Source organism: Aeromonas bestiarum, from assembly GCF_000819745.1.
In the GTDB taxonomy this organism is placed as follows: domain Bacteria; phylum Pseudomonadota; class Gammaproteobacteria; order Enterobacterales; family Aeromonadaceae; genus Aeromonas; species Aeromonas bestiarum.
In genome coordinates this window covers 275,537-333,207 of record NZ_CDDA01000008.1, presented here as the reverse complement: position 1 = coordinate 333,207, position 57,671 = coordinate 275,537, and the positions used below count along the sequence as shown (strand labels likewise).

Sequence of the window (57,671 nt, the reverse complement as noted above, 5' to 3'; positions counted from 1 at the left end):
ACGAAGCCATCTTTATCGGCCTCTACCACACGCTGGTGGACGATGATGGCAAGCACGTGAGCGAACAGACTGTGCTGGAGTGGACCAGCGCCCACAGCCCTGTGCCCCTGTTCTGCTTCTGGGAGTTCACCGTGGGCCCGGGCAAGGCCATCGGCGGCCTGGTGCTGGATGGGCGCGATCAGGGGGCGAAAGCGGCCGAGCTGGTCAACGCCATACTGGCGGGGGCCCAGCCCAAAACCCTGGCACCGCGCGCCGCCCTGCGCGGCGAATATGTGTTCAGCAAGCAGGAGCTGGCCCGCTGGCAGCTCACCCTGCCAGACAAGTGGCGCTACAAGATCCTCTGGCGTGAGTGATTCACCGCCCAAAAACAAAGAGAGAACCCGGCCAGGCCGGGTTCTCTCTTATCGGGTTGCGCTGCGAGCAAGCTGGGCGTGGGCGACTCAGCCTTGCAACGCCTGTTGCAGCTCTTCTTCGGTCCAGATGGTGATGCCGAGCTCCTGCGCCTTGGTCAGCTTGGAGCCGGCCGCTTCCCCCGCCACCAGCACATCCGTCTTGGCCGACACAGATCCCGCCACCTTGGCCCCCAACGCCTGCAGCGCCGCCTTGGCGTCGTTTCGGGACAGCTGGGTGAGGGTGCCGGTCAGCACGAAGGTCTTGCCGGCAAAAGGCTGCTCTGCCGCTTCTTTCTTCTCGATGGCCGGCCAGTGGATACCGGCCGCCAGCAGGGCTTCCAGCACCTCCACATTGTGAGGTTGACGCAGGAAGTAGTAGACGTGCTTGGCCACCACATCCCCCACGTCGGCCACCTCGAGCAGTTGCTCCACCGAGGCGGCGCGCAGGGCCTCCAGGGTGAGGAAGTGGTTGGCGAGGTTGAGCGCGGTCGCCTCCCCCACCTCGCGAATGCCCAGCGCAAACAGGAAGCGCGGCAGGGTAGTGCTGCGCGCCGCATCGATGGCCGCCACCAGATTGAGCGCGGACTTCTGTCCCATGCGCTCCAGCCCGGCCAGCTGGATGGCATTGAGGCTGAACAGATCGGCCGGGGTCTTCACCAGCCCCTTGTCCACCAGCTGCTCGACTATCTTGTCACCCAGGCCGTCCACGTCCATGGCGCGGCGCGCAGCGAAGTGCTTGATCGCCTCCTTGCGCTGCGCCTCGCAGAACAGACCGCCGGAGCAACGGGTCACCACCTCCCCCTCGAGCCGCTCCACCGCGGAGCCACAGACAGGACACTGGGTGGGGAAGAGGATCTCGCGGGCATCAACGGGGCGCTGCGCCTCCACCACGGCGACTATCTGCGGGATCACGTCCCCGGCACGGCGCACTATCACTGTATCGCCGATCATGACGCCAAGGCGCTCAATCTCGTCGGCGTTGTGCAGGGTGGCGTTGGAGACGGTCACGCCGCCGACGAACACTGGTTTGAGCTTGGCGACCGGGGTCACGGCGCCGGTGCGGCCGACCTGAAACTCGACGTTCTCCAGCAGTGTCATCTCCTCCTGGGCCGGGAACTTGTGAGCCGTGGCCCAGCGCGGTGCCCGCGCCACGAAACCCAGCTCCTCCTGCAGGGGGATGGCATCGACCTTGTAGACAACGCCGTCGATCTCGTAGGCCAGCTCGCCACGGCGGGTCAGGATGTCATCGTGGAAGGCCTGGCAGCCGGCCGCCCCCTCCTTGAGTTTCACCTCCTGACTCATGGGCAGGCCCCACGCCTTGAGTTGGCACAGGCGATCGAAGTGGGAATCCCCCAGCTGATCGCCGCCCACCCCGACGCCATAGGCGTAGAAGTTCAAGGGACGGCTGGCGGTGATGCGCGAATCGAGCTGGCGCAGGCTGCCTGCGGCGGCGTTGCGCGGGTTGACGAACACCTTCTCCCCTGCCGCCAGCGCCCTGGCATTCATCGCCTCGAAGCCGGCCTTGGGCATAAAGACCTCCCCCCTCACCTCCAGCCTTGCCGGCCAGCCCTCGCCCCGCAGGACGAGCGGGATCGCCTTGATGGTGCGCACGTTCTCGGTGATCTCCTCGCCCGTGGTGCCATCGCCCCGGGTGGCAGCCTGCACCAGCTGGCCATCCACATAGAGCAGGCTCACCGCCAGACCGTCCAGCTTGGGCTCGCAACAGAAGGTGAAGCTTATCTCCCGCTTCAGGCGATCCCTCATCCGCTGCTCGAACGCCTGCAGCTCCTCGCTGCTGAATACGTTGTCCAGACTCAGCATGGGGATCTCGTGGCGCACCTGCTTGAAGGCGGTCAGCGGCTGACCACCGACCCGCACGCTGGGGGAGGCGGGGGTCTTCAGCTCGGGATGGTCGGCTTCCAGCGCGATCAGTTCGCGCATCAGCCGATCGTATTCGGCGTCCGGCACGGTCGGCTCGTCCAGCACATAGTACTGATGACCGTATTCAATCAGCAGCTCACACAGTTGACGGTGGCGGGAGAGGGTTTCGCTCATGGAGAAGTCTCGGACTGTGGTTGGAATAATAAGTTAACCGCACAAACAAAAATGCGGCACCTGGGTACCGCACTCTTGATGTACTCGACCCGCGTGGAGTCTTAGTCGCGACTGGCCTCGTAGGCAGCCAGTTCGTGCCGGTAACGGGCTATGGTCTCGTCGCTCAGCGGGCTGCGATCCATGTCAGTCAGCATGGCATCCAGATCGCTGGCCAGCTGGTCGGCAGCCTGCAACATGTGCTCGAAGGCAAAGGCGGCATTGCTGCGCAGCGGCAACTGCATGAACAGGGAGACACCCGGGGTGTCGAACTGTTCCATCCGGTAGGGATTGAAGGTGCCCGGCTTGACCATGTTGATCATGGAGAAGAGCACTTCACCCTTGCCGTTGAGATCCTCGTGGCGATGGAAGATGTCCATCTCGCCAAACTTGAAGCCCAACGCCATCAGGGAGGCCAGCAGGGTGGCCCCTTGCAGATCGTGACCGGGGCGCGCCATCAGGTTGATGACATAGACATCCTGCCAGATCTTCTCGACCGGCGGGGTATCGAGCAGCGGCTCGCGGACGGGCTCTTCATACACGGGCTCCTCGTAGGCAGGCTCGGGGACTGCATAACGGGCCTGCTTGTATTCGGGTGCCGGCGCCTGAACCGGTTCGCGCACACCAAACGTCGGGGCTGTTGCATAAGCCGGTTCGACCAGGGGTTCATCATCCAGCGGTTGCAGCAGCGGCTCGCGCTGGGGACGGGAACGGTGTACCGGGGTACGACGGATCACCTGGGCAGGTTTGCGCACCGGCGCGGCAGGCGCTTCCTCTGCTGTCTCGGCCAGGGGCTCCTCGAACTCCTCCTCGTCCTCTTCATAGACGGGGGGCGGGGCAACCGGACGAGCGGCAGGCTTGCGCACCACGGGCGGTGGCAGCTCGGCGTCATCATCCTCATCATCGAAGGCGGGGACAGGCGCACGACGGCTGACATCCGGCTGGCGAGCCTCGTCGCTGTGGAGCTTGGGCTCGGCACGACGGCTGCCGCTGACCACACGCACCTGACCTATGCCGTCGCTGTCGAAGGCGTCATTGTCACGAGTCCGTGATTTGGATTCCATCCGGCCCAGAGGTTTCTCTTTGATCGGTGCCTGACGATTCTTTCTGTTGCTCCACAACCCGTGAATGAGCAATGCCGCAATAGCAATACCGCCCAGGGCAACCAAGATGTAACGCAATTCCTGCATTAGCTGCTTCTCTTTCTAGTTTTGCTCAGCCAAAGCGACGGCTTCACCGATATCGACCGACACAATGCGAGAAACCCCGGGCTCTTGCATCGTGACGCCAACCAGCTGCTCAGCCATCTCCATGGAGACCTTATTATGACTGATGTAAACGAACTGTACTGTGCTCGACATCTCTTTGACAAGAGAACAGAAGCGACCGACGTTCACTTCATCGAGCGGTGCATCCACCTCATCCAGCAGACAAAATGGTGCTGGGTTGAGTCTGAAGATGGCAAAAACCAGCGCAAGTGCGGTTAACGCCTTCTCCCCCCCGGAAAGCAGGGCAATGGTAGCATTCTTCTTACCCGGAGGTCTTGCCATGATGCTCACTCCGGCCTCCAAAAGATCATCCGAGGTCAGCTCAAGCCAGGCACTGCCGCCCCCAAACACTTTTGGAAAGAGGGATTTTAAATCTTCGTTGACCTTATCGAAAGTGTCTCGGAAGCGTATTTGTGTTTCTTTATCAATTCTTTTAATGGCTTGGCTCAAGGTTTCCAGCGCCTGTTCCAGATCCTGGCACTGGTTTTCCAGGTAGCTTGAACGGGTTTTCGCCTCTTCATACTCCTCCAGCGCCGCCAGGTTGATGGCACCAAGCGCCTCCACCTGAGCCTCCAGCGTCTGGATCTCCTGGCGCAATTTGCCACGATCGGCGGCGATCAGCACCGCCTGATCGAGATCCACCAGCCGCACACCCAGCTCTTCGAACTGCTCGTGCAGCCCTTGCCGCCGGGTCAGGTTGCGCTCGCGCTCCAATCTGAGCTGGGCCAGCTTCTCCTGCAGGGTCACCAGCTGCTTGTGATCGGCGCTGCGGGCCTGCTCCAGCTCGGTCAGCTGGCGCTCCAACTCTGCCAGCCGTTGATGGCAGGCAAGTTGCAGCGCCTCAAGGTTGCGCTGTTCGGCCAGCAGGGGCGACAGATCCTGACCCGGCACAGCTCCCGGCGCCTTGAGTTCGGCCAATTCCAGTCCGAGCCTGGCCAGCTCCTGCTCACGCAGCGTGATGAGCTGGCGCTGATTCTGCAGCTCCAGCTGCAAACGCTGGCAGCCGGCCTGCTGCTGCTCCCGGCGCAGGCGAGCCTCTTCCACCACCCGTTCGGCACTGGTGACTCGCTCCTGGGCAAGTTGCAGCGCCTGAGCCAGCGGCTCGCCCTGCTCCTGCAGTTCGCCGAGCCGCGCTTCATCGAGCTCGAGCTGCTGCAGGGCGGCGGCCAGTCGCTGCGCCTCCTCGGCCTGCTCCTGGTCGAGCCTGATCAGCTCTTCGCCGAGCTGGCCGAGCCGCTGTAGTCGCTCCTGGCGCTGGCCCTGTTGCAGGCTCCAGGCTTCGCGCAGTTGTTGCCATTTTTGCTCCTGATCGCGCAGGGTGCGCTGGGCAAGCTCATGGGCACTGTGCAGCCGGGCGCGCTCGGCATCGGCCGCACCCAGTTGCTCATCCAACCGGCCAAGCGCCTGCCGGCCTGCCGTCAGCTCTGTGTGTAACCGCTCACGTTCACCGAGCAGCGCCAGGGTGCCGAGCGCCCCACCCTGACCGAGGTCGGCCCAGTTGGGACCAAACCAGTCTCCCGCCGGGGTCAGTACCGACTCACCGGCTGCAAGGCTCGGCTGGCGGGCCAATGCCGCCTCCCGGCTCTCCGCCAGCCAGATGGCGTTGAGAAAGGCGGGGATGTGATCGCCCTCGAGCCGGGCCGCCAGGGTACCGGCAACTGCGGGCAGGGCCGGGCCAATCCAGAGTCCGCTCTGCTCAAGGTTGCACTCGTCCCCTGGCTGGGCGGTGAGCCAGCGCCCCAGCACCTTGTCCAGCGCCTGAGCCCACTCGGGCGCCACCTGCAGCCGATCCGCCAGGGTGGCGCCCACCATCTGCTCCCCAAGAATTTGGTCAAGCGTGGTGAGGCGGGCCTCAAGTTCCCGCAGCAGACCACTCTGCTGGCCCTGCTCTGACTTGCACTCTTCATGGCGAGCCACGCTGGCCTGCCACTGTTCATCGAGCTCGGCGAGCCGGGCGCGGGAGAGCGCCAGCTCGGCCGTCAGGGCATCGAGCCCGGGTTGCAGGCTCTCCCCTTCCCCGCCGAGGGGGCCGGCCTGTTCATCCTCCAGCTTGAGGCGGGCCAGCCGGGTCTTGGCCTGCAGCTCCTGCAGACCGTTCACCTGTGCCCGGGTCTGGTTGAGCCGCCCCTGCAACTGGCCGAGCTGCTGCTGCCACTGCTGCTGCCGCTGGCGGGCCTGCTCCAGCTGCTCGCCGGCAGCCAGGCGCGCCCCCTGCTGGTCGGTGAGCAACTGCTCACACTGTTCGAGGAGCGCCGATTCAACCTCCTCTCTGAGGGTGCCGTCGGTCAGCTGCTCCTGCTGGCTGGCCAACTGGGCCTTGAGCGCCTCGATACGCTCGCCAAGCGCCTGACGCCGGGCCTGCCAGTCGCGGCCAAGCTCGGTCTGGTGCAGCTGCTGTTGTTCGAGGCGGGCGATGGCCTGACCACCGAGAAAAATCTGCTGCTGACGGCTCGCCTGCTCGGCCTGGGCCTCCTGGCGGGCCACCGACAGGGTGACGTGGCGCCCCTCGCCGGCGGTGCGCTTGGCATCCAGCGCCGCCAATGCCTGCTCGGCCTGGGCCAGCTCGGCCTTGGCCTCGCCGAGGCGGGTCTCCAGCGCCCACAGCTCGGAGCCAATCAGCTCGGCCTTGGCGGCGCGACTGCGGCCCTTGAGCTGCTTGTAACGCTCGGCGGTTTCGGCCTGGGCTTTCAAATGCTCGAGGCGCGATCCCAGCTCGCCGCGAATGTCGCCGAGCCGCTCCAGGTTCTCCTGGGTATGGCGGATGCGCTGCTCGGTTTCCCGGCGCCGCTCCTTGTAGCGGGAGACACCGGCGGCCTCTTCCATAAAGAGCTTGAGATCAGCGGGGCGTGACTCCACCAGCCGGCTGACGGTGCCCTGCTCTATGATGGCGTAGCTGCGCGGGCCCAGCCCTGTGCCGAGGAAGAGGTCGGTGACATCCTTGCGGCGGCACTTCTGGCCGTTGATCTGGTAATGGTTGGAGCCGTCGCGCAGCACCTCGCGGCGCACCGAAATTTCGGTAAAGCGGCCAAATTCACCGGGGACCCGGTTGTGGGGGTTGTCGAACACCAGCTCCACCGAGGCGCGGCCGTGGGGGCTGCGGTTGATGGAGCCGTTGAAGATGACGTCCGTCATGTTCTCGCCCCGCAGATGTCGGGCCGAGCTCTCCCCCAGCACCCAGCGCACGGCGTCGATGACGTTGGACTTGCCGCAGCCATTGGGCCCCACCACGGCTGTCATGTCGGCCGAGAACTCGATGCGGGTCGGCTCGACAAACGACTTGAAACCGGCGAGTTTGATCAATTTCAGACGCATGGGGGCCTATGTGGGTAACGAAATAAAGAGGAGGCGGGCAGGCGACTTTACCAAATCCAAACCTTGTTTGTAATATGCTGGCAGTTTCCCATGAACAGATGGAGCTCAGATGAGCCAATCACCCCCTATGGTCAAAGACTCAATCAGCGGTGCGGACTACTTCCTGCGCGGCTTTTCGCTCATCCGCCAGCCCGGCATCCGCACCTTCGTGCTGATCCCCCTGCTGGTCAACTTCGTGCTGTTTGCGGGGGCCTTCTACGCCCTCTTGCTGCAACTGGACGGCTTGTTCGGCTGGCTGCACCAGCAGATCCCCAGCTGGCTCGACTGGCTGGACTACCTGCTCTGGCCCATCGCCCTAGTGACCATACTGGTGGTCTTCTCCTTCCTGTTCAGCTCGGTAGCGAACTGGATAGCGGCCCCCTTCAACGGCCTGCTGGCGGAGAAGGTGGAACAGACCCTCACCGGCGAGGTGGTCAGCGACACCGGTATGCTGGACATAGTCAAGGATGTGCCCCGCACCTTCGGCCGCGAATGGACCAAGTTGAAATATTACCTGCCCAAGGCCATCGGCTGCCTGATCCTGTTCCTCATCCCTGTGGTGGGGCAGACGCTCGCCCCCGTGCTCTGGTTCCTGTTCAGTGCCTGGATGATGGCCATCCAGTACATCGACTATCCGTTCGACAACCACAAGATCAGCTTCATCACCATGCGCGATGCCCTCAAGCAGCGCCGTGGCAAGTGCCTGAGCTTCGGTGCCCTGGTCACCCTCTTCTCCGCCATCCCGGTGGTGAATCTGTTCGTGATGCCGGTGGCCATCTGTGGCGCCACCGCCATGTGGGTGGATCACTACCGCGCCGAACAGCTCAAACGCTGATCCCTTACCGCGCGGCAAACGGGCACCCTGGCGGTGCCCGTTTGCTTTTTGCATTATAAAAAATAATGCATAGCCTTCATTGCTTGTCGCCTATAGCCTGAATTGATAGGATGCGGGCCTTTCTCGCACCCTGGGATATCTCATGTTACATGCACTCTTCTTGTTGGGCCTGGTGGCCGAAGGGATGACTGGCGCGCTGGCAGCGGGTCGGCGACGGATGGATCTGTTTGGCGTGGTGATCATCGCCTCGGCGACGGCCATAGGCGGCGGTACCATACGGGACGTGCTGCTTGGCCACTATCCGCTGCTCTGGATCGAGCATCCGGAATATGTGTTGCTGGTGGCCGGCGCGGCCATGGCGGCTGTCATCTCGGCGCCGCTGATGCGCTACCTCGGCAAGCTGTTCATGGCGCTCGATGCGCTGGGACTGGTGGTCTTCTCCATCTTCGGGGCTGCCCGTGCGCTTGAGATGGGTCATGGGGCCGGCATCGCCTGCATCATGGCGGTGGTGACGGGTGCCTTCGGCGGTGTGCTGCGGGATCTGCTCTGCCAGCGCATTCCGCTGGTGTTTCGCCGCGAGCTCTACGCCGCCATCTCGCTGGTGACGGCCGCCCTCTACTGCCTGGCGCTGGATCAGGGCCTGCCCAACGACTGGGCCGCCTTCGGTGCCATCGGCATCGGCTTCGTGCTGCGCCTCTTGGCGGTGCGTTTCAAGTGGGGGCTACCCACCTTCCATTACCAGTACGCGACGCACTGAGCGCGCCAGCTTCTGGCAAGGCGGTACGGATCGCCGACAACAAAAAAGCGCCTGACAGGCGCTTTTTTGCATTGATAACCGGGCGCTTGCCTCAGTTGATCCCTTCCGAGCTGAAGAAGGTCGCCTTGTCGGCGATGAAACGGATCTTGATGTTCTTGCCCTCGCTGCCCCAGATGCAGCTGGTGGTGCCCAGCGTATCGTCGCAGCGCTCCGCCTTGCCGAGTATGCTGCTTGCTTGCGTATAGCTGATCCCCATCTGCAACTTGTCGTAGTTCTCGCGATTGAGCTTGCTGCAACCGGTCAACAACAGGGCGATCAGGCCCCCGAGCAAAATATGTTTCATCTGGTTCTCCTCTGGATGGTGTCCAGAGCCTACCAGCTCGGCCACCCTGTTTGCCAGCCGCCATCCGCGCGGCCACACCCCAAGTTGAGGCCGCCCACGATTACCAGCTGCGCACAGGCCCGGTATCGAGGTGCACGAAGTTGTCGCTCGGATAGTAGCCGACCCCGCCCACCTTGAGATTGAGCGCCGCCTTGCGCAGGTGTGCCAGCTGCACGCCCGGGATCCGCACATCCACCGCCTGTCCCAGGGTGTGGTAGCTGTGCTTGGCCACACCGCGGCTCCTGCTGCGCTTCTGGCGGTTGGTCACGGGGGAACGATAACCCGAGATGAGCTGGATCTCGCCGTGACGGCCCAGCTTGTGCTGCAACAGATAGAGCTGATCGAACAGCTTCCTGTCTATGCTGAACACTTCGTTGCGACGGTAGTCGCGAAAAATATGGTTGAGCTCGGCCAGCCCGTCTTTCAGGTAACGGCCATCCTCCCAATAACTGGCGCTCACTCGCTCGCCGGTATTGAGATTGAAGAAACTGAGTTCACGTCCCGCCGTACTGCGACTCGCCATGGCCGGGGATGACAGCATGGCGCCCCCCAGCAGGCAGCCAGCCCCCAGCAGCAGGCGACGTCGGCTTATCTCTTGTTCAAGCATCCGTTGTCCGTCCATCGCAGATTGAAGTGAAACAGGTGAATGAATTTGATACAGGGGCTCGAAACTACCTGCCGGGCCCCCTCATGTCAAACCACCGGGGCTCAATAGAAAAGCCCGGCACGGGCCGGGCTTTTCACTCTGTGGCGAGGATCACAGCAAGCGACTTCGGAAGCTGACTCGATCAAATCCATAGATGTCGTTGCGCAGTTGCTGGCGACCCTCTTCGTCGATCCAGCTGCTCCAGTAGACGGTAAACACCGGGATCGGAGTGGTCAGCGGCAGCCACTTGGTCTGGGTCTCTTTCAATATGCTGGCCACCTTGTCCGGTTGGTAGCGGGAGTCCGCCAGCAGCAGCTCGGCCAGATCGTCCGCATGCTCCACCCGGATGCAACCCGAGCTGAAGGCGCGCGCCCCCTGCTCGAACAGCGCCTTGCGCGGCGTGGAGTGCAGGTAGATGGCCTCGTTGTTGGGCAGGTAGAACTTGTAGCGGCCCAGCGCATTGTGATCCCCCGGCTTCTGCCGCAGGCGATAGGGGAAGCCTGTCGCCAGCGCCTGCTGCCAGGCCTCCTCGGTAAACTGCACCGGATTGCCTTCACCGTCGATCACCTCAAACTGCTCGCGGTTGAGGTAGGCGGGATCCCGGCTCAGCTTGGGCAGAATGTCCTTGCTCAGGATGGAGCGCGGCACATGCCAGGCCGGGTTGAGCACTATGGAGCGGATCTCGCTGGCCAGGATGGGGGTCGCCCGCTGCTCCTTGCCGACGATGACCCGGCTGGTGAACACCTCGTTGCCGGACTCCACCACGCTCAGTCGATAGTCGGGAATGTTGACCAGCACGTAGCGGGCACCGGAGAGCTGATCCACCAGATCGCGACGCCACAGGTTGCGCAGCAGCAGGCTGGCGCGCACCTCGGGCCCGGTATTGAGCCAGCTGCGGGTCTGCCGACCTATGATGCCGTCGGCGGTCAGGCCGTGGCGGCGCTGGAACTGCTTGATGGCCTGCTGGGTGTCGGCGTCATAGGTGGCGTCGTCATGGCGGGGAGCCACATCGCCCAACTCGTTGAGTATGGTGCGGATCTGCCCCAGTTCGGCCGAGGTCTCACCCGCCCGCAGGGTCGGCATGGTGAGGGTCGGCCAGCGTTTGGCCATGGGCATGGCCAGCAGCTTGCGCACTTCCTCGCGCACCCCGTCGTACTCGGCAACCTGGGGTCTGAGCTGCTTGACCTGCTCCAGCAGGTTGTCGCCGGCAGGCTCGTGGGCCAGCGGCTTGTTCAGATTGAGTTTGAGGGTCTGCATCTGCTCGCGGGAGACCAGATCCATGGCACGCCAGGCTTGCTGGAAGCGGGCCAGCTTGCCAAACACCTCGTCATAAATGGCGCCGCGCTGATCGGCGGGCTTGGCCTGCAGCTTCTTCCAGAGGCTGAAGAAATCCGGGTGCAGCTGGGCCAGTACGGCCTCCTGCAACTGCTGCTCCAACTCGTGGCGAGCCTGCTCCGCCGTGCTGTTCTGGTACCAGTCGTGCTGCACCGCAGCATTGGTCACCACCACCTGGCCCTCGCTGGCCTGCGCCATGGCCGCAGGCCAACAGCCCAGCCAGATCAGGTTTGCCAATGCCAGCCAATACTTCTTCCCCATGCTTACCTCAAGATCGGTTCACTTCAGCCTGTCAGACCCGGCGGTCAAGGCGCTCATGATGCGTGAATGCCAACGACTTTACTAGCTGGCGGGCGCGTAGCGCCGCCAGATAATGTCATACTCATTTGTTGCTTTAAATTCAGCCAACTCCCGATTGAACGCCTTGACAAACGCGGGTGACAGCCGCTTCTTGCTGAACATGAAGAAGGTCGGTGCCTCATAGACGGGCATGGTGTGAGGCACGATCAGATCGGCCAGCCCCTCTTCTTTCAGACCCCAGGGGGTCGCCAGAATATCCCCGAGGAAACCGTCGATCCTGCCGAGCACCAGCTTGCCATAGTTTTGCCGATCGTTGACCACGCTGACCTGGGCCGCATAACGGCGCACCAGTTCGGCGGTTTCGGCACCATAGTAGTAGTCCTTGGTGACCCCCAGGGTGTGGCCATTGGCCAGCCAGGTCGCCAGATCGGATTCGGAATAGGAGGATGACTTGCGGATCCAGAGCACGCTGCGCCCCGGGTTGTAGGCATCGGAGAACCAGGCGTAGCGGCCACGCTCGTCGTTGAAATAGGCCTCCATGGCGATATCGAGCGAGCCTTGTTCCAGGCCGTGCAACACCCGCTTCCAGGGCAGCTCGACATAGGTCGCCCGGCAGTCCAGACGCTTGAGCATGGCGTTGAGCGCCTCGACCGCAAAACCCTGCAGCACCTTGGGCGCGGTCGCCGTCGCACTGGCGTAATAGTGATAGGGTGGCCAGTTGTCGTAACCGACCCGCAATGGAGAGGGACACAGGCTGTTTGCCGACACCAGCGGGGTCAGCAACCAGAGCATCCAGCAACAGAGTTTCAGCTTCATGGGTCATCCTTGACTTGGCGATAGGTCATCATAAATCGGCCTTGGTAAAATGGCGACAGATCCTGCCACAGCGATCGCGACTGCCAGCACAGTGTCTGAACGGGCCCGCCACGGCAGCAGGGACTCAGCCCGGAAATGAGCCCAGCCCCCGCGCGGCACGAGGCCGGATCAGCCGATAAAAAGGGCAAAGCAGGAACATTTGGAGCACTGACTGGAAAGGGGTTAATATGTGACCAAATATATTTTTGTGATCCACTATGCTTTTTTTGCAATTGGATTAGCATATGCGCGAAATCAGCCTACCAATCGTGAGGCGTAGAGAGTGATATGACGTACAAAAAGTTCGGTTTTCTGACGGCCATCATGGCCCTGAGTGGTTTCTACCTTTACACCCTCTATCTGGCTGCTCACCCCAACGTGAGCCTGGCCTACAAACTCTATTACCTGGAAGGCAAGACCCGCTTCTGGGAGCACAACTCCAGCATGACCTACCAGCCCGGCAACGAGCTCAATCTGACCAAGCCGAGCCGCTTCCTCTCCAGCGAAGGCTGGGCCAAGAAGCCGAGCGCGGACGGCACCGAACTCAGTGGCCAGGGTGGCCTCTACTTCGTGCTGCCAAGGCAACAGGCACAACCCGAACAGCTGACCATCCAGGCCCGGGTCAACAGCCCGCAAGCCGGTGCACTGCTAAAGGTGGCACTGGGTCATGACTTCACCACCACCATCAAGCTGGCCAAGGCCGGTATCAACGAGATCCGGCTCAATCTGCCGGGCGAATCGCTGACATCGGATCCCAAGCGTCCCAACTTCCTGGCGCTGTCCGCACCGACACCTCTCAATGTCCAGTCGGTACGTCTGACAGTCGCCCAGTAAGACGTATTATCCAATACGCTGTTTTATAAAATAATTTTCCAAATAAGGAAGTTTTCATGTCGCATGCCGATTTTCGACTCTCTCTGATCGTTCCCGTCTACAACGAGGAAGAGAGCATAGATGCCTTCATCAACGCGATAGATAACGAACTGGCGCCCCTCAAGGATCGGCTGGAGATAGTGTTCGTCAACGACGGCAGCCGTGACCGCACCCGTGAGGTGATAGAGCAGGCCATTACCCGCGATCCCCGGGTGACCCTGGTCAACCTGGCGCGCAATTTTGGCAAAGAAGCGGCCATGACTGCCGGCCTGCATCATGCCAAGGGCGATGCCATAGTGCCGATGGACGTGGATCTGCAGGATCCCCCTGCCCTGATCCTCGAATTCGTCAAGCTCTGGCAGACAGGTGACTATGACACCGTCTACGGCATCCGGGTGGATCGCAGTGCCGATACCCCGATGAAGCGCCTCACCGCCGGTGGCTTCTACCGTTTCTTCAACGCCCTCTCCACCAGCACCAAGCTGCCGGAGAACGCCGGTGACTTCCGCCTGATCGACCGCCGCGTGGTCGAGGCGATCAAGCAACTGCCGGAGCGCAACCGCTTCATGAAGGGGCTGTTTGCCTGGGCCGGCTTCCGTGCCGTCGGCGTGCCTTACGAGCGCCCCGCCCGTCACGCCGGTGAAACCAAGTTCAACTACTGGAAGCTGTGGAACTTCGCCCTCGACGGCCTGATGAGCTTCTCCAGCTGGCCGCTGCGGGTGTGGAGCTACGTCGGGGTCGGCGTCTCCTTCGTCGCCTTCCTCTACATCCTCAAGATAGTGACCCAGGTGGTCTTCTTCGGCATAGACGTGCCGGGTTACGCTTCCCTGATGTCGGTGGTGCTCTTCCTCGGCGGCATCCAGCTGCTGTCGCTTGGCATCATAGGCGAGTACATAGGCCGCATGTTCGTGGAAGTGAAGCAGCGCCCCGTCTACCTCATCGAAGGGGTCTACGGCCAGTATGCCAAGCAGGATGAAGCACAACCGCAGGACGGCGCGGCCACCGGCAGCAAGAAGAGCGCAGGCAAGAAGGCGGCCACAGTGAAGGCCGCTGACGACCAGCAGGAGCAAGCGCCTCAATGATCTCCCGCGAGGAATTCTGGCGCCTGTTTCGGTTCGGTCTGGTCGGCGGGGGGGCAACCCTCGTCGACCTTGGCACCTCTATCGCGCTGTTCCACACCTGGCCTGCCATCTCTGAGCACTGGGTTACCACCATCGCCTTCATGATTGCCTTCTGGTTCTCATTCTTTGGCCATCGTTACATCACCTTCCAGAAACAGGGCGCCATCGGCAAATTCTTGCTGGTCGCACTCTTCTCGCTGGCGGTGAGAAACCTGATATTGAGCGGTCTGCTGTTTGCGGGTCTTTCCGGTCTGCTGCCTGTGGTGATCGCCACCCTGACAGTCACCGTGCTCACCTACCTCCTCTCCAGGATCTGGGTATTTGCCTGATGAATGACATGACAACTATGACCCCTGACAACGTGGGCCCCTACCGCCCGTCACTGCGGATTAGCAGCCGCGACTGGCTGATGATCATCGCCGCCTTCGTACTGAGCCGAGTCGCGCTCTATGGCATGGGCTATTTTGGCGTTCAGCTCTACGGCGCCACCGACATAGGTCCGCTGCAGGCCTATTGCCAGTTCGACTGCGTCTGGTTCCAGCGCATCATAGAGAACGGCTACGATCTCTACCCGCGCTGGCTCAGCAAGGGCAACGCGGCCAACTGGGCCTTCATGCCGCTCTACCCCATGCTGTCGGGCGCGCTCTCCAACCTGCTCAAGGTCGAGAGTCTGATCGGCCTGATGCTGGTGGCCAACATCGCCTTCTTCGCCAGCCTGCCGCTGATGCTGCTGGTGCTGCGTCAGCTCAAGCTGGGTGACGAGACAGCCCGCTTCGGCGTCTGGCTGCTCGCCTTCTCCCCCTTCTCCGCCTATTTCGTCTCCGGTTATACCGAGTCGATGTTCATGGCGCTGATGCTGGGGATGTTCCTGTTCGCCTATCGGGAACAGTGGCTGATGGTGGCCCTGCTCGGCGTCTTCATCTCGGGCACCCGCAACCTGGGGGTCATGATGGTGTTCCCCGTGCTGATCTTGGCCCTGCAGGCCTACGGCTGGCGCGAGTTCTTCCGCTTCACCGAGCGGGCCTTCAAGGTGGTGTTCACCCTCTGGATGATCCCGCTCGGCCTGTTTGCCTACATGGTCTACCTCTATCACCTCACCGGCGATGCGCTGGCCTTCAAGCACATCCAGGTGGCCTGGGGCCGTTACATGGACAGTCCGCTGGACTGGTGGCTGAGCGGCTTCGAGCTGGGTGGTCGCAAGTCCTACCTCTCCATCATGGTGATGTTCGGCTGGGCCCTGAACCTCTATCTGTTCAGCCAGAAGCGCTGGGCCGAGGCGACCCTGATGTTCATCTGCTGCACCATACCGCTGATGACAGGCCTCAACGCCATGCCGCGCTACATGTTCGGTCTCTATCCGACCATGCTGGCCATTGTCCTGCTGACCCATCGCTGGCCTGCCATTCGCCCGGCCGTGCTCTGCGTCAGCGGCATGGTGGCCTCCTTCATCGCGGTGGCCTTCGTCAACTTCAAGTTCTTCACCGTCTGAGGTGAGAACTTGCCCAAAAAGCCGGTCGACTGACCGGCTTTTTTTATGGCTGGCGTTCCGGCGTCACACTTTCCCATTTCTGAAAACGTAACCATTTGAACTGAGCTCACAAATCGGTGCTTTGCCTGTCCATGCCCGCCACCATGCCCCCTAGAATGAGCCCCATTGACGGAATCTGGTCCGCTTACCCCTGCTCAAGGAATGGCTTATGCGTCGCGCTCCCCGCTTCTCTCCCCTCTGGCTCGCCCTGCTGGCCGGCCCCCTGTTGACCGGCCAGGTGCTGGCCGCCCCCGAGGTGCATCTCTATGTGGATGGCAAAGCGGTCGCCACGCCGCTGCGCCTGGACAAGGGCACGGTGGAGCTGACCCATACCCTCGCCAAGGGCAGCCACCAGATCCGCATCAGCGACCCAGGCAGCAGCTGCGGCACCAGCTTCGGCCCGAGCGAGAGCAAGCCGCTCCCCTTCGGCACGGCGCAACCCATGGACAAATGCACCAAGGATCAAAGTTTTACCCTGCGGGTGATGCTGGCGGGGGACTATCAGTTCACCTTCAACCCGGCCACCCCCAGCCTCAAGGTACTGCGGGCCACCAGGAAGAGTGAGTTCAAGCGCCAGCCCCCCGAGGAGCCCTGTATCCAGTGGGATGGCGGCCCCGTCACCGTCTCGCTCAAGGGGGTCTGGCCCGACGGCACCCGGCTGCGGGATGCTTATTCCAGACAGGAGGCTCTGGTCAAGGGGGGCAAGCTGACCCTGACCCCGACCAAAGAGAGCGGCGGCCTGCTGCTGCTCGAGCCGGTCAAGGCGGCCAAGCCGGAACCCTTCAGCTGGGATCAGGCCAGCGTCTATTTCCTGCTGACCGACCGCTTCAACAACGGCGACCCCGCCAACGACCACAGTTTCGGCCGCCAGAAAGACGGCCAGGACGAGGTGGCTACCTGGCACGGCGGCGATTTCAAGGGCTTGACCGAGAAGCTCGACTACATCAAGAGCCTCGGCATGAACGCCATCTGGATCACCCCCATGGTGGAGCAGGTGCACGGTTTCATCGGCGGCGGCGAGCAGGGCAACTTCCCCTTCTACGCCTACCACGGCTACTGGGCGCTCGACTTCACCAAAATCGATCCCAACTATGGCGACGAGGAGAGCCTGAAAACCCTGGTGGACGAGGCCCACAAGCGCGGCATGCGGATCATCCTGGACGTGGTGATGAACCACGCCGGTTACGCCACCCTGGCCGATCTGCAGGATCTGGGGCTCGAGAGCCTGACCCAGAACACGGGCAAATTGCCGACCCGCTGGAACGAGTGGCACCCGAGCGGCGGCCTCAACTGGCATGGCTACAACCAGTTTATCGACTACCAATCGAGCGATTGGAGCAAATGGTGGGGCCCTGACTGGGTGCGCGCCGGCCTGCCCGGTTACCCGCAACCGGGTACAGACGACGTGACCGGCACAGTGGCGGGGTTGCCGGACTTCCTGAGCGAATCAACCAAATCTGTGGGGCTGCCGCCGCTGCTCGCCGCGAAGCAGGACACCAGGGCCAAGCCACTGCCCAATGCCAGCGTGAGCGACTACCTCATCGCCTGGCACACCGACTGGGTGCGCCGCTTCGGCATAGACGGCTTTCGGGCCGACACCGTCAAGCACCTGGAGCCCGCCGTCTGGGCCAGGCTCAAGCAGGCGGGCACGGCGGCGCTCAAGGAGTGGAAACAGGCCAACCCGACCAAGGCGCTCGATGACCTGCCCTTCTACATGGTGGGCGAGGTGTGGGATCACGGGGTCGCCAAGGATTTCTGGTACCAGAACGGCTTCGATTCGCTGATCAACTTCGACTACCAGCGCGAGTTCGCCCTGCCCCAGGCCCAGTGCATGGCGGGCAGCGATCCCACCTATGCCAGCTACGCCAGCCGCATCAACCAGGATCCCGAGTTCAACGTGCTGAGCTACATCAGCTCCCACGACACCAAGCTGTTCTTCGGCGACTATCAGGACGTGCCGCTGCAGCGGCGGGTGGCCAACAGCTTCATGCTGCTGCCGGGCGGTATCCAGCTCTACTACGGGGACGAGTCTGGCCGGGGGCTCGCCAAGGATGGCGGCGTGTTCGATCAGAGCGTGCGATCTGACATGAACTGGCAGGAGCTGGCCAGTGGCGACAAGGCCGAGCTGGTCAAGCACTGGCAGCGACTCGGCCAGTTCCGCGCCGCGCACCCGGCGGTGGCGGCAGGCAGCCACAAGAAGCTGTCCGATGCGCCCTACAGCTTTGTGCGAGAGAAGGGGAACGACAAGATAGTGGTGGTCTTCGCCGGTCGGCAGAAATAACGCCTGGGCCAGATTAGCCACAAGAGAGAGGGGAGCCAGTGGCTCCCCTCTTCATGTCAGTCATCGAACATTTCGCAGGGGCGTCTTACGCCGGCTGACGGGCCGCCACCGGCCACTGCAGCCGCACCTTGACCAGCAACGCCTGCCACAGGGGCCAGGCCAGCAAGGCCTGTTGATAGATGCCGGCCTGACCGGGCAGCTGGATGCCGTAGCTCGCCAGCCGATAAGCCATCACCCCGTAGAAAGCATCTATGATACCCGCCTCGCCGAAGTAGAAGGGTCCCCTCGCCTGAGACCAGATGGTCTGCAAGCGCGCCAGCTCGCCTATGGCCTCCACCGGCGGCTCGCTGCGGGTCGGCGCCCCCAGAAAGAAGGGCAGCTGGCTGCGGATCTGGCCAAAGCCCGAGTGCAGTTCGGCGCACAGGCTGCGGGCCAGTGCCCGTTCGGCGCGGGAAACGGGATAGAGCTGGCGCTCCGGACAGAGCTCGTGCAGGTATTCGGCGATGGCCAGCGAGTCGTGTATCCGCACGCCATCGTGATCCAGCCAGGGCACCAGGCCGGCGGGCCCCATGCGCTTGAGCCGCGCCAACGCCTTGGCATCTTCCAGATCGAACACCTGTTCCTGCCACTCCAGTCCGCTCATGGCGAGCACCAGCGCGGCACGCATCGCCCAAGTGGAGCCAGTGCCCACCGTCAATACCAAGGATCCCATCTCTTGCCTCCTGCATGGGTTGCTCATGACCATCCCATCGGCCCCAATGGCACGACATCCGACGGTCGCTTCACATTTGCACGCCTGCGGGTTTGACCCCCTCGGGGAGCGATGCTAGTTTGATTTTCCAAAACAATCAGTTAGCAACAATGTGAGCAATGGATAGCCAATTTACCATCGTCATCGCAGATGACCACCCCCTGTTTCGGGGCGCCCTCTATCAAGCGGTGCACATGGCCATCAACGACGCCCAGCTGCTGGAGGCGGACTCCATCGACAGCCTGACCAGCCTGCTGGGGGAACACCCTGAGGTGGACCTGTTGCTGCTCGATCTCAAGATGCCGGGCGCCAACGGTTTCTCCGGCCTCGCCCACCTGCGCGGCCAGCACCCGGATCTGCCCATAGTCGTGGTCTCCGCCTCGGAGGATCCCGCCATCATCCAGCAGGTGTTGCGGCTCGGGGCGCTGGGCTTCATCCCCAAATCCGTGCCCATGAAGGAGCTGGTCAACGCCCTCAATACGGTGATCGGGGGGGATAACTGGGTGCCGGCCGGCATCTCTCTACATCCGGAGTCCGAAGATGGCCCCGATTTCGCCAGCAAGCTCGCCAGCCTCACCCCCCAGCAGTACAAGGTGCTGGTGATGCTGCGCGATGGCAGCCTCAACAAGCAGATCGCCTGGGAGCTCAACGTCTCCGAGGCCACCATCAAGGCCCATATCACCGCCATCTTTCGCAAGCTCGGCGTCAAGAACCGTACCCAGGCGGTGATAGCCCTGCAGCAGATGGATATCAAGGACGACTGACCCCGCTCATCTCGTCTTGCATGAGGATCCGCCGCTCGACAAATAGCACGGTCGTACTTTATGCTGCAGGGCCAACGAGGAGAGTGCGATGAGCAAGGGCCGGTTGACCCGCGACAACATTTTGCAGACTGCGTTTGAGCAGGCGAGCCAGCAGGGACTGGAGAGCCTGACCATAGGCTCCCTTGCCTGCGCCTGCGAAATGTCCAAGAGCGGCCTGTTTGCTCACTTCCAATCCCGCGACAACCTGCAGATCGCCGTGCTGGAGTACGCCGCCGAGGTGTTCCGGGAACGGGTGATCCAGCCGGTACGCCAGCAGCAGCGCGGCAACCAGCAGGAGAAGCTGATCGCCCTGCTGCAGGCCTGGCTGGCCTGGAACCAGAGCTTCGCCGGCCGCTGCATGTTCCTCGATGCCTGGACCTCGGCCCAGGAGGGCGAGGTGCAGCAGGCTGCACGCCAGCTGGTACGCTTCTGGCTCGACTACCTGGCCCGCCAGGTGGTGCAGGGTCAGGCGCAGGGGGAGTGGCGCGGCGACATGGATCCCTGGCGCGCCGTCTACCGGCTGTACGGCCTCTATCTGGGGGATCAGGTGTTCAACGCGCTGGACTTGTGTCAGGATCCGGCCCGCCACTTCTGGCCCGAAGTGGAGGCTCTGCTGACCAGCTGGCGCTGATTTTCAACTGCCTTTTTAAAAACCCACAAAAAAGCACGACCGTTCGAACACAAAACAGACAGGAGCATCATGAGCAGCAAGATCTACTTCAACACCCGCCGCTTCAGCCCGAGCAAGTGGCTGCTGGGGCTCGGCACCCGGTTGCACCACAGACTCGCCCCGGCCCACGCCAGACGCACCGCCAGCAAGCTGTTGCTCACCCCCCAGCGCAACCAGCGGGACGCGACGACGCCTGCGGGCCTGGTCAAACAGGCCGTTCACACCAGCGAAGGTGTGCTGATGAGCTACCGGCTCGGCCAAGGGCCGGTCTGGCTGCTGATGCACGGCTGGTCCGGCAGCGCCAGCCAGTTCTATCCGTTGATGAGTCACATCGCCGCCCAGGGCTTTACCGCCATCGCCTATGATCATCCGGCTCACGGCCACAGCGCCGGCCATACCGGCCACCTGCCCCGCTTCGTGCGCGCCTTCGACGAGCTGGTGGCCAAACTGAGCGACGAGGCTGGCCCCATCCAGGGGCTCATAGCCCACAGCATGGGGGGCGCCGTCACCCTCTCCAGCCGGGTGCCAAACCTGGACCGGCTGCCGCTGCTGCTCATCTCGCCCGTGCTCGACTATGTGCCCCAGCTCTACGGCATGGTGGCGCGATCCGGCTACTCCATCCGGCTGTTCGATGCCGTGGTGAAAGAGATAGAGCAGGAGTACCAGCACCCCCTCAGCACTGTCGATCCGCTGGGGCGCCTCGCCAGCCGCGCGGGGGCCGCCATCATAGTGCACGACGAGGAGGACAGGTTTGCCCCCCACGACGACTCCCTGCGAGCAAGCCGGGATGGTCGTACCCGGCTGGTCACGACGCGGGGACTGGGTCACGGTCGCATCCTCGCCAGCGCCCCCGTGTTTGCCGCCTTCGATCGGCTGAACACGCCGCAGACGGCCGGATGACGGGGGTTGAAACCGGCCTGCAAAAAAATGGTGAGCAACCCTGTTTTTATATTCGATACAGCGCCTTATAGTTAAATTGCTCGGTGGCAACACCCCCAGTGGCAAGCATAAGGCGCAGTATCATGAGCAGGGTGTACTGCTGCCGCCAACAACATAAGGGGTAGCGTCATGGCCAGACCCAACACAGCTCTTCTGTTAACCGGTGGTGGTGCTCGCGCCGCCTATCAGGTCGGGGCCCTCAAGGCCATCGCCGAGTTCTATCCCCGCAATCTTGGCATTCCCTTCCCCATACTGTGCGGTACCTCGGCAGGCGCCATTAATGTCACCGCACTGGCCTGTTATGCCTCCTGTTTTCATCTGGGGGTGCGCAAGCTGGAGTGGGTCTGGCGCCGCTTCGAGACCCATCACATCTTTGACTTTCACCCCGGCAGATTGCTGTGGCGGCTGATGTACGAGGGCTCGGCAGGCCTCATCAATCCCCACACCAACCACGCCTTTCACCTGTTCGACAACGCGCCACTGCGCCGCCTGCTGGATCAGCTCATCGACTACCACCGCATCGATGACAACATCCTCTACGGCAGCCTGGAGGCGCTCGCCATCACGGCGTCCGATTACGATGACGGCCTCTCCACCACCTTCTTCCAGGGGCGGGCCGAACACCTGCCGTGGGAACGGGCCAGACGGCGCGGGGTGCGTACCCTGCTCACCTCGGATCACCTGCTGGCCTCCTCGGCGCTGCCGTTTGTCTTTCCGGCGACCCATATAGGCGACAAATTCTACGGCGATGGTTCCATCCACCAGCTCAGCCCGCTCAGCCCCGCCATCCACCTGGGGGCGGAGCGGATCCTGCTGATCACCCTGGATCCGCCGGCCCACTCGGCGCCGACCTTTCATCACGGTCACCTGACCAGCTCCAATATCGCCAGCCACCTGCTGGACACCGTCTTCACCGACACCCTCAACTCGGATCTTGAGCGGCTGTGGCGCATCAACCAGACCCTGGATCTCATTCCGGAGCGGGAGCGCAACCGTTTGAAATTGAAGCGGGTGGAGACCTGCGTGCTGAAGCCGAGCGAGGATCTCGACATCATGGCGCTGAACTATTTGCGCAAGCTGCCGGTGCACCTGCGCCGCCTGCTGCGGGTGCTGGGGGTCACGGGGGATGAGACCAGCAGCCTGGCCAGTTTCCTGATGTTCTACCCCGGCTATTGCCAACAGCTGATCAAGCTGGGCTACCGGGACACCCTCAACGAGCGCCAGCGGGTCGAACAGTTTCTGGGCATAGAGCAGATGGCGCGGGAGGAGGCATGAGCCGCAGCCAACCCGGGGGGCCGCCAGGCTAGCGCCCCTCCAGCAGCCGCTGCTCGGCCTGCTCCATCGCCACCGCATTGCCAAACAGCACCAGCCGATCCCCCGCCGCCAGCGTCAGCTCGGGTCTGGGCTCCAGGCTCTGCTCGCCGCGCTGCACCTCCTTGATCCGTACCTCCTCCAGTGCCAGCGCCTGCACTGTGCGCCCCACAGCCCAGGCCTGATCGTGTAGCAGCACGGGGTGCAGTCGCTCGAGCAGCTGGTCCGTCTCCAGATTGCCGGCGCTCTGATCCCCCCAGTAGAAGCCGTGCAGGAAGCGATACTGGCTGCTGCGCTCGTGCTCCATGCGCCGGATCACCCGGCCTATGGGGACGTTGCAGTTGAGCAGCAGGTGCGAGACCAGCATCAGGGCCCCCTCCTGGGATTCGGGGATCACCTCGTGGGCCCCCGCCTGCTTGAAGGCCTCCAGAAAGCTGTCATCCCGGGTGCGCACCAGCACCCTGACATCCACCGCCAACTCCCTGATCAGCGCCAGCATGGCCTCGACCCGCTTGCGATCGTCGAAGGTGATGATCACCAGCCGGGCCCGCAAGAGGCCGGCGGCCAGCAGAATATCGCGCCGGCTCGCATCGCCAAACGCCACCTGCTCCCCCGCCGACTTGGCCTCGCTCACCCTTTCGGGATCGAGATCCAGCGCCAGGAAGGGGATGTCCTCCAGCTTGAGGAAGCGGGCACAGGTCTGCCCGGCCCGGCCGAAACCGGCGATGATGACGTGTTGATGCTTGCTGAGGCCGGACTGCGCCACCTCGGAGCGGGAGAGCAGGGTCGAGTCGATGAGCGAGCGGGCCAGACCCTGGGCCCGCTGCACCAGCCAGGGGGTCATGGCGATGGAGGTCACCCCTATGCCGATGAGCAGGGAGATCAGCTGATGGTCGAGCAGGCCGTGGTGATTGGCCAGCGCCAGCAGCACGAAGCCAAACTCGCCGACCTGGCTCAGCATGATCCCCGTCGCCATGGCATCGCGCTTGCGCTCCCCCATCAGGCGTCCGGCCAGCAGCACCAGCAGGGACTTGATCAAGATGAGGCCGAGCACGCTGAGGATCACCTGCCACCAGGCCCGTGCCACCAGCTGCCAGTCCATGGTCATGCCGATGGTGATGAAGAAGAGCCCCATCAACACGTCCCGAAACGGCCGTATGTCCACCTCCAGCTGGTGGCGATAGTGGGATTCGCCCAGCATCATGCCCGCCAGAAACGCCCCCAGCGCCATGGAGAGCCCCATCCACTGGGTCAGCGAGGCGGCCAGCAGCGCCACCAGCAGGGCGCTCAGCACGAACAGCTCGTCGGAGCGGGCCCGCGCCACCTCATGAAACAGCAGCGGCAGCAGCCACTTGCCCACCGCCAGCAGACTGAACAGGGCGAACAGCCCCTTGAGGGTGGCCCAGGCGATCTCCGCCAGCAGGGCGCCGCCCTGGATCTCGGGCCTGGCCAGTATGGGGATCATCACCAGCAGCGGCACCACCGCCAGATCCTGAAACAGCAGCACGCTCACCCCGAGCTGGGCCCGGCGGGTGTGCAGCTGCTTCTGCTCCCCCAGCTGCTTGATCACCACGGCGGTGGAGGAGAGTGCCAGGGTGCCCGCGACCACCAGCGCCTGCGGCAGGCTCAGCCCCCACCACCACGCGAGCCAGAAGAACAGCGAGGAGGTGAACAATACCTGCAAACCGCCCACCCCCAGCACCAGCATCCGCATGGCGATCAGCCGCGGCAGCGAGAACTCCAGCCCGAGCGAGAACATCAGAAAGACGATGCCGAGCTCGGCTATGGTCTGCATGATCGCCTGCCCCGTGATCACGGCGGCGCCATAGGGGCCGAGCACTACCCCGGCGAGCAGGTAGGCGAGGATCACCGGCTGGCCGAGGCGCCGGAAAATCGCCACCAGCAAGACGGCGGCAAACAGCAGGATCAAGACATCTGTATACAATTTTCCCTCCCTTTTTATCCACTTAAGCCTAGCCAGCCGCCCTTGTTCACATCGAACATATTTTGGGCACAAGGATTGCAAGGAAGTGACAGGAAGTAGGATGTATGAGGGCTGTACCGTGGAAAACGCATCGTCATTGAATGGCTTGGGGCATGGCATAGAGCAGTGGGTTCGCCAGATGGAGCGCCTCACGCCGCTGGCCAGCCAGGATCGCAACCAGCTGCTCGAGCTCTTGCTGGTACAGACGGATCTCGACAGCCTGCTGGCAACCTTTGCCGATCGTGCGGCAAGAATTGTCCGAATACACAGCCTCTACTTCGATCACGCCCAGCCACTTCGGCTGATCCAGCAACCGCCCCAGGCCAGCCTGACGCTGCACAGCTACCCGTTTGAACTGCGCGGCCAGCATGGCCAGCTGTTCGGCCAGCTGCACTACACCCTGGAACACGTCCTGAGCGGCAGCCAGCAGCGGATCCTGCAGCAGTACCATCAACTGCTCTGCATGCCCCTGCCCCTCTATCTGCGGCTGGCACAACTGGAGCAGCAGGTGCGACTCGATCACCTGACCGGGCTCGGCAACCGCTCCTACTTCGACGAGGCCATAGGCCGCGCGGTGGAGCAGCACAGCCGGGAGTCTCACGGTCTGGTGCTGGTACTGCTGGATCTGGACCACTTCAAGCAGATCAACGACACCTGGGGCCACCCGATCGGCGATTTGGTGCTGAGCCGCTTCGCCCAGTTGCTCAAGAGCTGCATCCGCAGCACGGATCAGGCGTTTCGCCTCGGTGGCGACGAATTTGCGCTGCTGCTGCAACCCGCCGAGCCCGAGGCCTGGCGCCCCGTCTGGCTGCGGCTGCAACACATGCTGATGACCCACAAGGAGCTCAGCACCTTCTCGGTCGGCTGCAGCCTGGGGGCCGCCAGCTGGCAGTCCGGGGTGGCGGTCCACAGCCTGTACGAGGCGGCGGACGCTCACCTCTACGCCCGCAAAAAAGCGGGCAAGGCCGGCCTGCTGGATTGAGCCTGTCAGGGGACGAGTGCAAAAAAGCCGGCTATGCCGGCTTTTTTGTCTTGATGGCGAACCCGATTCACTCAGGGATCCAGCTGTCCGCCGCTGGCAGCCAGTGCCACTCCAGACCGGCGGCTCGCGTCATGAATCCGTCACAGATAAAGAGTCCGGCCACCGCCGCCACCTGCTCGCCGTAATAGAGGATGGGGATGCGCCCCCGCTGCCAGGAGGGCACCCCATACTCTTGCAGCAACTTCTTGAAACGCCGACTGCCGCTGCGCCCCACGGGTTTGAGCATGATCCCGGGCGTCACCTGAAAACGCACCGACATTGGCTCCCGCGCGGTGGGCAGCCTCAACCCCTCACCGCCCTGCCGCAGCGCTAGCTGCACCTGTCCCAGCCCGTCCGGCAAGGCGACCGACTCGCCAACCGCCACCGCCAGCTGCTCATGACAGGGCGCCAGCCCAGGCTTGACCAGATGGAGCCGGCCCTGAAAGCGGCGGCAATCCAGACTCTTCAAGCTGAACTGCGGATTGGCATCCTCTCGCGCCAGCGCCACCTCCTGCCACAGCAGAGCCAGCTGATCCCGGGAGGGCATCTCGCCCCCCAGCCGGCGGATCCAGTAGCGCAGCAGGTTGTTGCGCCGGGTCGCCGAGAGCCCGTGCAACGGCTCGATATTCAGGGCACTTCCCTCACCGGCCAGCCGCCAGTCCGTCTCGGCCAGCTCGGTCAGCAGCGTCTCCTGCTCGGCGCACAGCGCCATGCTGCGGGCGGCGGTGCGGGCCATGGCGGGCCAGCGCGCCTTGAGCTGCGGGATAAGCGTCTGGCGCAGGAAGTTGCGGTCATAGCTCACATCCAGATTGCTCTCATCCTCCACCCAGCCGTAAGGAAGCGATTGGGCCACCTCGGCCAACTCGGCCCGGCTGATCTCAAGCAAGGGGCGCAGCAGCAGGCCGGCCGCAAACGGCTGACTCGGCAGTATGCCCGCCAGGCCGCGCACGCCGGCGCCACGCTTGAGGGCCAGCAGCAGTGTCTCCAGCTGATCGTCCTGATGATGGGCGGTGAGCAGCCACTCCCCGGCCCCCAGGCTGGCGGCCAGCCGTTGATAGCGGGCCTCCCTGGCCTGGGCCTCCAGGCTCTCGCCATTGCCACGCACCAGTTGTACCCGCTCGACCATGAGCGGCACCGCCAGTTGCTGACACACGGCCTCACAATGGGCCACCCAGGCATCGGCGTGAGGGCTCAGGCCGTGATGCACGTGCAGGGCGCGCAGCACCAGCCCCTGCTCGCGGGCAAACTGCGCCGCCAGCACCAGCAACACGGTGGAATCGAGCCCGCCACTGAAGGCAACCAACAGGCCCCGGGAACCTTCCGGCGCGGGCAGGGTCTGACAAAAACGAGAATAAATACGAGAAATCATAGGCTTCCCCAAAACGACCAGGCCGATCTTAGCAGAGTCGGGCTTATCAAGCTGCAACCCGACTGTTAGAGTGAAGAACTGCCCTGTTTGGGCCAGGAAGCTGAATAACCCGAATTGGAATCCAACAAGATGAACAATAAAAAAAGCCTGCTGGCCGGCCTCATCGGACTGGCCTTGCTGGCCGGTTGTAGTCAGGCGCCGGACACAGCAGACAAGCACTCCGGCCTCGCGCTGGCCAACATGGACACCCGGGTCAAACCCGGTGACGACTTCTTCCGCTACGTGAACGGCCACTGGCTGGCCACCGCCAAGATCCCGGACGACAGGCCCGCCGACGGTGCCTTTTACATGCTGCGGGACAAGTCACTGGCGGACGTGCGGGTGCTGGTCGAGGGGCTCGACGGCAAGGCGGCGGCAGGCACCCCGGCCCAGCAGATCCACGATCTCTACCAGAGCTATCTGGATCAGGGCAGCCGGGATGCCAAGGGCACCACGCCGCTGCTGCCGCTGCTGAGCGAGATCGATCAGATCCGCGATCGGAGCGGGCTGGCCCGGGCCTTTGCCCAGAGCGGTCGTACTGGCGGCGGCGCCCCGTTCGGCTTCTGGATCGATGCCGATGCCAAGGCGCCGGACAGCTATGCGGTCTACCTCTATCAATCCGGGCTCAGCCTGCCGGATCGGGATTACTACCTCAAAACCGACCCCAACAGCCAGGCGCTGCGGCAGAAATACGAGCAGCACATCGCCGGCATGCTGACCCGTTTCGGTGAAGCGGATGCCAAGGCCAAGGCCCAGCGCATCCTGGCCCTTGAGACCAAACTCGCCCAGATCCAGTGGGACAACGTGGCCCTGCGGGATCGGGAGAAGAACTACAACAAGGCGCCCCAGAGCGAACTCAAGCGCCTCGCTCCGCATATCGACTGGAATGGCTACCTGGATCAGGCCGGCCTCGCCGGTCAGAACAGCCTGGTCATAGGCCAGCCGAGTTATCTCGCCGCCCTCGATGGCCTGATGCAACAGACCCCGATCGGCGACTGGCAAGCCTACCTCAAGTGGCAGCTCATCACGGATTACGCTCCCTATCTCGACAGCCAGACCGACGCCCAGAACTTCGCCTTCTTCGGCACCACCCTGAGCGGCACACCCAAGCAACGCGCCCCCTGGGAGCGCGCCCTCGGCGTGCTGGACGATCACCTGGGCGAGGCGGTGGGCCAGCTCTACGTGGAGCGCTACTTCCCGCCCCAGGCCAAGGCCCGCATGGAGCAGCTGGTGGAGAACCTGCGCACCGCCTACGGCCAGAGCATTCAGGAGCTGGACTGGATGTCGCCGGCCACCAAGACCCAGGCGCTGGAGAAGCTGGCCAAGTTCAGGCCCAAGATCGGTTACCCGGACAAGTGGAAGGATTACAGCGCCATCGAGATCCGCCAGGGCGATCTGCTGGGCAACCTGCAGCGGGCCCACGCCTTCGAGTATGCCGACAACCTGGCACGCCTCGGCAAGCCGGTAGACAGAGACGAGTGGCACATGTCGCCGCAGACGGTGAACGCCTACTACAACCCGAGCAACAACGAGATCGTCTTCCCGGCCGCCATACTGCAGCCCCCCTTCTTCGACCTGACGGCGGATGATGCGGTCAACTACGGCGCCATCGGCGGAGTGATCGGCCACGAGATGGGCCACGGTTTCGATGATCAGGGAGCCAAGTCCGACGGCGACGGCCTGATGCGCGACTGGTGGACGCCGCAGGATCTCAAGGAGTTCCGCTTCCGTACCAGCCGGCTGGTGGCCCAGTACAACCGCTTCGAGCCCATCAATGGCCAGTTCGTCAACGGCCAGTTCACCCTGGGGGAGAACATTGGCGATCTGGGTGGCCTCACCATAGCCCACAAGGCCTACGAGCTGTCGCTCAAGGGCGAGGAAGCCCCCGTGCTGGACGGCTTCACCGGCGAACAGCGCTTCTTCCTCGGCTGGGCTCAGGTGTGGAAGGGCATGTATCGCCCCGAGCTGATGCAGATGCTGCTCGCCTCGGATCCCCACTCTCCGCCCGAGTACAGGGTCAACGGCGTGGTGCCCAACATCCCCGCCTTCTACGAGGCGTTCAACATACAGCCGGGTGACAAGCTCTATCTGGCCCCGGCCAAACGGGTCAAGATCTGGTAATGACCGCCTCCGGCGAGGCAGAGAAAGAGAGCCGGGCAGAGGCAAGCCCCGAACCCGGCCCACACATTCACATCCGTGACGGGCAGGCGTGCCGGCCCGTCACCGCAGCAACAAGGGTCACAACGATGAAAGCCTTATTCATGACACTCGGCCTGCTCACCCTGCCACTGACTGGCCAGGCGGCGGAGGGATTCTTCAAACAGCTGACGCTGCCCTCCGGCCAGGTGATCACCGTCAGCGAGGGACGGGGTGAACCTGCCTCCATCGGCAGCTACGACGTGCGCCTCTACTCAGGCGCCAATCCCCAGTTCCCCCTCGATCAGTTCATCGACGGCAAGGTGCTGGCGCGCGATGGCACCATCAAGGAGCTCAAACTGCAGGATCTCAACGGTGACAAGCAGCCCGAGCTCATCGTCATCATGGAGAGCGCCGGCAGCGGCAGCTACCTGAGCGCCGACGCCTTCACCATACATCCGCAAGAGGGGCTCGACAGCTTCAACCACGTGGAAGAGCTGGCCCCCACTGAAGATGTGATTCAGGCGCTCAAGACCCCCCGCGATTAATTAATCACACGCCATGAGGCAGCCCCGCAACTTGGGGCTGCCGCCTTGTCGGCGACAGATGCCGACGCCCTTTCCCGCCTCCTTGCCGCCCGGCTAGGGGCCTGCGCCCCGATGGACGGCTATTTTTTCTGCGTTTATAATCGCCCCACCTTGCCACTGCGAAAAATAAGGAGGTAAAAAATGGTTATCCAAGCGTGCCCGATGTTCTCGGCCCGCCTGTTCGGCACATTCGCGTGCTCTTGCCTGCATACCATCGCGCTGCGATAGCGGGTTCGAGCAAAGCCGACTCCCTTCCAAACCGAGACCTTTCTCGACTCTGCCGTTGTCGCCAGCGCTCCTGATGACAGGGATCTTCGATCCCGCCATTTAAGAGAGCAAGAGCATGACAACCCTGATGAGTACCCATTCCCTGCAAATGAGTGCGGGGCACCTTCCGTTATTTGACAACCTGGACCTCAGCATCCGCAGCGGTGATCGCATTGGCCTCATAGGCGCCAATGGCTGTGGCAAGAGCACACTGCTCGCCCTGCTGGCCGGTCAGCGCCAGCCCCATGACGGCCGCATACACAAGGCCACCCCCTGCCGCTGTGAATTCGTGGCCCAGCATCTGCCCGCGCAACTGCAAGCGCTCAGCACCCGCGCCGTGCTGCTCGATGCGCTGGCCAACGAGGCTGACCAGGCGTGGCAGGTGGACAAGATGCTGACCGAGCTGCAACTGGCCGAGCAGGCCGACCTCCCGGTCAGCGCGCTGAGTGGCGGCCAGCACACCCGTTTGCAGATAGGCCGCGCCCTGCTGCACCAGCCAAACCTGCTGCTACTGGACGAACCCAGCAACCACCTGGATCTGCCCGCCCTGCTCTGGCTGGAACGCTTCCTGCTGGCGTGGCGCGGCGCCTTCGTGCTGGTCTCCCACGATGGTCGCCTGCTCGATCGGGTGACCCGCGAGACGCTGATCCTGCGGGATAGGCGGCTTCATCGCTTCGCCCTGCCCTGCAGTCAGGCCAGGGCGGCCCTGGCCGAAGAGGACGAGCAAACCCGCCTGCGCCGGGCCGACGAGCAAAAAGAGATCGACCGCCTGAGCGCCAGCAGCAAGCGCCTCGCCATCTGGGGGCGGGAGCATGACAACGAGAAGCTGGTGCGCCAGGCCAAGTCCATGGAGAAACGGGTGGCCAGGCTGCAGGAGGAGCAGAGCGTGGTCGGGGTGGACGCACCCTGGCGCCTCGAACTGCACGGACAGGCGCTGCCCGCCGATGCCCTGCTGCGACTCGACGCCCTCGACGTGCGCCCCGCCCCCGGTCTGCCGCCGCTGCTGCGGGCCGAGGATCTCTGGCTGCGCGCCGGCGACAGGGTCGCCCTGCTCGGCGCCAACGGCACGGGCAAGTCCTCCCTGCTGCGCCAGTGCTGGGGCGAGGTGTGCGACCAACGACCGGCTGAGGGCTGGTATCGCCACCCTAGCGCCAGCATCGCCTACTACGATCAGTCCCTGCAGCAGCTGGACGACCACGCCACCCTGACCGATGCCCTCTATCCGCTGGCACCTTTGCCGGAGGTGTCGCTGCGTCAGGCCCTGATCCGCGCGGGCTTCCCCTACTCCCGTCACGGTCAGCGCGTCGCGACCCTGAGCGGGGGCGAGCGGGCCAGGCTGTTGTTTCTCGCCCTGTCGCTGGCGAGTCACCATCTGCTCTGGCTCGATGAACCCACCAACCATCTGGATCTGGCAGGAAAGGAGGAGCTGGCCGAGGCACTGACCGGCTTTGTCGGCGGCGTGCTGCTTGTCTCCCACGACCGGGATCTGATCGAGCGCAGCTGCAACCGCTTCTGGGTGATCAGGCAGGGCCGGATCCACGAGGCCCACAGCGCCGAGCGGGCCTATGCCGAATTGCTCGACGATGCGCCCGATCGACCCGCCGCCGACGCCCAGGCCAATGAGGCCAAGGGGGAGGAGCCCATGCCGCAGCACGATGACGAGGCTCAACTGGCGCGCTGGTACGAGCTGGATGCCCTGCTTGCCGCCGATCTCGCCCGCAAGCCCAAACATCAGACCCCGCGCCTGCAACAGGGCTGGCGCGATGAGCTGGGCAGACTTGCCGACTTGCTGGGTCTTTCCGAACCGTGAGACAAGCAGCGATCCGCGCTTTTATCCCGCCCTTTCACTCAACTCACGCGGCCGGCCACGGCTGGCCGCAAGGAGCACATTATGCCTTCACCACAACAACCCGGGATCAGGCTCGACCCCGTCACGGATGCCGACTTGCCTCACATCTACCGCGGTCTGTCGGATCCCAAGGTCATCGCCTGCTACGGCATCAGCTATGACACCATGGAGGCGTGCCAGGCCCAGATGCGCTGGTACGCCGAGATAGCGCAGTGCCAGAGCGGGGCCTGGTTCCTGATCCGCTGCCAGCAAACCGGCGATCCCTTGGGGGCCATCGGCTACAACGATGCCGACCCGCAGCACAAACGGGCCGAGCTCGGCTACTGGCTCTATCCCGAGTGCTGGGGCCAGGGGATCATGCAGGCGGCATTGCGGCAGTTTCTGGCCCTCGTCTACCGCACCACAGAGCTGCACCGCTTGCTGGCGGTAGTGGAGGAGCCAAACCTCCCCTCCGCTCGCCTGCTCGAGCGGGCCGGCTTTCGCTACGAGGGGACGGCTCGGGAATGCGAGTGGAAAGGGGAGCAGTTTATCTCCCTGCGGCACTACGCCCTGCTGCGCAGCGACCTGCCAGACGCGTGAGCACAACCGCATCTGATAGCCAGCAAAAAGCCCCGCACTGCGGGGCTTTTTATCGGGTCGGTTACTTGATGGCGCAGATGTTGTCGGTGGCCAGAGTGCGGCGACGTCTGCGCCGCCACAACGAGAAGCAGCCATACCCTAGACTGAGCAGCACCGCATAGAGCACCTGGGAGGCGAGCGCTACCAGCACGGCGAGGCAGAGCAGCACGCTCAAGGCCGCCAGCCCCTTGCCCATGCCGCCGAGCAGGCGCCAGCCCGCCGCCATGCAGAGCAGATAGACCAGCACGAAGTTGCCGTTGGCGTAGCGGATCAGCTCATCGAGCGGCAGTCGCAGCCAGAGGATCAAGGTGATGGAGACGAGGCAGATGGCGAGCACCCAGCACAGGGCATTGAGCGGCGCCCCCCGGGCCGAGAGGCGAGAGAGGGAGACTGGCAGTTTGCCCTCCCGCGCCATGCTCCAGATGAGGCGCGCAAATCCCTGCAGGTAGATGTTGATGCTGGCAAAGCAGGAGAGGTAGCCCAGAATGGCTACCAGCCACTTGGCGGTAGGGCCGAACAGCAGGGAGAGCAGGGCCGGGATGGCGGTGGCATTGGTCGCCTCGTCGCCATAGAGACCATATTTGAGTACCACCAGCGAGTGGACCCAGTAAATCAGCCCCGCCAGCAGCACGCCGCCGAGCAGGGCCAGCGGATAGTCCCGCTGTGGCCGCTTGAACTCCTCCCCCATGTGGGCGAAGGCTTCCAGCCCCACGAAGCACCAGAACATCACCGCCAGCGCCGTGCCCATGGCTGGCCACTCGGCTGCCGTCGGCAGTGGCTGGGCCGCGTCGCGCCAGCTGAGATCCCCCTTGAACCAGATGAGCAGGGTCAGCCCCAATATGGCCAGGGCAATCAGCAACTGCAGGTTGCCGGAGGAGCGCGCCCCCCGCAGCCCGAGCAGAAATACCCCGAGCAGGGTCAGCAGCTGGATGGCCCACAGGGTCCACTCCCCCAGATCGAACAGCGCGTGCCAGAAACCCGCGGCTATGGTGAGGGCCGCAGGCAAGCCCACCGGCAGCACAGCCAGGAATAGGAAGGCGGAGAAACGCTCGGCACCGTTGCCAAAGGCGAGCCCGATGAGGTGCGGCGCCCCGCCCGCATGGGGATAACGGCGGCCAAGACGGGCGAAGGTGAAGGCGATGGGCAGCACCAGCACGATCAGCAACACCCAGGCCCAGAGCGAGGCGCCCCCCGCCAGCGACGCCGCGGTCGCCGGCACCACGAAGATACCGGTCCCCAGCAGTGAGGTGGCGAGCAGCCCCATTCCCTGCCAGAGCCCCAGCTCTTTTTTCAACGCAGACATATCCTTTTGTCCTGACTGGAAAAAACACCCCGCCATGTTAGGCCTCCCTCGCCCCTTTGTTAAGCATCCGAGCGGGGAATATGCAGACCTTTATTCAGCGTCCAGTTCGGATTGGAGGGACTCGGCCAGAAAATCCCCCAGCAGGGCTATCTTGAGCACCTGACGACGGGCCGCCGGGTAGATGAAGTAGAGGGTTTTGGCAGGGGTCTGATAGTGGCTGAGCAGGGGTAGCAGACGCCCCGCGGCGATATGCTCCCGCACCTGTTCGGCTGGCTGCAAGGTGACGCCCGCCCCCGCCAGGGCCGCCGTCAGCAACGCCGGCCAGTGGTTGATACGCAGCCGAGATACCACCCGCACCTCCTCGCGCTGGCCATCCTCCCCGACAAACTGCCAGCGCTCGTGATCCCCCCAGTTGCCGTGCAGGCACTGGTGACGGGCGAGATCGGCGGGATGGCGCGGCAAACCGTGACGAGAGAGATAATCGGGGGCGGCGCAGAGGCGATAGTGTTGAGTCAGCAGCGGGCGGGCGATGAGCGCCTCATCCTGCGGGCGCAGGGTGCGAATGGCGGCGTCGAACCCCTCCTCCACCAGATCGACCCAGCGCGGGGTGAGTTGCAAGTCCACATCCAGCTTGGGATAACGGTCGAGGAAGGCGGGTAGCAGCGGCACCAACCGGTGGTGGCCAAAGCTGAGGGGGGCGGCGATGCGCAGCCGCCCGGCAGGCTCGGCAAGCAGGTTCTGGGTGAGCGATTCGGTTAGTGCCATCTCCTCCAGCACCCGCTGGCAGCGGGCCAAAAAGAGCTGACCCAGCTCGGTGAGGGTCTGCTGGCGGGTGGTCTTGTGAAATAGCTTGCCCCCCAACCACAGCTCCAGTCCCTGCACATGTTTGCCCACCATCTGGGCACTGATCCCCTGTTCGTTCGCCACCGAGCTATAAGAGCCAAGCTCCACCACCCGGGTAAAGATACGCATGCTGGTCAATCGGTCCAAAACCCCTCCTTTACCCCTTTTCGGGGCAACGCGGCCCGCTGCAGGGCCTCCAATTCACAACCAAGAGTTTATTAAGAAATGCATTTTCGCCAATTTATTCCACTTTTAGTTACCAATACAGTGATGCAGTACCCTTCCCCACAGGATAAATCCCCATGAAAAGTACCTATCTGGCCGCGCTACTGGTCGGTCTGCTGGCCACCGGTGCCAGCCAGGCAGCCGAGAGCCGCTTTATCAACAGCCACAATCAAACTCCCGCCCCGGCCACCGCAACAGCCCAACCCGATATCTTCCGGGTCAGCCTGCTTGGCACCGGCACCCCTGTACCCCAGATAAGCCGCGGTGGCTACAGCACCCTGGTCGAAGCCGGGGATCAGAAGCTGGTGTTCGATTTTGGTCGCAACTCGTCGACCCGCCTGTGGCAGCTGCACGTGCCCATCGGTCGAGTCAACGCCTTCTTCCTGACCCACTTTCACTCCGACCACACCAATGGTCTGGCGGATCTCTGGCTGACCGGCTGGCTGCAACCGGCCTATGGCCAGCGCCACGTGCCGATGGAACTCTACGGCCCCAAGGGCACCACAGCCCTCGCTAATGGTTTGCAACAGGCCTACGCCACCGATATCGCCACCCGGGTCAAGGATGAGGGGACGCCGCTGGACGGGGTGGAGATCAATAGCCACGAGGTCACCGCCGGGGTGGTCTACGACCAGGACGGGGTCAAGGTCACCGCCTTTGACAACGACCACGGGGTCAACATCAAGCCGTCGTTTGGCTATCGCATCGACTACCACGGCCACAGCGTGGTGCTCTCCGGCGATACCCGCTACAGCCCGGAGGTGGTGAAGCAGGCTAAAGGGGCCGATCTGCTGGTGCACTGCGTCTCCATGACCTCCGATGACCAGATGAAGGCCAACCCCGGCTACAAGGCGATCGCAGGTCACCTCGCGTCCCCCAAGCAGGCGGCTCGTGTCATGAACGAGGCTAAACCGGCGCTGACCGTGTTCAGCCATATCGGCCTCAACGGTCGGATCACGGTGAAGGATCTGGCGCAGGAGCTGCGTGCCAACTACATGGGGCCCTTCGTCATCGGCAATGACCTGATGCAGATTGACCTGCCCACCTCGGCTGCCGGCAAAGGCTTTACCCTGTGGCAATCGGAAAATATCGACAACAAATAGCCATAAAAAAAGCCGCCTCTTGCGAGGCGGCTTCTTCTTTCAACAGACTAACCGGAGTTATCAGGCAATCAGCTTGTAGATGATGCCGGACATGGCGATCAGGCCAATCAGGGTCACGAAGCCGTTGCTGATGTTGCCAGCGTATTTGCGCATGGCAGGTACCTTGGTGATGGCGTACATCGGCATCAGGAACAGCAGCATGGCGATGATGGGGCCGCCCAGGTCTTCGATCATGCCGAGGATGCTCGGGTTGATGGTGGCGATGGCCCAGGTGGTCAGGATCATGAAGACCGCGGTCACCTTGTTCAGCTGCTTGGCATCAACCTTCTTGCCTTTTTCACGCAGCGCCTTGGCCATCAGACCGTTCATGCCTTCTTGTGCACCCAGGTAGTGACCCAGGAAGGACTTGCTGATGGCGACCATGGCGATCAGCGGAGCCGCAGTGGCGATGAAGGCGTTGTCGAAGTGGTTGGCCAGGTAGGACAGAATGGTGATGTTCTGCTCTTTGGCGGCAGCCAGGTCAGCCGGGGAGAGGCTCAGTACGCAGCTGAACACGAAGAACATGACGGTCATGACCATCATGACGTGGGCACCCAGCAGTATGTTGCCGCACTTCTTCTCGGCGCCTTCACCGTAACGACCCTTGTTGTCCACCGCGAAGGAGGAGATGATCGGGGAGTGGTTGAAGGAGAACACCATGACCGGAATGGCCAGCCACAGGGTCTTGATGAAGTCACCGTTGAAGGCGTCAGACAATGCCGGCGCTTCTGTGATGATGGCACCGTTCCAATGCGGGATCAGGTAGAGCGCCAGGCCCATCAGGGTCAGCACGAACGGGAACACCAGCACGCTCATCGCCTTGACGATGAACTGGCCACCGAGGCGAACGATCGCCATCAGACCCAGGATCAGCGCCAGCGACAGTATGGCACGGGGAGGTGCAGTCATACCCAGCTGGTGAACCATCAGGCTCTCGACCGTGTTGGTGATGGCAACCGAGTACATCAGCAGGATCGGGTAGATGGCAAAGAAGTAGAGCAGGGTGATGAACTTGCCTGCGGTCTTGCCGAAGTGCTCTTCCACCACTTCGGTGATGTCACCGTCACGGGTGGAGCCGGACAGCACGAAGCGGGTCAGGCCGCGGTGTGCGAAGAAGGTCAACGGCAGGGCCAGGATGGCCATGGCCAGCAGCGGCCACAGACCACCTACACCGGCGTTGATCGGCAGGAAGAGGACGCCGGCACCGATGGCGGTACCGTACAGGCCCAGCATCCAGACCAGGTCGGCCTTGTTGATGCCACGGGAAGACGCATTACTGGCTAAGCTGCCTTCAACTGCAATGTTCATGTCAGACATAGGGGTGTTCCTGTCATCAAGGAAAATAGAAAAAATCTAGTCAACCGGGCGCAATGCCCCGTTCCATCTCCCTGGAACTCCTGCAGTCCATCCCTGTTATTCTCATCCCACCGACTCGGCAACTTGCTCGCCACTCCATGTAGCAACCAAACTGCAACAAACAGGTCTGTGGGTCATCAGCCCGAGGGCCGCAAGCACGTCAACCGTTACAACTCATTAACGCACCTTTGTTCTGATGAGCTGACTCTAATTAAATCCCCTTACCGAGCACAGTGTTTTTTTGAATTAATCAACCAAAGTTTGACTGGAATCGCCTTTCTGGCGTCAGAGATCACGTTGCCAGCCCAATTTTGTGAACAACCATTAACAATTTCAGGTAGTTTCACCCGTATCTATATCCTTTGGGGTACAACAAACTGCTTACATTTGCCTGTTTGTTGCTCAAGTTGTGCGCCGCAGTGCCCTGTCGTACCCTGTTCATCAACATTTCCCCGTTGAATTAATATGGCCATCACCCGTACCGACCTCGCCGAACTGGCAGTATTTGCCGCCGTCGCCCGTCACCAGAGTTTCAGCAAGGCCGCCCTCGAGCTCGGGGTGTCGGCTTCCGCCCTGAGCCACAGCCTGAAAGGGTTGGAGACCCGCCTGGGTGTCAGATTGCTCAATCGCAGCACCCGCGCCGTGGTGCCGACCGATGCGGGCCAGCGCCTGCTCGAACAGTTGCTGCCCACCCTGAACCACCTGCAGAGCGCACTCGACGAACTGGCGCACCACAGCGACGAGCCGGTGGGACGGCTGAAGATCAGTGCGCCACGGGGCGCCATCGACGAGCTGCTGGCCCCGGTGTTGATCGACTACATGGTGCGCTACCCGCGCATGCAGGTGGAGGTGGTGGAGCAGGAGCTGATGCCGCGCCTCATCGAGGATGGCTATGACGCAGCCCTCTTTTATGGCGATCTGCTGCCCAAGGAGATGATAGGTGTGCCGCTCGGGCCGCCCCAGCGCTATCTGGTGGTGGCAGCCCCCGCCTATCTGTCCAGGCACGGCACCCCGCAACACCCTCGCGAATTGTCGCGCCATGCCTGCATAGGTTACCGGTTGACCCCTTCTCACCACTACCGCTGGGCGTTTGCCGGGGAAGAGGGTTCCATGCTGGAGATAGAGGTGACCGGGCCCCTGACCACCAGCACGCCGGCGCTCTATCTGGGGGCGGCAGAGGCGGGGCTGGGATTGGCGTATTGCCTGGAGGAGGAGGTGAGCAAGCAGCTGGCACAGGGAACATTGGTGAGCGTGCTGGAGCAGTGGTGCCCTACCTTCGTCGGATTTTCGCTCTTTTATCCCAGCCGGCACCAGCTGGGCAGCGGCCTGCGCGCCCTGATAGACATGCTCAAGGCACACTATCAAACTCGATGATTACTGAGCGTGACTCAGCAATTCATCAAATAGAAACCTGATTATCAACAAAAAGATATTAATCTAGACTGTCTGCTCGATAATCGAACTCCCCAAGAGAACAGATATGTCTGCTTACTTCATGTTGCGCCAACGGGCGATGACTCGCCGTTTCTGGGGCTATGCCCTCCCCTCCATCATGGCCATGCTGGTCTCCGGTGCCTACTACCTGGTCGATGGCATCTTCGTCGGCCACTACGTGGGGGCCGCCGGCCTCGCCGGCATCAACCTGGTCTATCCCGTCATCATGGTGTTGATCGGGCTCGCCGCCATGATCAGCATGGGGGCGGCCACCGCCATCTCCCTGCATCAGGGGGCAAAGAATATCCGGCTGGCCCGACAGGCGCTGGTCAATGCGTTCTGGCTGCTCGGGCTGCTCGGGGCCCTGGCGCCCTTGCTGCTTTACTACTGGCACATCGACATACTGCTGGCATTGGGGATTGAGCAAGGCACAGAGACCTGGAAACAGGCCAGTGACTACCTCACCTGGATCGGCGGCGGCACCCTGCTGCTGGCCTGCAACCTGGCGGTGCCCTACCTGCTGCGCAACGATGGCAAGCCAAGGCTGGCCATGATCCTGGTCAGCAGTGGCGCCATCCTCAACATAGTACTCAACTACCTCATGGTCGGCCGGCTGGGGCTGGGGCTGGTGGGCTCGGCTCAGGCGACGCTCATCACCGAGGGGATCGTCAGCCTGCTTGGCCTGGGTTACTTCTTTACCAGCCATGCCAAACTGCGCCTCTCATGGCACCACATGGTACCCAGTTTTCCGGCCATGCCCAACCTGCTGTTCACCGGTCTGCCGAGCCTGATCGCCCAGTTCAACCTGGGGCTGCTGCTGCTGCTGCACAACAGCCAGCTGATGGCGTATGGCGCCATCAAGGATCTGGCCGGCTTCACCGTGGCCGGTTACACCGAGGCCGTGTTCATCGTGATCCTGCAGGGCCTGGCCTTCGGCATCCAGCCGCTCATCAGCCAGGCGACGGGGGCCAAACGCCATCGGGATCTGAAATTCCTGATGGAGATGGGGCTCAAGATCACGCTCATCTATGGCATGGCGGTCTGGCTGCTGATCCAGCTGCTGCCGCGCCAGGTGGCCATGCTCTACATCGGCAATCAGGATGCCGAGCTGCTTGCCGCGGCCGTCAGCAGCCTGACCCTCAACCTCGGCGCCATTCCGCTGGAGGGGATCATCATGTTCGGCATAGTGTTGCTGCAGTCCATGGCCCGTACCAAGCAGGCGCTGATCATCTCGGCGGCCAAGACACTGCTGCTGCTGCCGCTCATCTTCCTGCTGCCGCTCTGGTGGGGCCGCGAGGGGGTGCTGATGGCCCAGCCCACCACAGTCTTGCTGCTGACCCTGCCGCTGTGCTGGCTGCTGTGGCGGGAGTGGCGTCGCCTCAAGCTGGCGTGCACACCCCAGCGTCCGCACCACGCCAAACCGATCGGCGCCCGTCAGGGAGTCCAGCTGGCCCGCCGCGCCGGCTAGCCATTACGCAGAGTCAAAGCCGGGTGGCGCGGGTGCGCACCCCGGGTTCTGCCATCGCCTGCTGGGCTGCCACCAGTTGCAGCTCGTAGGCACCCGCCAGCCAGGTCTGGGCCAGTACCGCATCCACGCTGGCGTTGGTGCGCTCAAACGCCAACACGGGATCATGTCCCGCCAGCAGATTGGCCAGCATGGTGGCACTCAGCAGATCCCCCACCCCTATGGGCTGACGATGAAATTCATAGAGCGGGCGCGAGATGTGAAACGCGCCCGCATCGCATACCAGCACCATCTCGAACCTGTCCAGGCTTAACCCGGCCCGCCCCAGATGCTTGACCATCACCAGCTTGCTCCCCTGCTCGCGCAACTGCTGACAAGCCGCCAGCACCTCGGGCACATTGCTTATCTCGCGGCCGGTGAGCCGCTCCAGCTCCAGCAGATTGGGGGCCAGCATGTCGGCCTGGGGCAAGGCCCGGGTTTTAAAGAATTCGCTGACACCGGGTGCCACTATGCAACCCTTGTCGGGGTGACCCATCACGGGATCACAGAAATAGAGGGCGTTCGGATTGAGCGCCTTGAGGTGTGCCACCGCCGCCAGTATCTCCTCCCCCTGTTCGGCCGAGCCGAGATAGCCGCTCAAGAGCGCATCGCACTGCCCCAGCACGCCTATGTCGGCAAGCCCCGCCATCAGCTGGCGGATATGGCCGCCGGGCATCACAATCCCCTGCCAACCTTCGCTGTACTGGGTGTGGTTGGAGAACTGCACCGTATTGACGGGCCACACCTCCATCCCCATGCGGCGCATGGGAAACACGGCGGCACCGTTGCCGGCGCAGCCGAACACCACGTGGGATTGAATGGAGAGAATTCGCTTCATGATGGCGACTCACGCAAAAATGGATAAAAAACACAGGGAAAAACGGGCCTCTCGGCCCGTTGTTGTCACTCTCGATTAACGCAGCACTTTGACGGTGTAGCTGCCATCGGCCTGACGATAGAGGCCGTGGATATCGGTCTCGAAGCCCGGGTAGTGAGCCCCGATCTCGCACAGCATCTCGAGGAACTCGAGCACCGGCAGCGAATCGCTGGTCACCATCTCGCCCGGCAGCACCAGCGGTACTCCCGGCGGGTAGGGCAGTATCATGTTGGCGCTGATGCGGTCCACCATGTCACGCAACGGCACCTCTTCCAGATTGCCGGCCAGCTCCTGCTGCCAGGCGGCGTGCGGCGTCATCTTCATCTCCGGCAGCACGTCGAACGCCTTGAACATCAGCTCCGGCAGACGGTATTTGCAGGTCAGATCGTGGATGCTCTGGGCCAGCTCCTGGATGCGCATCCCTTCGTAGAAGCTCGGGTCTTCACGGTAGAGGCTCGGCAATATGCTCTTGATGGTCAGGTTCAGGTCATAGCCGCGCTTGAACTCGGTCAGGGCGCGCAGCAGCTGCATCGCCTTGGACTGATCGATGCCGATGGAGAACAGGAACAGCATGTTGTAGGGGCCTGTCTTCTCCACCACTATGCCGCGCTCGTCCAGGAACTTGGAGACCAGGGAGGCAGGGATGCCGTTGTCCAGCAGCTTGCCGTCACGACCCATGCCCGGGGTCAGCAGGGTGACCTTGATGGGGTCCAGGTACATGTGGTCATCGTCAATGCCGTTGAAACCGTGCCAGTCATCTTTCGGATCCAGCTTCCAGCACTCGACTGTATCTATGTTGTCCGGCTGCCATACGTCGAAGAACCAGCCTTCGCTCTGATCACGCAGACGCTTGATCTCTTTGCGGAAGGAGACGGCGCGATCGATGGAGTCCTTGATCAGCCGCTTGCCGGTGTTGCCCCGCATCATGGCGGCGGAGATCTCGGTGGACGCCACTATGCCGTACTGCGGCGAGGTGGAGGTGTGCATCATGAAGGCTTCGTTGAAGGTCTCTTCTTCCACGTCACCCTTGATGTGGATCATCGAGGCCTGGGAGAAGGCCGCCAGCAGCTTGTGGGTGGACTGGGTTTCGTAGAACACCTTGCCCGGCATGGCGTCGCCGCTCATGCCGCACTTGCCTTCATAGATGGGGCTGAAGTTGGTGTAAGGCACCCAGGCGCTGTCGAAGTGGATGTAAGGGGTGTCCAGCGCCTCCTTGATGAAGCCGGTGTTGTAGAGCAGGCCGTCATAGGTGGAGTTGGTGATCACGGCGTAACGTGGTGCCTGGGCGCCCGGGGTGGCGGCAACCTTGGCGGCTATGGTCTCGCGGCTGAACTCGCTCTGCGGTATGCCCCCCAGAATGCCGTAGGCATTTCGGGTCGGACGGAAATAGAGCGGGGTCACGTCACTCATCATCATCAGGTGAGTCAGGGACTTGTGACAGTTGCGATCCACCAGCACTGTGCTGCCGGCCGGCGCGGAATACATGCCAACTATCTTGTTGGCGGTGGAGGTGCCGTTGGTGACTATGTAGGAGCGATCGGCGTTGAAGGTGCGGGCGATATACTCCTCGGCTTCCTTGTGCGGACCCGAGTGATCCAGCAGGGAGCCCAGCTCCGGCATTGAGATGGAGACGTCAGCCTTGAAGGCGTTGGGGCCGTAGAAGTCATAGAAGATGCTGCCGGCCGGGCTCATCTGGAAGGCGGTACCGCCCATGTGACCCGGGGTACAGAAGGTGTATTTACCCTCTTCCACGTACTTGAACAGCGCCTTGGTGAAGGGCGGCAGTATGGCGTCCTGATACTCCTGAGTGGCCTGACCCATCTTGAGGGCGATGTCGTCGGCCATGCCGAGACGGTACTCGAAGAAGTGCACGTTCAGACGCAGGTCGGTCAGGTGAATGTCCAGGGTGGACTGGTCGTTGGCAAAGGCGAAGATCGGCAGCTTCTCGTTGCGATCGTGGATCTCCTTGCACAGGCCGAGGGAATATTTGTCCCAGTCGAAGATGGCGCCGCAGACGCGGGGGTTCTTCTCGATCAGCTTCAGCAGATCGGCCACGTCGACCGGGTAGACAACCTGAAAGCCTTTACGCTCGAGGGAGGCTTGCAGCTGGCGAATGGGTTCTTCTTTGAAGAACACGCCCAGGTGGTTGAGGATGGCAATGATATTCATCGTGATACTCCACACGTAGAGGGGCGCTCTCCATCAGGGATGGTGAGTGAAGAGCGCTCGGAAAAGGGAAACGAAATCAGTGGCTGGCTTGCTCTTTGAGCAGGGCGTCGTGTTGACGCAGGCCCTGTTTTTTGGCGTAGAACATCAGGATGATGAGCGACACCACGAAGGTGGCGGTGAGGTTGGAGCCCTGGGCACCCATCAGGGCCACCAGACAGAAGACGCAGGCGACGCCAGAGAAGATCATGGTGCCTATGCTGCGGGAGGTCATGCCCTCGAAACGGATGAGGTTAATGCTGGAGTAGAAGTAAGGCAGCATGGTCAGCAGCACAGCATCGGTAGTCAGCACGTTGAAGAGATCGGCGGCGTGAGCGGACTGGGAGGTGAAGGCAGTCAGGCCGATCATCAGCGCAGTCATCTTGAGGGAGCCGAGGATCAACCCCTTCTTGGCGACGCCATTCTTGTCCAGCTCGCCGTAGATCTTCGGGAAGTTGCCATCGTGGGCGGCGCGCTTGCCCGCCTCGCCCACCAGCATCATCCAGGAACCCAGCGAGGTGAAGCAGGCCAGGGCGGTGAAGGCGGAGACGAACGGCGCAGACCAGTTGCCGAAGATGGCGGAAGAGGCCATGGCAAAGGGGGCGCCGGAGGCTGCCACTTCACCGGCCGGGAACATGCCGCTGATCACCTGGGTGGAGAGTATGTAGATGACGCCGGCAATACCGGTCCCCAGCATGGTGGCGAGCGGCACGGTACGTTTCGGGTTCTTCACCATGCCGGAAGAGACGGCGGCGGATTCAACACCCACGAAGGACCAGAGGCAGATCAGCACGGCGCTGATGACCGCATGCAGATCGCTGCCGCTGGTGGTGTTCCAGTTCTGGCTGTAGACGCTGGTATCAAAATGTCCCCAGCCCATCACGGCGGTACCGACCACAGGCAGCAGGATCAGCACCAGGCCCAGGGTACAGAGGCGGCTCACCCAGCTGCCGCCAAGCAGGTTGACGAAGGTGAAGATCCAGACCGCCGCTATGGTAGCCAGGGCCGCCGGGATAGGGTTGTTGAGGATGGGGAAGAAGACCGACAGGTAGGAGACGCCGGTAATGGCGATGGCCAGGTTGCCAATCCAGTTGGCGTGGTAATAGAGCACACCGGTCTGGAAGCCGAACACAGGAGAGATCTCGCCGGCGTAAGCGATGGGGCCACCCTCTTGCGGATTCTTGGTAGCGAGGCGGGCAAACACGAAGGCAAGGCCCATGGCGCCAACCAGGCAGATGGCCCAGCTGAATACAGAGATGGAACCGATAGTGGCCAGGGCCGAGGGCAGCAGCGCTATGCCGCTCCCCATCATGTTGCCGGCCACCACACCTGTACAGGCGATGAGGCCAATCTTCTTGCTCGTATCTAGGGACATAAAATCTCCGGGTCGATATTAAGGCATCAAACACACGCTTGGCGGAGCGTCCCGCCAACGAATGGCCACAGACTAGGCCTCTGTGCCCCGGAAAACATAAAGACCCGCTAAGGGATAAAAACATGAGTGAACTTTTTTCGCCCCACGACATAAATCAATAAAAACCAATTAAAAACATAATGTTGGACGCAAGGCGTCAAGCCGTCTTGATAAATCCTTGATATCCCAGCCCCCGCTTGAGAGGTCCGTCAGGCCTCAGTCGATACACCTTGATATTTTTCATGATGCCCTTGCGGCCACGAGGTGCCCCATTCAACCCCCTTTGCCCTGAAACCTCGGCCAGGCCGCTGGTTGAAACCTCGCCATCCTCCCACCCGCCACGCGGCTCAAGGGATAAGCGGACGCCTCCCGGCAATGGCCGCCCTTGACTGGGTAATCCGAAGAGAGGGCAAGCATCAGGACGACACAACCGCGAGCGGAATAATGAAGAAGGGAGCAGGCCCTGGATCGGCCATCTGCACAGGGGTAGCGGCAGAACCCTGAGGGGTAGACAGAGATGCCATGGCCCGGAGCCAGTGGCAGGGATAGGAATAGGGACAGGAATAAAGAGAGCGGCTGGCAGCCAGGTCACCCAAGGCTGGTCATTGCCGGGCTGCCGCACATCAGGCGGCATATAAGCAACAGGCTGCCCCAAGGCAGCCTGTCTGGCTGAGCGCAACCTCTGCGGTCAGCAAAGCGGCATGTTGCCACGCCTCAGAACAGCTTCACCTTGCTCTGGCCCAGTGCGTTGAACAGGGCGGGAGTCAGAGTTTCCATGTTGCTGTAGAAACCGAGTCGCTGGCAGAGCAGATAGGTCTGCTCGGTCGCCTCCATCAGGAAGGCCTGACTGTAGGCATCCCCCGCCGCCTCGGGGCGGCCATCCAGCTCAGCCAGCTTGCCGAGCAGTATGTGATAGAGCACTGAGCGGCCCCGGCTGGCTGCCTGCGCCAGCAGGCGATTCGCCTGCTGCTGCTGGCCGTCCAGTATCGCCTGCAGGGTCAGCGCCTCCCATACCCGCGCCGGCAGCAGGCCGCCGTCCTGCACCAGACTGGCCAGATGGGTGCCAATCCCCTGCAGTCGTTCACTCTCGGACTGACCGGCCAGGGTTGCCAGCGCCTCTCCCGCCAGATAGCGCTCCGCCAGCAGCAGCGGCTGATCCGGTTGGCTTGCGAGGGACTTGTCGAGCAGATCGATGCCGCGCTTGAGCGCCACCGTATCCTGGCTGTTGGTGTAGTAGTGCGCCTCCATCATGGCCATCAGGGCGGCATCGTCGGTGGGCCAGCCCATCCCGGGCAAGGCGTCCGGCTGATCGAGGGCGCGCAGCAAATCCTGGCTGCTCGCCTGCAGCACGGCATGGACGTTATGGCGACTGAGCTGATACTGGTGGCTGAACAGCACACGGTTGGTGTTGATGTTGCGGTATTCCAGATCCAGATAGGTGCCGCCGGGCTGACGGGATACCCGCACGCTCAGCTCCTTGCCGGGCAATATGCCGCCCATCAGGGTATTGGCGCCGTACTGCACCCGCAGCGGCGTGGCGGCCGCCACCTCCCCCATCAGGGCACGGGTGATGCCGTCGGCCAGGCGCACGTTCTCGTTGTCACCCTCCATGCCGGAGTGAAAGCGAAACACCAGCAGGTTTGGATCCAGCATGGAGTGCACCTGGGGACTGGTGTGCTGGTAGCTGAGCAGGCTGACGATGGTGACCAGGATGACGGCCACGAAGATGTCGAAACTGATCATCTTCCAGCGGCTGCGGCCGTCCTGGGCCCGAGTCGAGATGGCGCGGGTCAGGGGGCCGGCCGGGAAGGGGGCCACACCACTGATCGCTTCCTCATCCTCGTCATCGGCAGGCGGGCTCGGGTCGGAGAGGGTCGAGTTGGCCGTCGGAGCTGACCGGGCATCCGCCATCACCACGGAAACCACCTGCAAAGGTTGCAATGGCCGTACCGGCGCCACCAGCTTGTAGCCACGCTTGGGCACTGTGATGATGTAGTCGGTCGCATCAAAGCGGCCATCTTTGAGGATCTTGCGCAGCTCGAAGATGGACTGGGTGACCACCTGATCGGTGACCTCGGCCCCGTCCCACACCTCGTTGATCAGGGAATCGCGAGCGAACACTGTGCCGGCATTGCTCGCCAGAAACCGCAGCAGATTGACCAGCCTGGGCTCGAGGTAGACCTCGCGATCGGGACGACACAGCATGTTGTCGTCAACGCTCAGGGTCCAGTCATGGATCTCAAAAACCGATTCGCTCATGATTCACTCGCTGCAGATGAAGACGATGCACGATGAGAGTGACGCAAGACCAGAGGCAGGCGGAACCGGGAAAACAGTGTCGCCGAAACAGTGAACATGCCTGAGGGTCAATCCTGTTTACGTCTGAAGGGCATCCTTGCGGGTATTCCAATCGGGCCGATCGGAAGCGGTCACTTTAAGCAAAACGGGAGCGGGATCCCACTTTTTTTGGCCACTAACCGCCGCTCAGTTGATCCGACACGGGGGTTTTCGGCAAACATCGTGCCAACTGGTATCCATATGAAGAGTATTTATCCCGGCCCCAAAAAAGAAGGCCCCCGCAGTGCGGGGGCCTTCTGGCATCATGTCGGGATGAAGCCGGTGCTTAGCAGTAGCCGTAGCCCATCAGGCGCTGGTAGCGCTGCTCCAGCAGCTGATCGGTCTCGAGCGGACGCAAGGCATTCAGATCCTGCTGGATGCGATCCTTCAGGCGCTTGGCCATCAGCTCCACATTGCGGTGGGCACCGCCGAGGGGCTCCTCGACTATGCTGTCGATGAGTTTCAGCTCCTTCAGGCGCTGGGCCGTGATGCCCATGGCATCGGCGGCGACCGGTGCCTTGTCGGCGCTCTTCCACAGGATGGAGGCGCAACCTTCCGGCGAGATGACGGAGTAGGTGGAGTATTGCAGCATGTTGACGCGATCCCCCACGCCTATGGCCAGGGCGCCGCCCGAGCCGCCTTCACCTATCACTGTGCAGACCACGGGCACGGTCAGACCGGCCATGACCTTAAGGTTGCGGGCGATGGCTTCGGACTGGCCACGCTCCTCGGCACCCACGCCGGGGTAGGCGCCCGGGGTGTCGATGAAGGTGATGATCGGCATCTTGAAGCGCTCGGCCATCTCCATCAGGCGCAGGGCCTTGCGGTATCCTTCCGGACGCGGCATGCCGAAGTTGCGCTTGATCTTCTCCTTGGTCTCGCGACCCTTCTGCTGACCAATCACCATCACGGGTTCGCCGTCGAGACGGGCGATGCCGCCGACGATGGCCTTGTCATCCGCATAGGCGCGATCGCCAGCCAGCTCGTCGAAGTCGGTGAAGATGTGCTCGATATAATCGAGGGTGTAAGGACGCTGAGGATGACGCGCCATCTGGGATACCTGCCAGGCCCCCAGATCGCCGAAGATCTTCTTGGTCAGCTCTTCGTTTTTCTTCTCCAGCCGGCGAATGTCTTCATTGAGATCGACAGCACTGTTGTGCTCACTCACATGACGGAGTTCATCAATCTGCGCCTGCAACTCGGCAATTGGCTGTTCAAAATCCAGAAAAAGACTCATAGGGCCTATAGATCCTCTAATCAAAAACCAATTCAACCCGCTCTCGTCCAAGCAGGACTCGCAAGTCATCTATCAGTTGATCGGTGGGCGTCACCCGCCACTCGGTACCGAGCGTCAATCGCACCCGGGAGCCGGGGCGACGATAGTTTACCTGAACCGGACAGACTCCGGCACGGGCGGGTTCCAAAATCTCGCACAAACGCGGGAAAAAGCGATCATCAATCCGCTGTTCATCGAGGGAGATGCGGATTGCCCTGGCAAAACGCTCCCTCGCATCGTTGATATCCAGTAATTCACGGGCCGACATTTTAAGGCCACCGGAGAAGTCATCAAAGCTGACCTGTCCAGAAACCACCAAAATACGGTCTTTTTGCATCAATTCTTCATATTTTTCCAGCGCCTCACTGAACAGGGTCACGTCCAGACGGCCGGATCTGTCGTCCAGGGTGAAGATCCCCATCTTGTTGCCACGCTTGGTCACCATACTGCGGGCCGCGATCACCAGCCCAGCCGCCGTGGTCACGGTATCGCGGGAGGTGGGGTGCAGATCGCACAGGCGACCCGAGGTGTAGCGACGCAATTCGCCGCTGTACTGGTTGATGGGGTGGCCGGTCAGGTACAGGCCGAGCGTCTCGCGCTCCCCTTCCAGCCAGATCTTGTCAGGCCAGTGCGGCACGTTGGCGAACGCCTTCTTGACGTCGTCAATCTCCTGGGTCAGGACCCCAAACATGTCGACCTGGCCCACCGCCTGCGCCTTGGCATGCTGCTCGGCGGCGCGCATCGCCTCTTCCAGGGTCGCCATCAGGGCGGCGCGGTGGGGGCCGAGCCGGTCCATGGCACCGGAGAGAACGAGCTTTTCCATCACCCGCTTGTTGATCTTCTTGATGTCGACCCGATTGCAGAAGTCGAACAGATCGCGGAAGGGCCCATCCTGATCCCGGGCGCTGAGAATGGCGTCGATGGGGCCTTCCCCCACCCCCTTCACGGCCCCGATGCCGTAGACGATGTGGCCGTCTTCGTTGACGCTGAAGCGGTAGCGACCGGTATTCACATCCGGCGGTATGACGGTGAGCCCCATGCGCTGGCACTCGTCCACCAGGGTCACTATCTTGTCGGTGTTGTCCATGTCGGCGGTCATGACCGCCGCCATGAACTCGGCCGGGAAGTGGGTCTTGAGCCAGAGCGTCTGGTAGGAGACCAGCGCATAGGCGGCGGAGTGGGATTTGTTGAAGCCGTAGCCCGCAAACTTCTCCACCAGATCGAAGATCTTCACCGCCAGTTCGCCGTCAACGCCGTTCTTGACGGCGCCTTCCTCGAAACCGGAGCGCTGCTTGGCCATCTCGGCCGGGTTCTTCTTGCCCATGGCCCGGCGCAGCATGTCCGCGCCGCCCAGCGTATAGCCCGCCAGCACCTGGGCTATCTGCATCACCTGCTCCTGATAGAGGATGATGCCGTAGGTGGGCTCAAGGATTGGCTTGAGGCTCTCGTGCTGCCACTTCTCGTCCGGGTAGGAGATGGCCTCCTTGCCGTGCTTGCGCTCGATGAAGTTGTCCACCATGCCCGACTGGAGCGGGCCCGGCCGGAACAGGGCCACCAGGGCTATCATGTCCTCGAAGCAGTCAGGCTGCAACCGTTTGATGAGGTCCTTCATGCCGCGGGATTCGAGCTGGAATACCGCCGTGGTCTCGAACCGCTGCAGCAGGTCGAACGACTTCTTGTCGTGGATGGGGATGGCGGCGATGTCGACCGGCGGCTTGCCCTCTTTGGCCAGGCGCGGGTTTATCATGCCGAGCGCCCAGTCGATGATGGTCAGGGTACGCAGCCCCAGGAAGTCGAACTTCACCAGGCCGGCGTATTCCACGTCGTTCTTGTCGAACTGGGTGACAGGGTGATTGCCGGAGTCATCGCAATAGAGCGGCGCGAAGTCGGTGATCTTGGTGGGCGCTATCACCACGCCACCGGCGTGTTTGCCGGCGTTGCGCACCACCCCTTCCAGCCGGCGCGCCATGTCGATGAGGTCCTTGACTTCCTCGTCCTGCTCGTAGAGCTCGGGCAGCTTGGGCTCGGCCTCGAACGCCTTGGCGAGCGTCATGCCCGGATCCGGCGGTATCAGCTTGGAGATGCGATCGACGAAGCCATAGGCGTGGCCAAGCACCCGGCCCACGTCCCGCACCACCGCCTTGGCCGCCATGCTGCCGAAGGTGATGATCTGCGACACCGCATCCCGGCCATACATCTCGGAGACGTGCTCTATCACCTCGTCCCGTCTGTCCATGCAGAAGTCGACGTCGAAGTCGGGCATGGAGACCCGCTCGGGGTTGAGGAAGCGTTCGAACAGCAGGTCAAATTCCAGCGGATCGAGATCGGTGATTTTGAGCGCATAGGCCACCAGGGAGCCAGCACCCGAGCCCCGGCCCGGCCCGACGGGGATGCCGTTGTCCTTGGACCACTGGATAAACTCCATCACTATGAGGAAGTAACCCGGGAAGCCCATCTGGTTGATCACCTTGAGCTCTATGTCGAGGCGCTCGTCGTACTCGCCGCGCTTGGCGACACGAACCTCGGGATCAGGGAACAGGAAGGCGAGACGGTCCTCCAGACCCTCCTTGGACTTCATTACCAGAAAGTCTTCGGTGGTCATGTCGCCGGTCGGGAAGTTCGGCAGGAAGTATTCACCCAGGCGCACAGTCACGTTGCAGCGCTTGGCGATCTCCACCGTGTTCTCCAGCGCCTCCGGGATGTCGGCAAACAGCTCGGCCATCTCCTCCTGGCTGCGCAGGTACTGCTGCGGGCTGTAACGGCGCGGGCGACGCTTGTCCATCAGGGTGTAGCCATCGTGGATGGCAACCCGGATCTCGTGGGCGTCGAAGTCTTCGGCGTTGAGGAACACCACCTCGTTGGTCGCCACCACAGGCAGTTCGAACTCGGTGGCGATGGCCACCGCCATGTGCAGATAGACCTCTTCGTCGGGCCGACCGGTGCGCAGCAGATCCAAGTAGTAGGCGTCGGGGAAGTGGGTCCGGTAGAAGGCGAGGCACGACTCCGTCATCTGCCGGTTGCCCTTGAGCAGGAACTTGCCCACATCCCCCTCGCGCCCGCCCGAGAGCACTATCACGCCCTTGGCGTGATCGGCAAGCCAGGCTCTGTCGATGACCGGGCGCCCCTGCACGTGACCGCGCTGATAGCCGCGGGAGATGAGCAGGGTAATGTTCTGGTAGCCGTCGTTGTCCATGGCCAGCAGGGTGAGGCGGAACTGCTCGTCGCCCAGCTCTTCGCTCTGCACCCAGAAGTCGGCCCCGACGATGGGCTTGATGCCCTTGCCGTGGGCTGCGCCATAGAAGCGCACCAGGCCGCACATGTTCATCTGGTCGGTCAGCGCCAGCGCTGGCATGTTGTTGGCCGCTGCCGCCCCGACTATGGGGGCAATCTTCTGCAGGCCATCGACCATGGAGAAGTCGGAGTGGACCCGCAGGTGGATAAAACGGGGTTCAGCCATCGTCATACCCTCTCGTTGCACAGAGTGGCGTGCATGTCGTGATGCCGGCAGCTCTGCATGGTTTACTCGATCCCCAGTGCACGGCGCACCGGTTTGAAACTCTGCCGATACTCGGGCAAGGGGCCGCGCTCGGCAAGGATGGCAAGGTGCTCAGGGGTCGGATAGCCCTTGTGACGGGCGAAACCGTACTCGGGATGACGGCTGTCCAGCTCGGTCATCTCGGCGTCGCGGGTCACCTTGGCCAGAATCGAGGCGGCGCTGATGGCGGCCACCAGGCTGTCCCCCTTGACCACGGCGCGCGCCTCCATCGGCAAGCTTGGGCAGCGGTTGCCGTCGATAAAGACCAGATCTGGGGTGATGGACAAGCCCGCCACGGCGCGCTGCATCGCCAGCATGGTGGCGTGCAGTATGTTGAGCTCGTCTATCTCCTCGGGCGTGGCGCGGCCGATGGCCCAGGCCAGCGCCTTGGCCTTGATCTCGTCAAACAGCGCCAGCCGTTTCTTCTCGGAGAGCTTCTTGGAGTCTGCCAGCCCGACAATGGGGTTGGCGGGATCCAGGATCACGGCGGCCGTGACCACGTCACCCACCAGGGGGCCACGCCCCACCTCGTCCACACCGGCAACCAGCCTGTCTTCGGGAATATCGATCATCATCTTGCAGCCTTGAATCAAAACAGGCCCCGCAGGGCCTGACATGGGGTCGATTAGCACAGCCCAATCGGCCGCCCGGAAATATTATCTGCCGAGCAGGTCGGCCACCGCATCGGCGGCCTGCACATCGGCGTTGCAGCGAATGCGCTGGTGCAGCCGGGTGAAGGTGGCGATGAGCTCGCGGTTGTCGTGTTCCAGCAGCTTGCTGACCTCTTCCACCAGATTGTCCGGGGTGCATTCGTGCTGGATGAGCTCGGGCACCAGCATCTGGTCGGCCAGCAGGTTGGGAAGGGACACATAGGCGGTCTTCACCAGCCGCTGGGCCAGCCAGTAGCTGAAGGGTTTGAGCTTGTAACCCACCACCATGGGCTTTTTCACCAGCATGGCTTCCAGCGCGGCGGTACCGGAGGCGAGCAGCACGGCATCGGCGGCTATCATCGCCTCGCGCCCCTGCCCCTCCAGCAGCACCATGTCGAGATCCGGCGCCAGCTCGGCCTTGATGGCCATGAACTGCTCGCGCCGTTTGTCGTTGACCAGCGGCACTATGAAGCCGAGATCCGGGTAACGCACCGTCAACCGCTTGCAGGCCTCGAGAAATACCGGTGACATGAAGCCCACCTCGGCGCTGCGACTGCCCGGCAGCACCGCCAGCCACCGCCGGCCCGGGTCAATGCCCAGCGCCTGGCGCACCGCGGCCTGATCCGGCACCAGCGGAATATCGTCCGCCATGGTGTGGCCGACAAAGCGGCAAGGGGCGTCGAAGCGGTCGTAGAAGGCTTTCTCGAACGGCAGGAAGGCGAGCACCATGTCGGTGGCGGCCTTGATCTTGTGAATGCGGTTCTGACGCCAGGCCCAGACCGAGGGGCTGACATAGTGAACCGTCTTGATACCGGCGCGGTGCAGTTTCAGCTCCACCCCGATATTGAAATCCGGTGCATCCACCCCGACGAAGATGTCGGGCGGATTGGCGATAAAGTGGCGCAGCAGTTCGCGGCGGACCTTGAGGATGCGGGGCAGACGGCCAAGCACCTCAGTGATCCCCATGACGGAAAGCTCTTCCATCTCGAACAGGGCCTTGACGCCCAGGGCCTGCATCCGCGGCCCGGCGATCCCTTCAAACTGCGCGTCCGGATAGCGGCGCTGCAGTTCACGCACCAGCCCGGCAGCCAGAATGTCGCCGGAGGTCTCTCCGGCGACGATACCGATGCGAACGGGATCAGGCACGGATGATCCCGCGCTCGTTGTCCTTGAGGAAATCCACGTAGAGCTGAACGGCCGGTTCGCTGGCCGCCATCTCGATCAGCACGGGCAATACCTCTTCGATGGTCTTGCCGGAGCGGAAGATCTCCTTGTAGGCTCGCTTGACGGCCGAGATGGCTTCGGGCGTGTAGCCGCGACGACGCAGGCCTTCGGAGTTGACCCCGAACGGCTTGGCGTAGTTGCCGGCCGCCATCACGTAGGGCGGCACGTCCTTGTTCAGGGCGGCGCAGCCACCGACGAAGGCGTGGGAACCGACCCGGCCAAACTGGTGGATCGCGGAGAGACCGCCAAAGATCACGAAATCGCCGATCACCACGTGGCCCGCTAGGGTCGCGTTGTTGGCGAAGATGCAGTTGTCACCGATGATGCAGTCATGGGCCACGTGCACGTTGACCATGAAGAGGTTGCCGCTGCCCACCCTGGTCAGGGACTGATCCTGGATGGTGCCGCGGTGCACTGTGCAGTTCTCGCGAAAGACGTTGTTGTCGCCGATCTCGAGGAAGGTGCGCTCGCCGGCGTACTTCTTGTCCTGGCAATCCTCACCTATGGAGGTGTGCTGGAAGATCTTGTTGCCGCGACCTATCTTGGTCGGGCCCTTGATCACCACATGGGAGCCTATCCAGGTGTTTTCGCCGATTTCAACCTCGGCGCCGATGACAGAAAAGGGGCCGATTTCAGCCCCTTTACCGATCACGGCAGACTCATGGACGATGGCGGTATCGTGAATGATGGCAGTCTGGTCGATCACGTGTATTAAACCTCGCGTTTGGCGCACATCAGCTCGGCGGTACAGACCACTTCACCATCGACGGTGGCGACACCGGTGAACTTGGCGATACCGCGGCGCTCTTTCAGGAACACCACGTCGAGCACCAGCTGATCGCCAGGGCCGACCGGACGCTTGAAACGAGCGTTATCGATTGAGGCAAAGTAATAGAGTTCGTTGGGGGACGGCTTGCCCACCATGGTGAACGCCAGGATACCGGTGGCCTGCGCCATGGCTTCCAGGATCAGTACGCCAGGGAACACCGGCTTGGCCGGGAAGTGCCCCTGGAAGATCGGCTCGTTGAACGAGACGTTCTTGATGGCGCGCAGGGTCTTGCGCTCGTCGCTGATCTCGTAGCTTTCCACCTTGTCCACCATCAGGAAGGGATAACGGTGGGGCAGCAGATCCATGATTTCCTGGATACCCAGGCTCTTCTTTTCAGTAGTCAAAACAGTACCCTATACCAATCGTGATTATTCTTGATCCAGCTTCTTCTCAAGCTTGCTCAACCGCTTGTGCATCTCTTCGATACGCATCACCCGGGCGGCGGTCTTGCGCCACTCTTTATTGGTTTGCAGGGGGATGCCGGAAGAGTAGACACCGGGCTCGGTAATGGGTCGCATCACCATGGCCATGCCGGTAATGGTGGCCTGATCGCAGATCTCCATGTGCCCGTTAAAGACGGAGGCGCCGCCAATGATACAGTATTTGCCGACCTTGAGACTACCAGCCATAGTGGTCGCACCGGCCACGGCGGTGCCGTAACCGATCTCGACGTTGTGGGCGATCTGGCACTGGTTGTCGATGATGACGTTATCCGCGATGCGGGTATCTTCCAGCGCACCGCGGTCTATGGTGGTGCAGGCCCCAATCTCGACCCGATTGCCTATGGTCACGCCACCGAGCTGGGGGATCTTGATCCACTCGCCACGCTCATTGGCATAACCGAACCCATCGGCCCCGATCACTGTGCCGGATTGAACCAGACAGTCGGTGCCCATGGTGATGTTGTGATACAGGGTGACGTTGGCCCACAACCGGGAGCGTGCTCCCAGTCGGGTATTCTTGCCAACAAAACAGCCTGGGCCTATGCGCACGTCATCCCCCAGCACCACGCCGGATTCGATCACCGCATTGGCCCCGATGGCCACTCTCTCGCCCAGTTGCACGTCGGCCGCGATAACGGCGCTCGGATGGATATCCGTGGCCGGTTGAGGCGTGGTGTCCAGCAGTTGGGCTACCCGGGCAAACCCTACATAGGGGTCTTTGATCACCAGGGCATTGGTGGGACAAAATGGCAGATCCGCTTCTGTAATGAGCACGGCCGTGGCCTCGCTCTGTTCCAGATAATGCCGGTACTTTTTATTGGACAGGAAGGCGATATCCCCCTCCCCGGCCTTTTCCAGTGTCGCTACCTTGCGGATTTCCAGGGTTCCGTCGCCATGGACCTGGGCCCCCAGTTGCTGGGCCAGCTGTGCGAGAGTGAATGCCATCAATTAGTTGCTCTTGCTTACCTGAGAAATAACCTGGGCAGAGATGTCCAGCTTGCTGGCGGCATACGGGGCGGCATTGCGCTCCAGCACCAGATCATAACCATTGCTCTTGGCGATGGAATCGATGGCAGCCTGTACCTTGGTCAGGATCTTGCCGCGCTCTTCGGACTGACGGCGACCGTTGTCCTGCTCGAACGCCTGACGCTTCTGGTTGAACTCCATCTGCAGCTTGGCCAGTTTCTCCTGGTTCTGCTTCTTCTGCTCGGCGCTCATGAAGGCTTCGTCCTTCTTGAACTTCTCGACCAGAGCCTGACCGTCGGATTCCAGCTTCTGCAGCTCACGCATGCGCGGCTCGAATTCACCTTTCAGCTTCTTGGAGACTGCTTCACGCTGGGGCAGCTTTTGGAATACTTCGCCCATGTCGACCACGGCGATCTTGGTCTCGGCCAAGGCGGAGCCCATGCCGGCAGCCATCAGTGCAAAACTCAAACCAGCTACTTTCAACGCTTTATTCACACTTACTCCTTGTTCCCTCATGTGAGGGCTACCTGATTTACCTGATTATGCAAGTGGTACCCGGACCGACTTGTTACCTGGTGAGGCACGCAAGCTGCGCGTCCCATCATTGAATACCCCCACCGCCTGGGTGGGGGTGCGTCCGTCCTTAGAAGGTGCGGCCGATGTTGAATGAGAAGAACTCGGTGCGATCGCCCTCGTACTGCTTGAGCGGACGGGCAATCGCGAACACCAGGGGTCCCATGGGGGAGAGCCACTGCAGCGACAGACCGGCCGAGGCGCGGTAGTTGGTCGGGTCCGAATAGTCGCTCAGATAGTTGCAACCACTGAAACAGCGGTTCTGGTACTGGGCATAGTCGAAGGTGGTATCCCACACTGAACCGGCGTCGATGAAGAAGCTGGTACGCAGCTGGGGCTGATAGGTCTCTGACGCGAACGGCGTCGGCACTATCATCTCGAGGGAGGCCACCGCCAGAGCGTTGCCGCCCACCGAGCTGTCGGTGCCCTGGATGACGTCGTTGCCGCTCAGGTTGTAGTAGTAGAGCGCCTTCGGACCCACGGTGTTGCTCTTGAAGCCGCGCAGGGTATCGAAACCACCGGCGAAGTAGTTCTCGAAGAACGGCAGTACGTGGTCATAGTTGCCGTTGCTGCCGTAACCGTTGCCGTAGGAGGCGCGGGCCTTGGCCATCAGCACCCACTTGTGATCCGCATCGAACGGGAAGTAGTGCGCATCTTCGGCGTTCAGCTTGAAGTACTGCAGATCCATGCCCGGCACTGTCACCTTGGCGTTCACACGCTGACGGTCACCGGCGGTCGGGAACATCCCCTTGTTGAGGGTGGAACGGGTCCAGCCGGCGGTGACGTCGACGGTGTTGAACACCATGCGGTTGTCGCCATCCTTGTTCTTGCTGTACACCTTCCAGAACTCATCCACCTGCAGATAGGGGTTGGGCTGGGACAGCTTGTTGTTCTCAAGGCCGAGGCTGAAGTCGAGGCGGTTGTTCTCGTTGACCGGGAAACCACTGGAGAGGCGGAAGCCGACTGTGGTGTTCTCGTAGTCGACTATGTTGGCGTCGGCCGCACTGAACTGGTTGTAGTAGAGACGACCACCCAGGCTGACTCCGTCCACGGTGAAGTAGGGATCGTTGTAGCTGAGGTCGACGCTCTTGGAGTACTTGTTGGTACTGGCGGAGATGCCGATCTTCTTGCCGGTCCCCATGAAGTTGTCCTGCTGCAGGCCTGCCTGCAGGCTCA

The 57,671-nt window shown here is 62.4% G+C and carries 46 protein-coding genes (2 of these 46 running past the window's edge); 20 read left to right on the top strand and 26 right to left on the bottom strand.

All coding sequences use genetic code 11. The features are described from left to right. Positions 1 to 353 carry the 3' end of an ABC transporter substrate-binding protein gene (locus BN1118_RS05160; RefSeq protein WP_098984738.1) on the top strand. Its footprint begins 619 nt before the window's first position, so the window shows 353 of its 972 coding nt (coding positions 620-972); its start codon lies beyond the left edge, outside the window; the stop codon is at positions 351 to 353. 87 nt (positions 354 to 440) lie between these two features. On the opposite strand, the gene ligA is transcribed toward BN1118_RS05160, so the two are convergent. The 3 genes from ligA to BN1118_RS05145 form a co-directional block, all read right to left on the bottom strand. Then, positions 441 to 2,447 carry an NAD-dependent DNA ligase LigA gene (ligA, locus tag BN1118_RS05155; RefSeq protein ID WP_043554811.1) on the bottom strand — a complete coding sequence of 669 codons (2,007 nt, stop codon included), beginning with the start codon at positions 2,445 to 2,447 and terminating at the stop codon, positions 441 to 443. Between the two features lie 101 nt (positions 2,448 to 2,548). Next, a complete protein-coding gene (gene zipA, locus BN1118_RS05150) occupies positions 2,549 to 3,673 on the bottom strand; it encodes a cell division protein ZipA (RefSeq protein ID WP_043554810.1) in 1,125 nt (374 codons plus the stop codon). 15 nt (positions 3,674 to 3,688) lie between these two features. Continuing rightward, positions 3,689 to 7,063, bottom strand: coding sequence for an AAA family ATPase (locus BN1118_RS05145; RefSeq protein WP_043554809.1), 3,375 nt, complete (start codon positions 7,061 to 7,063; stop codon positions 3,689 to 3,691). A gap of 109 nt (positions 7,064 to 7,172) precedes the next feature. Between BN1118_RS05145 and cysZ the strand changes: the two genes are divergently transcribed. Next, a complete protein-coding gene (gene cysZ / locus BN1118_RS05140) occupies positions 7,173 to 7,937 on the top strand; it encodes a sulfate transporter CysZ (protein WP_043134533.1) in 765 nt (254 codons plus the stop codon). A gap of 142 nt (positions 7,938 to 8,079) precedes the next feature. Further along, positions 8,080 to 8,694 carry a trimeric intracellular cation channel family protein gene (locus tag BN1118_RS05135; protein WP_042038201.1) on the top strand — a complete coding sequence of 205 codons (615 nt, stop codon included), beginning with the start codon at positions 8,080 to 8,082 and terminating at the stop codon, positions 8,692 to 8,694. A 91-nt stretch (positions 8,695 to 8,785) separates the two neighbouring features. Here BN1118_RS05135 and BN1118_RS05130 read toward each other — a convergent pair whose 3' ends face one another. The 4 genes from BN1118_RS05130 to BN1118_RS05115 form a co-directional block, all read right to left on the bottom strand. Beyond that, positions 8,786 to 9,037, bottom strand: a complete 252-nt coding sequence (locus tag BN1118_RS05130; RefSeq protein ID WP_043554808.1) for a hypothetical protein — start codon at positions 9,035 to 9,037, stop codon at positions 8,786 to 8,788. A 100-nt stretch (positions 9,038 to 9,137) separates the two neighbouring features. Beyond that, complete coding sequence (gene mepK / locus BN1118_RS05125) at positions 9,138 to 9,683, bottom strand: peptidoglycan L,D-endopeptidase MepK (protein WP_043554807.1); 546 nt, start codon at positions 9,681 to 9,683, stop codon at positions 9,138 to 9,140. 150 nt (positions 9,684 to 9,833) lie between these two features. Then, a complete protein-coding gene (locus BN1118_RS05120; protein WP_043554806.1) occupies positions 9,834 to 11,318 on the bottom strand; it encodes a L,D-transpeptidase family protein in 1,485 nt (494 codons plus the stop codon). A gap of 81 nt (positions 11,319 to 11,399) precedes the next feature. Continuing rightward, positions 11,400 to 12,173 carry a substrate-binding periplasmic protein gene (locus BN1118_RS05115; RefSeq protein ID WP_043554804.1) on the bottom strand — a complete coding sequence of 258 codons (774 nt, stop codon included), beginning with the start codon at positions 12,171 to 12,173 and terminating at the stop codon, positions 11,400 to 11,402. Between the two features lie 327 nt (positions 12,174 to 12,500). On the opposite strand from BN1118_RS05115, the gene BN1118_RS05110 reads away from it, so the two are divergent. The 5 genes from BN1118_RS05110 (at position 12,501) to BN1118_RS05090 (ending at position 18,015) form a co-directional block, all read left to right on the top strand. Continuing rightward, on the top strand, positions 12,501 to 13,046 hold the full coding sequence (locus tag BN1118_RS05110) for a hypothetical protein (protein ID WP_042038194.1): 546 nt from the start codon (positions 12,501 to 12,503) through the stop codon (positions 13,044 to 13,046). Between the two features lie 56 nt (positions 13,047 to 13,102). Then, positions 13,103 to 14,167 carry a glycosyltransferase family 2 protein gene (locus BN1118_RS05105; protein ID WP_043554802.1) on the top strand — a complete coding sequence of 355 codons (1,065 nt, stop codon included), beginning with the start codon at positions 13,103 to 13,105 and terminating at the stop codon, positions 14,165 to 14,167. Next, entirely contained in the window at positions 14,164 to 14,535 is a 372-nt protein-coding gene (locus tag BN1118_RS05100) for a GtrA family protein (protein WP_042867228.1), read from the top strand. Before BN1118_RS05105 ends, BN1118_RS05100 begins: the two co-directional genes overlap by 4 nt. Continuing rightward, entirely contained in the window at positions 14,535 to 15,695 is a 1,161-nt protein-coding gene (locus BN1118_RS05095; protein WP_043134523.1) for a membrane protein, read from the top strand. Before BN1118_RS05100 ends, BN1118_RS05095 begins: the two co-directional genes overlap by 1 nt. Before the next feature lie 208 nt (positions 15,696 to 15,903). Continuing rightward, positions 15,904 to 18,015 carry an alpha-amylase gene (locus tag BN1118_RS05090; RefSeq protein ID WP_043554800.1) on the top strand — a complete coding sequence of 704 codons (2,112 nt, stop codon included), beginning with the start codon at positions 15,904 to 15,906 and terminating at the stop codon, positions 18,013 to 18,015. 85 nt (positions 18,016 to 18,100) lie between these two features. Here BN1118_RS05090 and BN1118_RS05085 read toward each other — a convergent pair whose 3' ends face one another. Next, the gene (locus BN1118_RS05085; RefSeq protein ID WP_043554798.1) at positions 18,101 to 18,727 is read right to left on the bottom strand and encodes a glutathione S-transferase; all 627 of its coding nucleotides are present in this window, start codon (positions 18,725 to 18,727) and stop codon (positions 18,101 to 18,103) included. Positions 18,728 to 18,885: 158 nt separating this feature from the next. On the opposite strand from BN1118_RS05085, the gene BN1118_RS05080 reads away from it, so the two are divergent. The 4 genes from BN1118_RS05080 (at position 18,886) to BN1118_RS05065 (ending at position 22,453) form a co-directional block, all read left to right on the top strand. Beyond that, the gene (locus tag BN1118_RS05080) at positions 18,886 to 19,530 is read left to right on the top strand and encodes a response regulator transcription factor (RefSeq protein ID WP_042867224.1); all 645 of its coding nucleotides are present in this window, start codon (positions 18,886 to 18,888) and stop codon (positions 19,528 to 19,530) included. A gap of 88 nt (positions 19,531 to 19,618) precedes the next feature. Then, on the top strand, positions 19,619 to 20,200 hold the full coding sequence (locus tag BN1118_RS05075) for a TetR/AcrR family transcriptional regulator (RefSeq protein ID WP_043554797.1): 582 nt from the start codon (positions 19,619 to 19,621) through the stop codon (positions 20,198 to 20,200). A gap of 69 nt (positions 20,201 to 20,269) precedes the next feature. After that, positions 20,270 to 21,139, top strand: coding sequence for an alpha/beta hydrolase (locus tag BN1118_RS05070; protein WP_043554796.1), 870 nt, complete (start codon positions 20,270 to 20,272; stop codon positions 21,137 to 21,139). 168 nt (positions 21,140 to 21,307) lie between these two features. Then, the gene (locus BN1118_RS05065) at positions 21,308 to 22,453 is read left to right on the top strand and encodes a patatin-like phospholipase family protein (protein WP_043134513.1); all 1,146 of its coding nucleotides are present in this window, start codon (positions 21,308 to 21,310) and stop codon (positions 22,451 to 22,453) included. Positions 22,454 to 22,481: 28 nt separating this feature from the next. Here the strand turns inward: BN1118_RS05065 and BN1118_RS05060 are convergent, their stop codons facing one another. Next, positions 22,482 to 24,434, bottom strand: coding sequence for a cation:proton antiporter domain-containing protein (locus tag BN1118_RS05060; RefSeq protein ID WP_043554795.1), 1,953 nt, complete (start codon positions 24,432 to 24,434; stop codon positions 22,482 to 22,484). 100 nt (positions 24,435 to 24,534) lie between these two features. Here BN1118_RS05060 and BN1118_RS05055 point away from each other — a divergent pair, with 100 nt between their 5' ends. Beyond that, on the top strand, positions 24,535 to 25,455 hold the full coding sequence (locus BN1118_RS05055; protein WP_043554793.1) for a GGDEF domain-containing protein: 921 nt from the start codon (positions 24,535 to 24,537) through the stop codon (positions 25,453 to 25,455). Positions 25,456 to 25,522: 67 nt separating this feature from the next. On the opposite strand, the gene tilS is transcribed toward BN1118_RS05055, so the two are convergent. Then, positions 25,523 to 26,863 carry a tRNA lysidine(34) synthetase TilS gene (gene tilS / locus BN1118_RS05050; protein ID WP_043554792.1) on the bottom strand — a complete coding sequence of 447 codons (1,341 nt, stop codon included), beginning with the start codon at positions 26,861 to 26,863 and terminating at the stop codon, positions 25,523 to 25,525. Positions 26,864 to 26,992: 129 nt separating this feature from the next. Here tilS and BN1118_RS05045 point away from each other — a divergent pair, with 129 nt between their 5' ends. From BN1118_RS05045 to BN1118_RS05030, 4 genes are all read left to right on the top strand, one after another. Continuing rightward, positions 26,993 to 29,023, top strand: a complete 2,031-nt coding sequence (locus BN1118_RS05045; protein WP_043554889.1) for a M13 family metallopeptidase — start codon at positions 26,993 to 26,995, stop codon at positions 29,021 to 29,023. Between the two features lie 125 nt (positions 29,024 to 29,148). Further along, positions 29,149 to 29,586, top strand: coding sequence for a PliI family lysozyme inhibitor of I-type lysozyme (locus BN1118_RS05040; RefSeq protein ID WP_043134506.1), 438 nt, complete (start codon positions 29,149 to 29,151; stop codon positions 29,584 to 29,586). Positions 29,587 to 29,968: 382 nt separating this feature from the next. Next, positions 29,969 to 31,702, top strand: a complete 1,734-nt coding sequence (locus BN1118_RS05035) for an ABC-F family ATP-binding cassette domain-containing protein (protein ID WP_043554791.1) — start codon at positions 29,969 to 29,971, stop codon at positions 31,700 to 31,702. 81 nt (positions 31,703 to 31,783) lie between these two features. Then, complete coding sequence (locus BN1118_RS05030) at positions 31,784 to 32,320, top strand: GNAT family N-acetyltransferase (RefSeq protein WP_043554790.1); 537 nt, start codon at positions 31,784 to 31,786, stop codon at positions 32,318 to 32,320. A gap of 61 nt (positions 32,321 to 32,381) precedes the next feature. On the opposite strand, the gene yjeH is transcribed toward BN1118_RS05030, so the two are convergent. Together yjeH and BN1118_RS05020 are read right to left on the bottom strand one after the other, a co-directional pair. Then, positions 32,382 to 33,662, bottom strand: a complete 1,281-nt coding sequence (gene yjeH, locus BN1118_RS05025; RefSeq protein WP_043134501.1) for an L-methionine/branched-chain amino acid transporter — start codon at positions 33,660 to 33,662, stop codon at positions 32,382 to 32,384. 90 nt (positions 33,663 to 33,752) lie between these two features. Beyond that, a complete protein-coding gene (locus tag BN1118_RS05020) occupies positions 33,753 to 34,652 on the bottom strand; it encodes a LysR family transcriptional regulator (RefSeq protein WP_043554789.1) in 900 nt (299 codons plus the stop codon). Between the two features lie 155 nt (positions 34,653 to 34,807). On the opposite strand from BN1118_RS05020, the gene BN1118_RS05015 reads away from it, so the two are divergent. Further along, the gene (locus tag BN1118_RS05015; protein WP_043554788.1) at positions 34,808 to 35,833 is read left to right on the top strand and encodes an MBL fold metallo-hydrolase; all 1,026 of its coding nucleotides are present in this window, start codon (positions 34,808 to 34,810) and stop codon (positions 35,831 to 35,833) included. A 60-nt stretch (positions 35,834 to 35,893) separates the two neighbouring features. Here BN1118_RS05015 and BN1118_RS05010 read toward each other — a convergent pair whose 3' ends face one another. Then, positions 35,894 to 37,189: an HAAAP family serine/threonine permease gene (locus BN1118_RS05010; RefSeq protein WP_043134499.1), complete on the bottom strand. Its 1,296-nt coding sequence runs from the start codon at positions 37,187 to 37,189 to the stop codon at positions 35,894 to 35,896. Between the two features lie 504 nt (positions 37,190 to 37,693). On the opposite strand from BN1118_RS05010, the gene BN1118_RS05005 reads away from it, so the two are divergent. Then, entirely contained in the window at positions 37,694 to 38,602 is a 909-nt protein-coding gene (locus BN1118_RS05005; RefSeq protein WP_043554787.1) for a LysR family transcriptional regulator, read from the top strand. 106 nt (positions 38,603 to 38,708) lie between these two features. Further along, positions 38,709 to 40,130 carry an MATE family efflux transporter gene (locus BN1118_RS05000; RefSeq protein WP_043554786.1) on the top strand — a complete coding sequence of 474 codons (1,422 nt, stop codon included), beginning with the start codon at positions 38,709 to 38,711 and terminating at the stop codon, positions 40,128 to 40,130. 13 nt (positions 40,131 to 40,143) lie between these two features. Here BN1118_RS05000 and pdxY read toward each other — a convergent pair whose 3' ends face one another. The 13 genes from pdxY to bamA all read right to left on the bottom strand — a co-directional run. Beyond that, positions 40,144 to 41,004 (bottom strand): pyridoxal kinase PdxY, encoded by an 861-nt coding sequence (pdxY, locus tag BN1118_RS04995; protein ID WP_043554785.1) that lies wholly within the window; start codon positions 41,002 to 41,004, stop codon positions 40,144 to 40,146. 75 nt (positions 41,005 to 41,079) lie between these two features. Then, the gene (locus BN1118_RS04990) at positions 41,080 to 43,212 is read right to left on the bottom strand and encodes a lysine decarboxylase CadA (protein WP_043554784.1); all 2,133 of its coding nucleotides are present in this window, start codon (positions 43,210 to 43,212) and stop codon (positions 41,080 to 41,082) included. A gap of 76 nt (positions 43,213 to 43,288) precedes the next feature. Next, entirely contained in the window at positions 43,289 to 44,623 is a 1,335-nt protein-coding gene (cadB, locus tag BN1118_RS04985; protein ID WP_043554782.1) for a cadaverine/lysine antiporter, read from the bottom strand. 753 nt (positions 44,624 to 45,376) lie between these two features. Then, positions 45,377 to 46,921 (bottom strand): lysine decarboxylation/transport transcriptional activator CadC, encoded by a 1,545-nt coding sequence (gene cadC, locus BN1118_RS04980; protein ID WP_043554781.1) that lies wholly within the window; start codon positions 46,919 to 46,921, stop codon positions 45,377 to 45,379. 364 nt (positions 46,922 to 47,285) lie between these two features. Further along, the gene (gene accA / locus BN1118_RS04975; protein WP_042867203.1) at positions 47,286 to 48,236 is read right to left on the bottom strand and encodes an acetyl-CoA carboxylase carboxyl transferase subunit alpha; all 951 of its coding nucleotides are present in this window, start codon (positions 48,234 to 48,236) and stop codon (positions 47,286 to 47,288) included. 16 nt (positions 48,237 to 48,252) lie between these two features. Next, positions 48,253 to 51,732 (bottom strand): DNA polymerase III subunit alpha, encoded by a 3,480-nt coding sequence (gene dnaE / locus BN1118_RS04970; RefSeq protein WP_043134772.1) that lies wholly within the window; start codon positions 51,730 to 51,732, stop codon positions 48,253 to 48,255. 62 nt (positions 51,733 to 51,794) lie between these two features. Continuing rightward, on the bottom strand, positions 51,795 to 52,385 hold the full coding sequence (gene rnhB / locus BN1118_RS04965) for a ribonuclease HII (protein ID WP_156994823.1): 591 nt from the start codon (positions 52,383 to 52,385) through the stop codon (positions 51,795 to 51,797). A gap of 81 nt (positions 52,386 to 52,466) precedes the next feature. Beyond that, the gene (gene lpxB / locus BN1118_RS04960) at positions 52,467 to 53,606 is read right to left on the bottom strand and encodes a lipid-A-disaccharide synthase (RefSeq protein WP_043554780.1); all 1,140 of its coding nucleotides are present in this window, start codon (positions 53,604 to 53,606) and stop codon (positions 52,467 to 52,469) included. After that, positions 53,599 to 54,390, bottom strand: coding sequence for an acyl-ACP--UDP-N-acetylglucosamine O-acyltransferase (lpxA, locus tag BN1118_RS04955; RefSeq protein WP_084214007.1), 792 nt, complete (start codon positions 54,388 to 54,390; stop codon positions 53,599 to 53,601). Before lpxA ends, lpxB begins: the two co-directional genes overlap by 8 nt. 5 nt (positions 54,391 to 54,395) lie before the next feature. Beyond that, on the bottom strand, positions 54,396 to 54,857 hold the full coding sequence (fabZ, locus tag BN1118_RS04950; RefSeq protein WP_042038166.1) for a 3-hydroxyacyl-ACP dehydratase FabZ: 462 nt from the start codon (positions 54,855 to 54,857) through the stop codon (positions 54,396 to 54,398). Between the two features lie 24 nt (positions 54,858 to 54,881). After that, a complete protein-coding gene (gene lpxD / locus BN1118_RS04945; RefSeq protein WP_043554885.1) occupies positions 54,882 to 55,901 on the bottom strand; it encodes a UDP-3-O-(3-hydroxymyristoyl)glucosamine N-acyltransferase in 1,020 nt (339 codons plus the stop codon). Between the two features lie 3 nt (positions 55,902 to 55,904). Then, positions 55,905 to 56,417, bottom strand: coding sequence for an OmpH/Skp family outer membrane protein (locus tag BN1118_RS04940; RefSeq protein ID WP_042867201.1), 513 nt, complete (start codon positions 56,415 to 56,417; stop codon positions 55,905 to 55,907). Between the two features lie 148 nt (positions 56,418 to 56,565). Continuing rightward, positions 56,566 to 57,671: the final stretch of an outer membrane protein assembly factor BamA gene (bamA, locus tag BN1118_RS04935; RefSeq protein ID WP_043554778.1), read on the bottom strand. Its footprint extends 1,318 nt past the window's final position; 1,106 of the gene's 2,424 nt are visible here — the last part of the coding sequence; its start codon lies off the right edge, out of view; the stop codon is at positions 56,566 to 56,568.

Excerpts from the sequence above, each read along its gene's own strand:
- BN1118_RS05000 (WP_043554786.1), top strand. The coding sequence starts at position 38,709 with ATGTCTGCTTACTTCATGTTGCGCCAACGGGCGATGACTCGCCGTTTC.
- lpxD (WP_043554885.1), bottom strand. The coding sequence starts at position 55,901 with ATGGCATTCACTCTCGCACAGCTGGCCCAGCAACTGGGGGCCCAGGTC.
- BN1118_RS05130 (WP_043554808.1), bottom strand. The coding sequence starts at position 9,037 with ATGAAACATATTTTGCTCGGGGGCCTGATCGCCCTGTTGTTGACCGGT.
- BN1118_RS05065 (WP_043134513.1), top strand. The coding sequence starts at position 21,308 with ATGGCCAGACCCAACACAGCTCTTCTGTTAACCGGTGGTGGTGCTCGC.
- cadC (WP_043554781.1), bottom strand. The coding sequence starts at position 46,921 with ATGAGCGAATCGGTTTTTGAGATCCATGACTGGACCCTGAGCGTTGAC.
- tilS (WP_043554792.1), bottom strand. The coding sequence starts at position 26,863 with ATGATTTCTCGTATTTATTCTCGTTTTTGTCAGACCCTGCCCGCGCCG.
- zipA (WP_043554810.1), bottom strand. The coding sequence starts at position 3,673 with ATGCAGGAATTGCGTTACATCTTGGTTGCCCTGGGCGGTATTGCTATT.
- BN1118_RS05115 (WP_043554804.1), bottom strand. The coding sequence starts at position 12,173 with ATGAAGCTGAAACTCTGTTGCTGGATGCTCTGGTTGCTGACCCCGCTG.
- BN1118_RS05015 (WP_043554788.1), top strand. The coding sequence starts at position 34,808 with ATGAAAAGTACCTATCTGGCCGCGCTACTGGTCGGTCTGCTGGCCACC.
- cadB (WP_043554782.1), bottom strand. The coding sequence starts at position 44,623 with ATGTCCCTAGATACGAGCAAGAAGATTGGCCTCATCGCCTGTACAGGT.
- BN1118_RS05110 (WP_042038194.1), top strand. The coding sequence starts at position 12,501 with ATGACGTACAAAAAGTTCGGTTTTCTGACGGCCATCATGGCCCTGAGT.
- BN1118_RS05145 (WP_043554809.1), bottom strand. The coding sequence starts at position 7,063 with ATGCGTCTGAAATTGATCAAACTCGCCGGTTTCAAGTCGTTTGTCGAG.
- BN1118_RS05010 (WP_043134499.1), bottom strand. The coding sequence starts at position 37,189 with ATGTCTGACATGAACATTGCAGTTGAAGGCAGCTTAGCCAGTAATGCG.
- BN1118_RS05055 (WP_043554793.1), top strand. The coding sequence starts at position 24,535 with ATGTATGAGGGCTGTACCGTGGAAAACGCATCGTCATTGAATGGCTTG.
- BN1118_RS05070 (WP_043554796.1), top strand. The coding sequence starts at position 20,270 with ATGAGCAGCAAGATCTACTTCAACACCCGCCGCTTCAGCCCGAGCAAG.
- mepK (WP_043554807.1), bottom strand. The coding sequence starts at position 9,683 with ATGCTTGAACAAGAGATAAGCCGACGTCGCCTGCTGCTGGGGGCTGGC.
- cysZ (WP_043134533.1), top strand. The coding sequence starts at position 7,173 with ATGAGCCAATCACCCCCTATGGTCAAAGACTCAATCAGCGGTGCGGAC.
- BN1118_RS05120 (WP_043554806.1), bottom strand. The coding sequence starts at position 11,318 with ATGGGGAAGAAGTATTGGCTGGCATTGGCAAACCTGATCTGGCTGGGC.
- BN1118_RS05095 (WP_043134523.1), top strand. The coding sequence starts at position 14,535 with ATGAATGACATGACAACTATGACCCCTGACAACGTGGGCCCCTACCGC.
- ligA (WP_043554811.1), bottom strand. The coding sequence starts at position 2,447 with ATGAGCGAAACCCTCTCCCGCCACCGTCAACTGTGTGAGCTGCTGATT.
- BN1118_RS05005 (WP_043554787.1), top strand. The coding sequence starts at position 37,694 with ATGGCCATCACCCGTACCGACCTCGCCGAACTGGCAGTATTTGCCGCC.
- accA (WP_042867203.1), bottom strand. The coding sequence starts at position 48,236 with ATGAGTCTTTTTCTGGATTTTGAACAGCCAATTGCCGAGTTGCAGGCG.
- yjeH (WP_043134501.1), bottom strand. The coding sequence starts at position 33,662 with ATGTCTGCGTTGAAAAAAGAGCTGGGGCTCTGGCAGGGAATGGGGCTG.
- BN1118_RS05045 (WP_043554889.1), top strand. The coding sequence starts at position 26,993 with ATGAACAATAAAAAAAGCCTGCTGGCCGGCCTCATCGGACTGGCCTTG.
- BN1118_RS05105 (WP_043554802.1), top strand. The coding sequence starts at position 13,103 with ATGTCGCATGCCGATTTTCGACTCTCTCTGATCGTTCCCGTCTACAAC.
- rnhB (WP_156994823.1), bottom strand. The coding sequence starts at position 52,385 with ATGATGATCGATATTCCCGAAGACAGGCTGGTTGCCGGTGTGGACGAG.
- dnaE (WP_043134772.1), bottom strand. The coding sequence starts at position 51,732 with ATGGCTGAACCCCGTTTTATCCACCTGCGGGTCCACTCCGACTTCTCC.
- BN1118_RS05035 (WP_043554791.1), top strand. The coding sequence starts at position 29,969 with ATGACAACCCTGATGAGTACCCATTCCCTGCAAATGAGTGCGGGGCAC.
- BN1118_RS04990 (WP_043554784.1), bottom strand. The coding sequence starts at position 43,212 with ATGAATATCATTGCCATCCTCAACCACCTGGGCGTGTTCTTCAAAGAA.
- BN1118_RS05090 (WP_043554800.1), top strand. The coding sequence starts at position 15,904 with ATGCGTCGCGCTCCCCGCTTCTCTCCCCTCTGGCTCGCCCTGCTGGCC.
- BN1118_RS05075 (WP_043554797.1), top strand. The coding sequence starts at position 19,619 with ATGAGCAAGGGCCGGTTGACCCGCGACAACATTTTGCAGACTGCGTTT.
- BN1118_RS05100 (WP_042867228.1), top strand. The coding sequence starts at position 14,164 with ATGATCTCCCGCGAGGAATTCTGGCGCCTGTTTCGGTTCGGTCTGGTC.
- BN1118_RS05135 (WP_042038201.1), top strand. The coding sequence starts at position 8,080 with ATGTTACATGCACTCTTCTTGTTGGGCCTGGTGGCCGAAGGGATGACT.
- pdxY (WP_043554785.1), bottom strand. The coding sequence starts at position 41,004 with ATGAAGCGAATTCTCTCCATTCAATCCCACGTGGTGTTCGGCTGCGCC.
- BN1118_RS05080 (WP_042867224.1), top strand. The coding sequence starts at position 18,886 with ATGGATAGCCAATTTACCATCGTCATCGCAGATGACCACCCCCTGTTT.
- BN1118_RS05030 (WP_043554790.1), top strand. The coding sequence starts at position 31,784 with ATGCCTTCACCACAACAACCCGGGATCAGGCTCGACCCCGTCACGGAT.
- BN1118_RS05085 (WP_043554798.1), bottom strand. The coding sequence starts at position 18,727 with ATGGGATCCTTGGTATTGACGGTGGGCACTGGCTCCACTTGGGCGATG.
- BN1118_RS05040 (WP_043134506.1), top strand. The coding sequence starts at position 29,149 with ATGAAAGCCTTATTCATGACACTCGGCCTGCTCACCCTGCCACTGACT.